Source organism: Spiroplasma endosymbiont of Anurida maritima (assembly GCF_042465095.1).
In the GTDB taxonomy this organism is placed as follows: Bacteria; Bacillota_I; Bacilli_A; order Mycoplasmatales; family Mycoplasmataceae.
Map to the genome: position 1 here is coordinate 178,015 of NZ_CP102059.1, position 57,671 is coordinate 235,685.

Annotated in this window: 53 protein-coding genes and 1 riboswitch (2 of these 54 only partly in view); of the genes, 6 read left to right on the forward strand and 47 right to left on the reverse strand. The window is 26.9% G+C overall.

All coding sequences use genetic code 4. The features are described from left to right. The 3 genes in view from rsmB to NPX79_RS00965 are tightly spaced (at most 32 nt apart) and all read right to left on the reverse strand, a layout consistent with a single transcriptional unit that may run on beyond the window. Positions 1-800 carry the 5' portion of a 16S rRNA (cytosine(967)-C(5))-methyltransferase RsmB gene (gene rsmB, locus NPX79_RS00955; RefSeq protein ID WP_381415261.1) on the reverse strand. 487 nt of this gene lie to the left of the window's left edge, so only the first 800 of its 1,287 coding nucleotides appear in the window; it begins with the start codon at positions 798-800; its stop codon lies off the left edge, out of view. Positions 801-832: 32 nt separating this feature from the next. Continuing rightward, on the reverse strand, positions 833-1,432 hold the full coding sequence (gene gmk, locus NPX79_RS00960) for a guanylate kinase (RefSeq protein WP_381415262.1): 600 nt from the start codon (positions 1,430-1,432) through the stop codon (positions 833-835). 1 nt (position 1,433) lies between these two features. After that, positions 1,434-1,997 carry an RsmD family RNA methyltransferase gene (locus NPX79_RS00965; RefSeq protein WP_381415263.1) on the reverse strand — a complete coding sequence of 188 codons (564 nt, stop codon included), beginning with the start codon at positions 1,995-1,997 and terminating at the stop codon, positions 1,434-1,436. Positions 1,998-2,096: 99 nt separating this feature from the next. Here NPX79_RS00965 and NPX79_RS00970 point away from each other — a divergent pair, with 99 nt between their 5' ends. Together NPX79_RS00970 and NPX79_RS00975 are read left to right on the forward strand one after the other, a co-directional pair. Then, positions 2,097-2,681 carry a peptide deformylase gene (locus NPX79_RS00970; protein WP_381415264.1) on the forward strand — a complete coding sequence of 195 codons (585 nt, stop codon included), beginning with the start codon at positions 2,097-2,099 and terminating at the stop codon, positions 2,679-2,681. A 143-nt stretch (positions 2,682-2,824) separates the two neighbouring features. Continuing rightward, positions 2,825-4,513 carry a ribonuclease J gene (locus NPX79_RS00975; RefSeq protein ID WP_381415265.1) on the forward strand — a complete coding sequence of 563 codons (1,689 nt, stop codon included), beginning with the start codon at positions 2,825-2,827 and terminating at the stop codon, positions 4,511-4,513. A 32-nt stretch (positions 4,514-4,545) separates the two neighbouring features. On the opposite strand, the gene NPX79_RS00980 is transcribed toward NPX79_RS00975, so the two are convergent. From NPX79_RS00980 to tsaE, 9 genes are all read right to left on the reverse strand, one after another. Continuing rightward, on the reverse strand, positions 4,546-5,745 hold the full coding sequence (locus NPX79_RS00980; protein WP_381415266.1) for a DNA cytosine methyltransferase: 1,200 nt from the start codon (positions 5,743-5,745) through the stop codon (positions 4,546-4,548). Between the two features lie 63 nt (positions 5,746-5,808). After that, a complete protein-coding gene (locus NPX79_RS00985; RefSeq protein ID WP_381415267.1) occupies positions 5,809-6,666 on the reverse strand; it encodes an MAG4270 family putative restriction endonuclease in 858 nt (285 codons plus the stop codon). Between the two features lie 39 nt (positions 6,667-6,705). Continuing rightward, positions 6,706-6,909, reverse strand: coding sequence for a hypothetical protein (locus tag NPX79_RS00990; protein ID WP_381415268.1), 204 nt, complete (start codon positions 6,907-6,909; stop codon positions 6,706-6,708). Positions 6,910-7,055: 146 nt separating this feature from the next. Beyond that, entirely contained in the window at positions 7,056-8,165 is a 1,110-nt protein-coding gene (locus NPX79_RS00995) for a MupG family TIM beta-alpha barrel fold protein (protein WP_381415269.1), read from the reverse strand. 9 nt (positions 8,166-8,174) lie between these two features. Next, entirely contained in the window at positions 8,175-10,913 is a 2,739-nt protein-coding gene (locus NPX79_RS01000) for a glucose PTS transporter subunit IIA (RefSeq protein WP_381415270.1), read from the reverse strand. 96 nt (positions 10,914-11,009) lie between these two features. Beyond that, positions 11,010-11,777: a hypothetical protein gene (locus NPX79_RS01005; protein WP_381415271.1), complete on the reverse strand. Its 768-nt coding sequence runs from the start codon at positions 11,775-11,777 to the stop codon at positions 11,010-11,012. Positions 11,778-11,787: 10 nt separating this feature from the next. Further along, positions 11,788-12,189 carry a ribosomal-protein-alanine N-acetyltransferase gene (locus NPX79_RS01010; protein ID WP_381415272.1) on the reverse strand — a complete coding sequence of 134 codons (402 nt, stop codon included), beginning with the start codon at positions 12,187-12,189 and terminating at the stop codon, positions 11,788-11,790. Beyond that, positions 12,190-12,759: a tRNA (adenosine(37)-N6)-threonylcarbamoyltransferase complex dimerization subunit type 1 TsaB gene (gene tsaB / locus NPX79_RS01015; RefSeq protein ID WP_381415273.1), complete on the reverse strand. Its 570-nt coding sequence runs from the start codon at positions 12,757-12,759 to the stop codon at positions 12,190-12,192. Further along, positions 12,759-13,178, reverse strand: a complete 420-nt coding sequence (gene tsaE, locus NPX79_RS01020; protein WP_381415274.1) for a tRNA (adenosine(37)-N6)-threonylcarbamoyltransferase complex ATPase subunit type 1 TsaE — start codon at positions 13,176-13,178, stop codon at positions 12,759-12,761. Before tsaE ends, tsaB begins: the two co-directional genes overlap by 1 nt. A 60-nt stretch (positions 13,179-13,238) precedes the next feature. Between tsaE and NPX79_RS01025 the strand changes: the two genes are divergently transcribed. Further along, a complete protein-coding gene (locus tag NPX79_RS01025; protein WP_381415275.1) occupies positions 13,239-14,225 on the forward strand; it encodes an NAD(P)/FAD-dependent oxidoreductase in 987 nt (328 codons plus the stop codon). Between the two features lie 14 nt (positions 14,226-14,239). Here NPX79_RS01025 and NPX79_RS01030 read toward each other — a convergent pair whose 3' ends face one another. Genes NPX79_RS01030 through NPX79_RS01040 form a run of 3 tightly spaced genes read right to left on the reverse strand, consistent with a single transcriptional unit; the run spans position 14,240 to position 18,030 of the window. After that, entirely contained in the window at positions 14,240-16,126 is a 1,887-nt protein-coding gene (locus NPX79_RS01030; protein WP_381415276.1) for a transporter, read from the reverse strand. Positions 16,127-16,129: 3 nt separating this feature from the next. Further along, positions 16,130-17,068 (reverse strand): RluA family pseudouridine synthase, encoded by a 939-nt coding sequence (locus NPX79_RS01035; RefSeq protein WP_381415277.1) that lies wholly within the window; start codon positions 17,066-17,068, stop codon positions 16,130-16,132. After that, complete coding sequence (locus tag NPX79_RS01040) at positions 17,068-18,030, reverse strand: CPBP family intramembrane glutamic endopeptidase (protein WP_381415278.1); 963 nt, start codon at positions 18,028-18,030, stop codon at positions 17,068-17,070. Before NPX79_RS01040 ends, NPX79_RS01035 begins: the two co-directional genes overlap by 1 nt. Positions 18,031-18,144: 114 nt before the next feature. On the opposite strand from NPX79_RS01040, the gene NPX79_RS01045 reads away from it, so the two are divergent. Beyond that, positions 18,145-18,756, forward strand: coding sequence for a superoxide dismutase (locus tag NPX79_RS01045; protein ID WP_381415279.1), 612 nt, complete (start codon positions 18,145-18,147; stop codon positions 18,754-18,756). A gap of 43 nt (positions 18,757-18,799) precedes the next feature. Here the strand turns inward: NPX79_RS01045 and NPX79_RS01050 are convergent, their stop codons facing one another. The 7 genes from NPX79_RS01050 to NPX79_RS01080 all read right to left on the reverse strand — a co-directional run bounded on the left by NPX79_RS01050 (position 18,800) and on the right by NPX79_RS01080 (position 25,922). Beyond that, a complete protein-coding gene (locus NPX79_RS01050; RefSeq protein ID WP_381415280.1) occupies positions 18,800-19,936 on the reverse strand; it encodes an IMP dehydrogenase in 1,137 nt (378 codons plus the stop codon). Between the two features lie 3 nt (positions 19,937-19,939). Beyond that, complete coding sequence (gene guaA / locus NPX79_RS01055) at positions 19,940-21,484, reverse strand: glutamine-hydrolyzing GMP synthase (protein WP_381415281.1); 1,545 nt, start codon at positions 21,482-21,484, stop codon at positions 19,940-19,942. A gap of 51 nt (positions 21,485-21,535) precedes the next feature. After that, positions 21,536-21,630, reverse strand: a riboswitch (purine riboswitch). Between the two features lie 47 nt (positions 21,631-21,677). Further along, positions 21,678-23,237, reverse strand: coding sequence for a 2,3-bisphosphoglycerate-independent phosphoglycerate mutase (gpmI, locus tag NPX79_RS01060; protein ID WP_381415282.1), 1,560 nt, complete (start codon positions 23,235-23,237; stop codon positions 21,678-21,680). 7 nt (positions 23,238-23,244) lie between these two features. Further along, positions 23,245-24,564 (reverse strand): ribosome biogenesis GTPase Der, encoded by a 1,320-nt coding sequence (gene der / locus NPX79_RS01065; protein ID WP_381415283.1) that lies wholly within the window; start codon positions 24,562-24,564, stop codon positions 23,245-23,247. Then, complete coding sequence (locus NPX79_RS01070) at positions 24,557-24,814, reverse strand: (d)CMP kinase (protein ID WP_381415284.1); 258 nt, start codon at positions 24,812-24,814, stop codon at positions 24,557-24,559. The genes der and NPX79_RS01070 overlap by 8 nt, the downstream gene beginning before the upstream one ends. Positions 24,815-24,848: 34 nt before the next feature. After that, positions 24,849-25,205, reverse strand: a complete 357-nt coding sequence (locus NPX79_RS01075; protein ID WP_381415285.1) for a (d)CMP kinase — start codon at positions 25,203-25,205, stop codon at positions 24,849-24,851. An 18-nt stretch (positions 25,206-25,223) separates the two neighbouring features. Continuing rightward, positions 25,224-25,922 carry a hypothetical protein gene (locus NPX79_RS01080; RefSeq protein WP_381415286.1) on the reverse strand — a complete coding sequence of 233 codons (699 nt, stop codon included), beginning with the start codon at positions 25,920-25,922 and terminating at the stop codon, positions 25,224-25,226. A 103-nt stretch (positions 25,923-26,025) separates the two neighbouring features. Between NPX79_RS01080 and NPX79_RS01085 the strand changes: the two genes are divergently transcribed. Beyond that, entirely contained in the window at positions 26,026-26,280 is a 255-nt protein-coding gene (locus tag NPX79_RS01085; RefSeq protein ID WP_381415287.1) for a ferredoxin, read from the forward strand. An 11-nt stretch (positions 26,281-26,291) separates the two neighbouring features. On the opposite strand, the gene NPX79_RS01090 is transcribed toward NPX79_RS01085, so the two are convergent. The 11 genes from NPX79_RS01090 to NPX79_RS01140 form a co-directional block, all read right to left on the reverse strand. Next, complete coding sequence (locus NPX79_RS01090) at positions 26,292-26,813, reverse strand: dUTP diphosphatase (RefSeq protein WP_381415288.1); 522 nt, start codon at positions 26,811-26,813, stop codon at positions 26,292-26,294. Next, entirely contained in the window at positions 26,803-28,341 is a 1,539-nt protein-coding gene (locus NPX79_RS01095) for a VWA domain-containing protein (RefSeq protein ID WP_381415289.1), read from the reverse strand. Before NPX79_RS01095 ends, NPX79_RS01090 begins: the two co-directional genes overlap by 11 nt. Before the next feature lie 18 nt (positions 28,342-28,359). Next, positions 28,360-29,961 (reverse strand): AAA family ATPase, encoded by a 1,602-nt coding sequence (locus NPX79_RS01100; protein ID WP_381415290.1) that lies wholly within the window; start codon positions 29,959-29,961, stop codon positions 28,360-28,362. Between the two features lies 1 nt (position 29,962). Then, positions 29,963-30,634 carry a hypothetical protein gene (locus NPX79_RS01105; RefSeq protein ID WP_381415291.1) on the reverse strand — a complete coding sequence of 224 codons (672 nt, stop codon included), beginning with the start codon at positions 30,632-30,634 and terminating at the stop codon, positions 29,963-29,965. Between the two features lie 13 nt (positions 30,635-30,647). Next, a complete protein-coding gene (locus NPX79_RS01110; protein WP_381415292.1) occupies positions 30,648-32,870 on the reverse strand; it encodes a hypothetical protein in 2,223 nt (740 codons plus the stop codon). Then, positions 32,854-33,492: a hypothetical protein gene (locus NPX79_RS01115; RefSeq protein WP_381415293.1), complete on the reverse strand. Its 639-nt coding sequence runs from the start codon at positions 33,490-33,492 to the stop codon at positions 32,854-32,856. Before NPX79_RS01115 ends, NPX79_RS01110 begins: the two co-directional genes overlap by 17 nt. Next, the gene (locus NPX79_RS01120; protein ID WP_381415294.1) at positions 33,492-34,184 is read right to left on the reverse strand and encodes a hypothetical protein; all 693 of its coding nucleotides are present in this window, start codon (positions 34,182-34,184) and stop codon (positions 33,492-33,494) included. Before NPX79_RS01120 ends, NPX79_RS01115 begins: the two co-directional genes overlap by 1 nt. Then, entirely contained in the window at positions 34,184-34,759 is a 576-nt protein-coding gene (locus tag NPX79_RS01125; protein WP_381415295.1) for a hypothetical protein, read from the reverse strand. Before NPX79_RS01125 ends, NPX79_RS01120 begins: the two co-directional genes overlap by 1 nt. 60 nt (positions 34,760-34,819) lie before the next feature. Next, positions 34,820-36,685 carry a lipoprotein gene (locus NPX79_RS01130; protein ID WP_381415296.1) on the reverse strand — a complete coding sequence of 622 codons (1,866 nt, stop codon included), beginning with the start codon at positions 36,683-36,685 and terminating at the stop codon, positions 34,820-34,822. 18 nt (positions 36,686-36,703) lie between these two features. Further along, positions 36,704-38,725 carry a hypothetical protein gene (locus NPX79_RS01135; RefSeq protein WP_381415297.1) on the reverse strand — a complete coding sequence of 674 codons (2,022 nt, stop codon included), beginning with the start codon at positions 38,723-38,725 and terminating at the stop codon, positions 36,704-36,706. 74 nt (positions 38,726-38,799) lie between these two features. Continuing rightward, positions 38,800-40,506 carry a PTS transporter subunit EIIB gene (locus NPX79_RS01140; protein ID WP_381415298.1) on the reverse strand — a complete coding sequence of 569 codons (1,707 nt, stop codon included), beginning with the start codon at positions 40,504-40,506 and terminating at the stop codon, positions 38,800-38,802. 187 nt (positions 40,507-40,693) lie between these two features. Here NPX79_RS01140 and NPX79_RS01145 point away from each other — a divergent pair, with 187 nt between their 5' ends. After that, positions 40,694-41,464, forward strand: a complete 771-nt coding sequence (locus tag NPX79_RS01145) for a hypothetical protein (RefSeq protein ID WP_381415299.1) — start codon at positions 40,694-40,696, stop codon at positions 41,462-41,464. 6 nt (positions 41,465-41,470) lie between these two features. Here NPX79_RS01145 and NPX79_RS01150 read toward each other — a convergent pair whose 3' ends face one another. From NPX79_RS01150 to pstA, 14 genes are all read right to left on the reverse strand, one after another. Continuing rightward, positions 41,471-42,835, reverse strand: a complete 1,365-nt coding sequence (locus NPX79_RS01150; protein WP_381415300.1) for a glycoside hydrolase family 1 protein — start codon at positions 42,833-42,835, stop codon at positions 41,471-41,473. 157 nt (positions 42,836-42,992) lie between these two features. Further along, positions 42,993-44,777, reverse strand: coding sequence for a dihydrolipoyl dehydrogenase (gene lpdA, locus NPX79_RS01155; protein ID WP_381415301.1), 1,785 nt, complete (start codon positions 44,775-44,777; stop codon positions 42,993-42,995). A 26-nt stretch (positions 44,778-44,803) separates the two neighbouring features. Next, positions 44,804-46,069, reverse strand: coding sequence for a dihydrolipoamide acetyltransferase family protein (locus NPX79_RS01160; RefSeq protein ID WP_381415302.1), 1,266 nt, complete (start codon positions 46,067-46,069; stop codon positions 44,804-44,806). A gap of 13 nt (positions 46,070-46,082) precedes the next feature. Further along, positions 46,083-47,087, reverse strand: a complete 1,005-nt coding sequence (locus NPX79_RS01165) for an alpha-ketoacid dehydrogenase subunit beta (RefSeq protein WP_381415303.1) — start codon at positions 47,085-47,087, stop codon at positions 46,083-46,085. Between the two features lie 2 nt (positions 47,088-47,089). Then, positions 47,090-48,199 carry a pyruvate dehydrogenase (acetyl-transferring) E1 component subunit alpha gene (gene pdhA / locus NPX79_RS01170; RefSeq protein ID WP_381415304.1) on the reverse strand — a complete coding sequence of 370 codons (1,110 nt, stop codon included), beginning with the start codon at positions 48,197-48,199 and terminating at the stop codon, positions 47,090-47,092. Positions 48,200-48,220: 21 nt separating this feature from the next. Next, positions 48,221-49,210, reverse strand: coding sequence for a lipoate--protein ligase (locus NPX79_RS01175; protein WP_381415305.1), 990 nt, complete (start codon positions 49,208-49,210; stop codon positions 48,221-48,223). Then, complete coding sequence (locus NPX79_RS01180) at positions 49,210-50,583, reverse strand: FAD-dependent oxidoreductase (RefSeq protein WP_381415306.1); 1,374 nt, start codon at positions 50,581-50,583, stop codon at positions 49,210-49,212. Before NPX79_RS01180 ends, NPX79_RS01175 begins: the two co-directional genes overlap by 1 nt. Positions 50,584-50,685: 102 nt before the next feature. Next, positions 50,686-51,624, reverse strand: coding sequence for a 3'-5' exoribonuclease YhaM family protein (locus NPX79_RS01185; RefSeq protein WP_381415307.1), 939 nt, complete (start codon positions 51,622-51,624; stop codon positions 50,686-50,688). 9 nt (positions 51,625-51,633) lie between these two features. Next, positions 51,634-53,022: a hypothetical protein gene (locus NPX79_RS01190; RefSeq protein WP_381415308.1), complete on the reverse strand. Its 1,389-nt coding sequence runs from the start codon at positions 53,020-53,022 to the stop codon at positions 51,634-51,636. Further along, on the reverse strand, positions 52,979-53,260 hold the full coding sequence (locus NPX79_RS01195) for a biotin/lipoyl-containing protein (protein ID WP_381415309.1): 282 nt from the start codon (positions 53,258-53,260) through the stop codon (positions 52,979-52,981). Before NPX79_RS01195 ends, NPX79_RS01190 begins: the two co-directional genes overlap by 44 nt. A gap of 12 nt (positions 53,261-53,272) precedes the next feature. Next, positions 53,273-54,943, reverse strand: coding sequence for a phospho-sugar mutase (locus NPX79_RS01200; RefSeq protein WP_381415310.1), 1,671 nt, complete (start codon positions 54,941-54,943; stop codon positions 53,273-53,275). Further along, complete coding sequence (gene phoU, locus NPX79_RS01205) at positions 54,943-55,641, reverse strand: phosphate signaling complex protein PhoU (protein ID WP_381415311.1); 699 nt, start codon at positions 55,639-55,641, stop codon at positions 54,943-54,945. Before phoU ends, NPX79_RS01200 begins: the two co-directional genes overlap by 1 nt. A 28-nt stretch (positions 55,642-55,669) precedes the next feature. After that, positions 55,670-56,455, reverse strand: coding sequence for a phosphate ABC transporter ATP-binding protein PstB (gene pstB, locus NPX79_RS01210; protein WP_381415312.1), 786 nt, complete (start codon positions 56,453-56,455; stop codon positions 55,670-55,672). An 11-nt stretch (positions 56,456-56,466) separates the two neighbouring features. Beyond that, a protein-coding gene (gene pstA / locus NPX79_RS01215) for a phosphate ABC transporter permease PstA (protein ID WP_381415313.1) crosses the window boundary here: on the reverse strand, positions 56,467-57,671 show its 3' portion. Its footprint extends 796 nt past the window's final position; 1,205 of the gene's 2,001 nt are visible here — the last part of the coding sequence; its start codon lies beyond the right edge, outside the window; it ends in the stop codon at positions 56,467-56,469.

Consider the following 57,671-nt stretch of genomic DNA (forward strand, 5'->3'; position numbering starts at 1 on the left):
CTGGCTTTCCCACCTGGAGCTGTACACATGTCTAGAACTTTGTCTTCTGTACTTATTTCCAAAAATTCTACAACCTTTGCACTCATTTCATCTTGTAAATAAATTAAGCCATTTTTATGCATTTCTGAATTTACTAAAGGTAATTTTGAAATAAACACATTTTTAGCAATTGCGCTTGGAACAAAATGTCATTCTGGAAATTTTTCTAAAAAATCTTCAACCGAAATTCTCAAAGTATTAACACGGAATGAAATTTTTGGTGTTGTTGTGTTATCTATTACAAAACTATTAATTTCTGAAACTTTATCACTGTACTGCTTTATTAAAAGATTATATAAATCTTTTGGAAAAGAATATCTTAATAAAAATTCTTCTTCATTAACAATATTATTGGGATCATAGCTTTCATTATGAATATTTGGGTTCTCTAATGAAACCATTTTCTTTAATGTGGCATTAACAAAACCACTTAATTTAACATTAATTGATTTTGCAATATGAACAGCCTCATACACTATTGCGTATTCAGGAATTCTGTCACAAAATAAAAATTGATACAAACTCATTCAAAATAAAATTTTAATTTTCATGTTTGTTTTTTCGGGATTGATATATTTGCTAACAATATTTTCTAAATATAATTTATTTTGAATTGTACCTAAGACAATTCTAACTAACAAACTTTTATCTTTGTTATTATCAATTTTATTAATGTTCTCTTTTATAACGAGGTTAGAAAAGTTCTTCTTTTGCAATATTTCTACAATCAACTTATGTGATAACTGTCTTATATTATTCATATTTATACCTTAGTACTTTCAATTTTGTTATTTTATACTATGCCCCCTCCAGAACTGTTTCTGTCTGACATTTCACTTGTAATAATTCTTTCAATTTCTAATGCAGCTTGTTCAACTGTATTATTTACAACAACATAATCATAGTTAACTTGTTGCGGAATTTCTTCTTTTGCTTTCGCAAGACGTGCTTCAATAATATCTTCTGATTCACTTCTACGATCACGAATTCTTTGTTCAAGTTCTTTTAAACTTGGAGGAACTAAAAAGATTGATAATGAGTTTGGGTCACGACGCATAACTTGGTTTGCTCCATGAACTTCTATTTCTAAAAGAACATTTTTACCCTTTTTAATTTGTTCTTGACAATAATCTCTTGGTGTTCCGTAATAGTTCCCAACAAATCTTGTGTACTCTAATAAATTATCATTTTCAATATCTTTTTTAAATTCATCTTTTGAAACAAAAAAGTAATCTTTTCCTTCAACTTCGCCTTCTCTTTTTTCTCTAGTTGTTTTTGAAACTGAATATTCTAAATTTAATTCTTCGTTTTTAAATATTTTTTTACATATTGTCCCTTTACCAACTCCTGATGGGCCAGATATTATTAATAAAAATCCTTCTTTTTTCTTCATATTATTCTTCTCTCCTTAACAAATATAATGTTTTATTTTTATATTTTTTTAACTGTAATAACTTTAAACCTTTATTGTAATATTTTGTAAAATCTAATTCTATTTCAGATTCACACATTACAATTCCATATTGATTTAAGATATCTGAAGATAACACATAATCTAATGTATTATAGTAAAAATCAATATTTTTAAATGGCGGGTCTAACAATAATAAATCTATTCCAATATTATTGTTCTTAAAAAAACTTAATAAATCTAAATAATCAAAATTAGTTATTTGATAAGATGACTCATCAATAATTCTGGTGTTTGTTTTTATAATATTTGTAACATCTAAACTTTTATCGTTTAAATAACAAAATTTTATTCCTCTTGATAAAGATTCTAATCCTAATTGCCCGCTCCCAGAAAATATATCTACGGCTACTTTATTTTCATAAATAAAATAATTGTTCAATATATTAAAAGCGTCTACTTTAATTCTTTGCAACATCGGCCTTGTGTTCATTGAATCGATTGTTTTTAATACTAGACCTTTATATTTACCGCTAATTATTTTCATTTCTACCTTCAATATCTTTCTTAATTATACAATATTAAATAAAAAAAATATTAAAAATTGCATGTGCTATAATATTTTATGAACATTTAAGGAGATTATATGAGTAATAAGCAATTTTTAGGAACACCAAGTAAAGAATGATTGGTTTTTGATGATCAAAAATCTATAAGAGAAAAATCACAAGACGTAAGTTTTCCATTAAATAAAGAAGATAAATATATTATGGATAAATTAATAGAATTTGTGGTTTTTTCTCAAGACCCAGTTTTAAACGAACAAAGCGTTGTTAGGCCAGCCGTTGGACTAGCAGCACCACAAATTGGAGCTAACATAAACATGTATTATATTAGATTTCAAGAAGAACTAGATGATGGTTCAATTGAGATTACAGAACACGCTTTAATAAACCCTGTAATAACTGGTTTTAGTAAACAATTAGCTTGTATTGAGGAAGGTGAAGGTTGTCTAAGCGTAAGACAAGATCACAAAGGATTTGTTCCAAGATGCCAAAAAGTAATAATTGAAGGATATGATTATTTACAAGAAAAACAAGTTAAAGTAATGGCTAGAAATTATCAAGCAATTGTTTTTCAACATGAACAAGAACATTTAATTGGTAAATTATATTACGATCACATAAATAAAAAAGAACCATATAAAAATGATGAGTATATTATTTTATAAAAAGAATGATGTATATAGATAAAATTACATGCTATAATATTTGTAATTAATTTAATTGTGCTTTTAAAGATCATAATAGTAATTTACATATGATAATTCAAAATAATAAAACTAAATAACTTTTTGCACAAATGGAAGGTATAATGGAAAATTTAAATAACATGGCACAAAATGTGTCAACTAAAGTATTTGCTCTTGGGGGCTTAGAAGAAGTCGGGAAAAATACTTATTGTATAGAACATGATCAAGAGATCATAATTTTAGATGCGGGAGTAAAGTTCCCAAACTCAAGTTTATTAGGTGTAGAAGCTGTAATCCCTGATTACACACACTTAAAAGAAAATGAAGAAAAAATTAAGGGATTATTAATTACTCATGGTCATGAAGATCATATTGGTGGTATCCCCTATTTATTAAGACAAGTTAAAATACCAATAATTTATGCTCCAAGATTAGCAGCAGCTTTAATTAGAGATAGATTAAAAGAACATAAATTGTCACATTTAACAATTATTAAAGAAGTTAGTGATAACTCATTAGTTTCTACTAAAAACTTTAAAATAAAATATTTTGCTGTTAATCACTCAATTCCTGATGCGTTTGGAATAGCTGTTGATACTCCTAATGGTAAGGTTGTTAGTACTGGAGATTATAAATTCGATTGAACTCCTTTAGGCCATAATGCTGATGTTGAAAAAATGGCACAGTTTGGAAAAGAAGGTGTTACATTATTATTAGCTGATAGTACAAATGCTGAAGTTCCTGGATATACTCCAACTGAAACTGAAATTATTTCAAATATTGAAAAAATATTCTTAAAAGCAAAAGGACGTATCTTTGTAACTACATTTGCATCAAACGTTCATAGAATTCAACACATAGTTGAATTAGCAAGTAAATACGATCGTAAAATTATTGTTTTTGGAAGAAGTTTAGAACGTATTATTAAAATAATTCGTGAAATGGGACATTTAAAAATTGCTGATAAATCATTTATTAAACCAAATGAAGCACAAAAATTCGAAGATAGTCAAATTTTAATTTTAGCAACTGGTAGTCAAGGTGAAGCATTAGCTGCTTTATCAAGAATTGCTAATAAACGTCACCAACATATTTCAATTAAAAAAACAGATACAGTTGTCTTTTCGAGTTCAGCTATTCCTGGAAATAAAGCTGATGTTGAACAAGTTGTTAACCGTTTAGCTAAAAGTGGTGCTAAAGTTATTGAAAACTCACCAGAAAACTTGATTCATACATCAGGTCACGCTTCACAAGAAGAACAAAAATTATTATTTACTTTATTAAAACCAACATTCTTTATGCCAATGCATGGAGATTATAGAATGTTAAAACAACACGGAGAAACTGCTAACAGTGTAAACGTTAAAAAAGAAAATGTCTTTGTCTGTGCAAATGGTGATCAAATTGAATTACTAAACGGAACTGCTAAAGTTGAAAAAAGAGTTCCAGCTGATCCAGTTTACGTTGATGGAAAAGATTTATCAGGTCAAACAACAGCTATTGTAAGAGATCGTGAAATTTTATCAAAAGATGGGTTAATTGCAGTTATCATTTCAATTGATTCTCAAACAAATACCCTTCTATCAACTCCAAGAATTATTTCTCGTGGAAGCTTTTATGTAAAACAATCAGGTTATATAATTGCTGAATCTATTAGAATCACAAAAGAAGTTGTTAACCAAACCTTAAAAGGACCTAAACCCACTTTCAGTTCTTTAAAAAATGGTATTAAACAATCTTTATCTCCTTTTATCTATCGTTATAAAAAGAGAAACCCACTAATAATTCCAGTTATCTTAAATAAAAAATAAACCTCGCGGTTTATTTTTTTGATTATATTTAATTATAATTTAACGTTTTCAAATATTGTTCTAAAAATATCTTCCAAAACATTAACAACAATTGAATTTCCTGCTAAGCCACTAATTTTCGAATCTGTTATACCTGTATGTAATAAATTATAATAGTCAGCTTCCTCAAACCCCATTAACATTAAATTTTCTTTACCTGTTAAATATTTAACAAAATATTCCTTTTCAGATTGGTTTAGAATTTTTAATCTAGAGTTTTCTCCACTAAATGTTATTGTAGGAATAAAATTATGGTTAATTCCTGTAACAATATTTGCTTGTGCAAAAGTTGGGTACACTCCTAAATTTTTAAACTTTTCACCCAAAGGATCTAATATTTCTTTTTCCAATATTTGCCTTTGAATTGCTTTTATATATTGCTCTTCTCTGTTAACACTTTTTAGGTTTTCAAAATCTATAAAATCTTTAAATGGTTTACAACTATCTCTTTTGAAAATTTTAGTATTTTTGTCCATTGTGTTATCCAAATTATCTAGTATTGAAATTAAAAAATATCTTTCTCGTGTTTGGGGCACGCCATGATCAATAGCATTTTCTATAAATTCATATGAATTATAACCAATATTTTTTAAATCATTTATGTATTTATTCAAACTTTCAACATGTTTTTTACTTTTAATAGCTTTCACATTTTCCATAAGAAGTATTTTTGGTAATTTATTAAGACTTTTAAACTCAATTAAAATTCTTTTTATATGCCACAAAAGACTGCTTCTTGTATTAGATTCTTCACTCATCCCAGCACCTCTTCCTGCAATGCTTAAATCTTGACAAGGAAAAGAATATGTTAATAAGTCTACATTTTTGTTAATATCTACTGCTTTGACTTTTGTTATATCTCCCAAATTGTTAATGTTTTTATTTGCTTCATATAGTTTATCAATAAATAAATTTGATAATTTGTCAATATTTTTTAAAGGGTTTTTNNTTGAATCTTTAGAAAAGGTAAAATTTTTTAAGTAATCAATTTTATTTTGCAAACTTATACTTGCATCTTTTTTATTAATATCTTTTTTATGAATAGCATTATAGCCGATTATTGCTTCTGTATACCATTCACTAGTATACACAACATCAAAATCTTTTATAACACTTTTATTTTTCAAATTGCTCAGAGCTTTATGTTGAGCACCAATGCCGGCAAATGTCTCAAAAACATTAATTTTTATCATTTTTCACCTATTTATTTCTATTATTTTCTATAAAATATTTATAATTTTCTTTTATAAAACCATTTATTTTTTTATTTTTAATATATTTGGGTTTATCTTTGTCTTCAATAAACAATCTTTTATATCTTTTTCTTCTTCTATTTCTTTTGCTAATTGGTTGTCTCCAATTATAATATCACCTTCTGGAGTAAATGTTATAGCATCTGCATCAAAATAACCATGTGTATTTTTATCTAACATTAAGCAATTGTAAGGAGATGTAGCCTTTTCATAATTACCTTCTTTAAAACAGGAACTAAAAGAAATGATATGTGCTCTATCAGAATTTAAAACTTTTCGATTTAAATAATTTTTTGAAGAAATTGTTTTTTCATTTTTTATAAAATGTAAAACTCTATTTGAAAATGTACTTCTTAATTGGTTTTTAAATTGTGTTTCTGATAATAATTTTGAATCAAACCTACTCTTAGCTAACTCTAGCCCCTCTTTGTAATAAGCATCATTAATACTTGAACTGCTTTCAAATTGAATTTTATATTTTTCTGCTTCATCTTCATTGTGTAAAAGATCAAAATTATATATTTTAAAAATGTTTTCCAGGTTGGGAAATTTTTCAAAAAGATCATTAAAGTTATTTATATTTATAATAGTAGATTTATCACTTAAAAAATCAACTTTTTTTAATTTGTCATTAAAAAATCTACTAAAAGCATTAATAAATCTAAAAAATTTAAAATTTGAATCATCATCAATTAAATAAGGTGTGCTACTAAGGGATGTTTCTGCACCAGATGAGTTTGACCCAGTTATAAATCCTTCAAAATTTAATATTCTACATTTAAATCAATTATCTCTTATAGCTAACTTGTTAATCTTTTCCTTTTGTGCTTCTGAAATTAATTCTAATTTTTTACAATNCACAAATTTCAGATACCTTATAAGTATTAAAAATTTCATTCCTTAATTTTCATTCCGATTTTTTTGTCATTTATATCTATCTGCTTTTATTAAACAGTGATCATTTAACCTATACTTTGACGACTTTACTTCTGGATAAAAGTATACAATATTTCCTCTTTCATTGAAAAAATAATTAGCGATTCCTTTTGTTTCATATTTTGATTTTTGTTTTGAACTAAAGTTGAATGAAAATTTATAATACATAAAGTGCTCCCAGTGTTTTAAAATATTTATTTAAACATAATAATATTATTCTATCGTAAACAACACTTGTTTTTAATACATGAGGTGTGAAAAAATATTATTAAAAAAAGAAAAAAATAAACATTATAGTTTATTTTTTTCTTTTTTTAATTATTTTTAGGAGAAAATTTAAATCATGTTGAATCTTCAATTTTGTTTATTAAGCTTAATTCTTCTTTATTTATTGTAAATAAATAATTAAATTTTTTGTTTATGTTTGGAGTGTTATCTTTTATTATTATCATTAATTCTGTTTGGTAATGCTCATCATTCTTATTAACTATAACGACATCACCAAAGTTTAAACTTTCTTTATCGTTGTTTCTTGGTTCGATTATTTGCCCTTTATTTAATGCTCTTGTTAAAGGAGATCTAATCATATATTCACTTGCATCTCCTCTTCTAAAGTGTAAGTCTTTAAATAATATTTTATGTTCAATATTTGAAATATCTATTTTTGGAACTTCAAATTCTATTGTATCTCTTGTAACTTCAGCTAATTCTTTTAACTCTTCGTCTGTTGCAAATTCATTACCTATTAAAATATCAGTTATATATCCAGAAGCTCAAAGTTCTTTTGCTTGGGCTGATATTGACATATTTCTATGTTTTTCCATAGTTGGCAATTCTAAAACTTGTGTTTTTTGGGGCCCATAAATACCATGGTGACTACCAACAAATGCACTAACTTTTATTCCCATATCATAATATTTTTTACTAGTTCGGTTAAAAAATTCCTCGCTTAATCCTGTTAATTGTTGTGGATAAAAGTTGTGGCAAGCCGAAATCTTGTGTTTTATCGGTTTAAAATCTAATAAATTTTGAGCAAATGAATCATCTATGCTGGCATTTATTTGAATATCAATACCTACCTTATGTGTAATAATTGACAGTTGAACTGGTAATAATGGTGTGTCGATTCTTAAACAATCTACATCCATATTTTTGAAAATCTTTAATTCATAAATATTCTCTTTAAGAACATCTAGTGTTTGAGTAGATATGTCTACACAAACATAAAATTTTAATTTTTTGGCTTGTTTTATAATTTTCTTAAAATTACTTAAATTATTTTTTACTTCTTCTTTAGAAAGGTGTAAAAACGACATGAATAGTTGATTATATCCATAATCAGATGCTTTTTTTAAGTATTCTATGTGTTTTTCTAATGTTGAAAACTCTGGGTATATAGATATACCTATATTTTTTTTATACATATTCCTCCTTTATTTTGTAGATAAACTAATTTTATCTTTATTTTTTAGATCGTTGCTTTTAAGTTTTAAGTTTTTTATTTCTTTTGAGAAATTAAATTCTTTTTTCTTNNTATTTAATATTTTATATTGAATTAACATTATATTTGTTGCATTTCAAAAGTTACTTAAAATTTGTTCTTTTTCATTTTCTTCTAAAGATTGAATTGTGAAAACAACTTTTTTGATTTCTTTGTTTTTTGTGCTAATTAAATTGTTTATTCCATCTAATGTTAATGTTTTTTCTATTTCTTTTAAATTATCTTTTAATTTGTTTCTTAAATCTTCATAATTTAATGATTCTATTTTTATTCTAATTTTTTCAGCTTGTTCTTTTTTGTCTTTCAACAATAACAAACGCCCTTTTTCTAAATAATTATTTGTTAATTTTTCTTCTTTTTCATTTAAAGTTAATATTTTTGTTTCAAGTTTAATTTTTGCAAGAATTGTTTTTTCTACATGTTTTATTTCTTTCATTTCATGTATTGAAAAAATATGCTTTAATTTTTTAATTTTAATTATATCTTTTTTCAACTCTTCTTCATCCATACTTATTCCTAATAGTTTTTGAGTCGCATATTTTACTTTTAAAAATCTCATAAGTTTTCTACTTTGAATGCTAATGGCAGTTTTTTCACTTATTCTTTCTTTACATAAAAGCATAGAAATTAGTATTGCCGATCCAATTGATATTAAAATTGCCACAATATATAATATTCCGTTGGTGATATTAGGCAGAGGAGCCACTAATCCGGTTGGATCATAAAGGGTATATTGGAAGAATCCTACAATTTCAAATAGTCCAAGCCCTGTTGATATTGTTCCATGAACACCAGTTGCCCCAATAAAGGAACCAGCAATAAATGCAGCTATAATACCCGCAATTAATGGTCTTCTTCTTGGTAAGTTAAATCCATATAAAATCGGTTCAGTAATACCAACAAGACCTACAGGTATTAACCCTAACATTTGTTTTCTTTCGGCAGCATTTTTTGTTACAAGTAGTAATCCAATCATAGCTCCAAGTTGAGCATAAACTGAAATTGTACCCCCTGGCCCAAACATTGCATAACCTCCATCACCAGTTGAAGCACTAACCATTGCTTGTATGATATGCACCATACCTAAAGCAAGGTGTAATCCGAAAATAACAGCGACTTGTACAATTGAGGCATAAATACCTATACCAATACCTAACGGTAATTTACCAACATAGTACATAATAACAGCTAATATTCCTTCAAGTACATTTCATAAAGGAAGTAAAATTACGTATGCTATTAAACCAGTTCCAAGTATAACAAAGAATGGTCTAAACATAATTTTTAGTGTTGGTGTTATATTTGCAACAGCTCAGTCATCAATTTTTTTNNTTGCAATAAATACTGATGTTATAATTACAAATATTTTAATACCAGCAAATGTTATTCTTATTTTTGTTAAAGTCATATTTACAATAAAGTCTAGTTCAGCGTCACCAGTAGATACTTCGCCAAAATTAATCATGACTCATTCTCCACCCATTCCTCCGGCTCCATCTAAAAATAAAGCAGGAGATGATAACACCATACCAATTACAGACCCTAAGACCATGTTAAGCTTAAAGTAGTTAGCTGCAGCTACCGCTACAGAAATACCTAGAAACATACCACTTGTCTTACCTATGGCAAACAATATAACTCAATATCATTCTGCATTTTTTAATCCTGCAGGGCCATCCATATCAGCAAAACTTAATTCCGGCATAACATCCGCCATTACCAAGAACCCTATTAAAGCTTGTATTAATCCCGCCCCAATAAAGATGATAATTATTTGTGACATAATTCCACCAAACATACTTAAGAATTGTTTAAATTTATTAACTTCTTGTTTACGTGCTTGTAAATTAAATTCTTTATCTTTTTTAGAACCATTACTATTATCTACTAAGTTACTAAACTCTTTTTTTACTTTATCAACTTCTTGACCAATAATAACTTGCAGTTCTTTTCCATTTCAAACAAACCCTTTAACCATATCAAGATCATTAATCTTGCTTGTGTCTACAGATTCTTTATTTTTAATTTTAAATCTTAATCTTGTCATACAATTATAAACTTCATCATAATTAGATTTTGTTCCAACTATATTTTCAAGAGATTGTGCTAATGAGTTATATTTATTTTTTTTATTAAAGAAAGATTGTAAGTTTAGTTTTACCGGCTTTTCTTTAATAACTTCTTGCTCTATAAAATGCATTTCAGCTATTAGTTGACCGGCCTTTACTTTACCAGTCTTTTGTAAAATATTTAATTTTCAGTTTTTAAATTCTTGAGCATTTAAAACTATTGGCGTTTCTGTAGATAAACCCTTATCTTTGATAAGATCCATATCTACTTTAACAATTTTAGAATCTAAATTTACTTTTTCTTCTTCTTTTACAAATAATTCATACCCTTTACCATTTAATGTAACTGTATCTAAACCTATGTGCATTAACAATGAAGGTGCATCTTTAAAATTAGGTTGCATAAAAATAGCGTGCTTACTATGAAATATTTGCGATATTTTTCCATTTTCAAACATTGAATAAAAAACATTCGATGTGGGTTTAATATAAATACCTTCACCTAACATTTTTTTAGAAAAAACATCGTCTTTTAAATTTTCAATTAAATTTATTTCACCATCAACAGGAGAATAAATTTTTATAACATTATTTTTTTCCATTTGGTTCCCTTTCTATGTAAATATTTTCTACTTATTTTTAAAAAAAACCTACTTTTTAAAGAGATATTAAAAATACTTTGAACATTTCAAAGTATTTTAAGTTAATTTATTTGTTAAAAAAGTTAACATTGCTTCCACGGCTATGTGCCTATAAGATAGTGAGTAATCATCCCCTTGTAAATCAAACGGTATTCTATTTTCAAAAGAAAAATTGTCATATAAATTTTTTGGTAAAACTGCATATATGTTTTTTTCGTTTGTATTTTCTAACATTTTTGTAATAGTTCTTATATCTCTTCCCGAAACAATAAATAATTTTGTTCAACTTCTATTTCTCCATATAGAACCTTTGTCAAAAAAATTTATATTTGATGTCGAAGGATTTATTATTTCCAACTGTAAATCTTTTACATCATACATTAGTTCTTTTCAAAAAGAAGCTGCAGAGTGAATTTGATTAGATGTAAAGACAACTATTTTTTGCGTTTTTTTGATTTCGTTAATTAAAGACTCTAAAAAAACATTATTATTTTTTAGTCATTTAATCGCTGAATAATATTGTTTTAAATTATTTGATTCAAACTCTATGAAATTACTTTCATCATTTTTTGAGTTGCTTTTAAACTTATGATTTTCATATTCTACTTTAAGCCTAACAATCATTTCTCTATATCCTGATAAGTTTAAAGATTTAGAAAAATATGTAATTGTGGATGGAGACATATAACAGTCATTAGCTAACTTTGATTGAGAGCGAAAATTTCCGGTAAAAAAATCTTTTAATAATTCTTTTGATATAATCCTAAAAGAATTATTTTGTTTTTGTCTTTCATATAATTCTAATTGATCATAAATTGATTTCATAAATTCCTTTTTACTTTTTTAAAATAATAGCATCATATTTATTATTATAATAATTTTTTCTGATATTTATTTCTTTAAAATTATTTTTTTTATAAAACATAATTGCCTTAGTGTTTTGTTCATTAACTTCTAAAAAAATATTTTGATCTTTAATAATATAATCAGTTGTAAAAAGTGATAATATTTTTGAACCAGTCCCTTGATTAGATATGTTTACTACCAAATCAATAATCTCAATATCATCTCCAGATTTTAAGGCTATTATGTAACCTTCATAATTTAATCTTAGACATATATAATTTGGATCGTTAATCATTTTAATAAAGTCCACATACTTACGTTTTAAATAATTAATATGTTTTGAGAATAATAAATAGCATCAAAGTCCATCTGCATTAGAAATCTTTGTCATTTAAATAACACCCTTAATGTAAACTGGCTTTAATTCCCTAGCATTATCTATTTTTTTAAACCTTTTCATATTTTTCAACAATAGTTTTTTAACAGATATTTGTTTATTTGTTTTTATAATATCTAAGTTTAAATCTTTTGCCATTTCAATATATGTAGTTTCATCAAGTATTTGCTCAACTAATATTTTTTTGCCACCTTTATAACCAACGACATAAAAGTTATCTCCATAAGCTTTAACTACTGACATGCCTTCAAGAGATTCCAATTGAAAATCTAAAGAAGTAATTGTAAATAAATTTATGTTTTTATAAATGTAAGCAATTGTTTTAGCAATTGTTAAAGCTACTCTAGTTCCGGTAAATGTTCCGGGTCCGATAATTAATAGAATATCACTTATATTTTTGTAAGTGATATTATTTTTTTCTAAAAANNAATTTTTTAACTGTTCATTACAATTTTCTGTATGACTTCTTTCATTATTATGTGAAATAAAATCAACTAAATTATTACTCTTATCAATTAATCCTATGTTAAAAAAACTTGTTGTTGTATCTAAAAATAATTTCATTATACTCCTTCTATATTAATAATTCTTTGTTCTTCATCTAAAACACTAATGTCAATTGTAATTATTTTTAAAGGTTTAAAATTGTTTAAATCAATATCTTTGTGTTTTCATTCTATAAAATTTAAACTATTCTCCATTTCATACAAATAATATTCTCAATCAATCATCGTTTTATCAAGACGATAAAAATCAAAGTGATTTATAGTTAGACCCTTTATATTATAGTTATTATGAATTGAAAAAGATGGAGAATTAACAACTTGATTTAGACCTAAATTTTTTAACAGATAACCTACTAAAGTTGTTTTACCAGCCCCCAGATCTCCACTTAATAAAAATACAATATTTTTTCTTAAAACTGGTTTTAAGAAACTAAATATATCTTCATAATTATTTATGTTTTTTACTTTAAATTGCATATTATTTGACCTTTATTATATAATTTTAATATTATTACGTAAATTATAACATGGAGAAAAATGAATAATATTGAAACAAAAGATATTTTAATAGTTGGTGGTGGCCCTGTGGGTGTTTACTCTATGACTTGTGCTAAAATGCTAGGATTAAGTGGATTATTAATAGAAAGTAACGATAAACTTGGAGGGCAACCCCAAGAGTTATATGAAAATAAAAATATCTATGATATTCCCGGAACAATTGAAGTTACTGGGGGTAATTTTGCAAAACAATTAATAGAGCAAACAAAAAATGCCAAGAATGATAAGTTTGAACATTTTACAAATACATTTATTGATCATATTGAAAATATAAATGATTTAGTAAAAGTTAAATTTTCTAATGATATGATTTATTTATTTAAAAGTATTTTAATAACAACAGGAAATGGTCTTTTTAATCCTGTAAAAGCTGATATCAGAGAAGAAAATATTGAAAATTTACATTACAAAGTAAATTCTGAAAGTATCTTTAAAAATAAAAAAAATATTATTTTGGGTGGTGGTGATTCTGCTGTAGATTGAGCAAATCATTTTAGCCAAAACTCTCAAAATACAATTATAATTCGAAGAAATGAATTTAGAGCTAAAAGCATTGGTGTGAATTTACTAAATAAAAATAATGTTAAAGTACTTAAAAATTTAGTATTAGATTCTTATGTTCTAAAAGATAAAAAGTTAGTAGAATTAAAATTCAAAGATACTTCAAAAGATAATGAAATAATATCATTTACAGATTTTGATAATCTTTTAGTTCAATATGGAAGTAAAATGTCGATTGGAAATAATAAACTATGAAATATTTCATTAACAAAATTTGGCAAAATACTAATTAACCAAAAAAGTGAAACATCACAAGCAAATATATATGCAGCTGGTAACTGTGCTGGTTATGATGGAAAATACTATAATTTAACAACTGGGTTTGGAGAAGCAATAACAGCCATATACAATATTTCAAAAATTATCTATGGTGATAAATATCACCCAGGTTACTTACATAATTAAAAAAAGACTATTCACTAGTCTTTTTTTATTGTATAAATATCTTTTGTATCTTCAACTTTAACGTCTGATTCCCCATCAATTGATACTGATGAGTTCAATAGAATTTTTTCTGTTTCATCGATTGAAATAGTTCTTTGTTCTGTTTTTTCTAAGGTAATAAAGTTAGAACCAAATAATTTTTCTCTCTGAATTTTCTTTCTTTGTTCATACTTTCTAATAATTCTGCTAACAATTGGCAACCTTTTCAACAAACTAACAATAGTTGTTCTTGCAAAAACAAGAGATAACAAAATAATAAACAGAGTTATTCCACCAGTAACTATTAAAAAGAATGCTAAAATTCCGGCAAAAGTCATTTTAATACTTAAACTAAAATCTGGATCGCCGATTGTTCCGTTGAATCCGAATATATCATTCGGTTTAAAAGCATCATTTAAATATAGATAGTTAAAGAGAATTCCGCCTAAGATTATAGAAATAATTAAAAATCAATTTTGAAATAATCCTTTAAAAGAACTATTGTATGTTTGATACAGTCAGTTGTATGCCGATAAATAGAGGTATCGTACTAATAATAAGAAAATAGATGTTCCAAGTATAAAGTATAAAGCAACTCTAAAGTCTTCAAATGCAATTGTAAAGATTAAAGCAAATATAATTGAAAGTGAAGTATTTAAAACACCTAAAATAAACAGTACTTTTGATGTTTTTTGTAAATTATTTTTAGCATAAACCATAACATTTGAAGGTTCTGAAATAATTAGAATAGTTGAAATTAAAGCAATTAATAATGAAAATGTTGGTTTTAATAATACTTCACTAAAAATGGCAAGTTCTTGAGGAGATCATTGATGTAAATCACTATATAATTGTGTCCCAAACATTGTTTGTGTAAAGTATGGTGCTAAAATAAATTGACTTAAAAAAACAAATCCACCAATAATGAACCCGATTGTTTCAAACTTAATAAAACTGCTCCATTGTACTCTTCCATCTTTGGTAACTCATGTTGTGAAAAACTCTCTAAAAGAATTAATCAAAATTAACATAATACTTCTAAACCCGGCAGCTATTGTCATGTATAAAGAAATAACAGATGAAATTCTGAATCCTAAAAATAATGAAATAATAATAAAATCAAAGTTTAATAATAAGGATTCACCAATATTACGTCAAACAGAACGCGCCACTGTTTTTGATAACTTATAATCATCTTTTCCTTTTCCGATATTTAATCATGGGTAATTAAAAAAGACATAAATTTTAATTAAAATCATTTTTACAACAGAATACCCCGCATACGCTAAAAACGGGAGATAGACATCGAGTTGTAACGATAACATATAAAATAGACAACTATAAAAAACTAAATCAATAATCAAAATAATTACTCTTCTAATGTAATTATTTTGATCTGCTTGTAATAAATTTTCTAAGTGACCTACTCAAAATACTGTAACTAAATTTTTAGAACCGATTGCAATAATAATAACAAAAATTTGTCACGCAGGAACAATTGAACTATCTCCAGCTAAAGTAATTCCCCCATCAATAAAAACTATATATATTCCATAAACAAGTGTTATTACTCCTAAAAGAATAAACCCAACCATTCCACCAATACGGTACTGTTTTTTAGCCCCGCGAAGAATGTCATTAATCTCAATGTAATCTTTTTGTAGAATTGGTTTTATTAAAAATATAACTGTAATAGCTCCAAGAGCCCCTTCAACACTACCCAAAAAGGCAACAATCGCAATTATATTTTTAATAAACCCATTAAACTGTGCTCCATAGTTTTTCAATAAAATAAAAATCATAATAAATTGAAAAACTGTCGCCAATAGCGACAGGAAGACCCCTGTTAATGAACTTGTAAAACTTTTTTTGGCTGATAACATAATTTATAAATTAACCTCGTTAATTAGCTTTTCATTTACTATTATTTTACCATTTAAATACTCAAACCCGTTATCAAGTTCTTTAAAACCGACATAATATGAATAAAGTTCAATTTTAGGTGCTTTAAATACATGTTTAGCTCCATACTTTACATCGTTTACAACTGGGTGTTTTAAATAATTTAAAGTAGCTCTAATTTGATGTTTTCTTCCAGTTAGTAACTCTATTTCAATAATTGAAAAGTCAATATAACGTTCTAAAACTTTAAATCTTGTTTTTGCAAATTGTGCATCATCGTACTCAGTTTTATTAAAGATCATTTTATTGTTATCTTCATTTTTATAAATATAACCTTCAACAACTGAAACTTCAGGGAATACCCCTTGCACTTTTGCTAGATATTTTTTCGATACTTTAGATATATTTTTATTAAAGTAACTTAAAGCTTTTAAATTCTTAGCATATAAGACAATCCCACTAGTATATTTATCGATTCTATTAATGTGACTTATTTTAAAATTATTCTCATTTTTATATTTTTGACTATATTTATATTGTAATAAACCATCAAGTGACATATTAAAGTTTGAATGTACTTCTCATCCATGTGGTTTATTTACTAACATTAAATTATCATCTTCGTACAAAATTCAATCTTCAATATTAATTTTTGAATAGTCAAAATCAAAATTAATTTTTTTAACAATTTTAGTTGATTCAAATTTATTAATATTTGGATAATAGATTTCAATAACATCATCTTTTTCTAAAATCACTTTTCTATCTTTTGTTTTTTTACCGTTAATTTTTATATCTTTGTTACGAAAAAGCTTATAAATTTCTGTTATTAACATTTTTTTATACATTTTTTTTACAAAACTAAATATAGTTTGTCCTGCATCATTTGTTGACACATTTAAAGTTACACGATTGTTATTCATTATAAAGTACCTCCTACAAGTAAAATGAATGATACTAAATTTATAAATGAGTGAGCAAATATTGCATAAGTAACATTTCCATTTACAAAAATAAATAGTAGACCTAATAAAAACCCGGGCGCTATATAAGCTAATAAATGATTTCACTCTCCAGTTGCTTGAATGTGCATTCCAGCAAAAAATAGTGTACTAGCCAACAATGATAATCACTCATTACCACATAGTGTAAAAATACCATGTCTGGTTGCTAACTCTTCAATTACTGGGGCCACTAAAACAACCAATATAAACATCAATACCATATTTCATCATTTATTTAATCCTTGCAATAATGATTCTTGATTAGAAGATGTTTTTTTATTAATTAAAAAATCAAGTTGAGAAAAAGCAACATTAGCCAAGATAATTATTAAACCCGACAATAATACAATTACAACAAGCAGCTTTGTTTGTTTTTTAATTGTATGTTTAATTCTTTTTAAAGTTTGTGGTGAAGCTTTAAAAATAAAATATATTGATATTATTTGTGCTATTATTTGCACTGAAAAATTAACTTCTATTGGTATTGATGTTAAATTAGGATTTATAACCCCCAAAACTAAACTTATTATAAAGGAAATTACAGGTCCTAAAAATAAGAAGATATAGAACCCAATGGCACCCGTTCTAATGAACTTATCTTTTTCATTTTTATAGATTATTATCCCACCAGTTGCAGCAATTATTCAACCAATAACTTGTGAAGCAAGTAAAGCGTATTGTTTATGATCTGCAAATAGATAACTTAATAAAATATTGATTGAAAAAGGGAAAATAATGGCTGTAAATATAAAAATAAGCCCAGTTTTTTTATGATCATATGTATTAAAATCAAAATTTTGAACAAATCCTTCTTTTATTAATGTTTTATCATATTTAATTTTATCTACTAATTTTACTTTTGTATTTTCTATATTATCCACTATTCTCCTTATATGTTAAAAAATTCTCTTGTTATTATTATATATTATAAGTATAAGGTTAAAAAATATTATATAATAATAAAAATGATTATTAATAAGTCAAAGGAGACAAATATGTTTAAACGTATACAATTACCTTACAAAATGAATGAATTAGCACCTTTTCTATCAGAAGAACAAATTAATTATCACTATAATAAGCACCACTTAGCTTATGAAACTGTTTTAAATTCTATTATTTCAGATCATAAATTACCAAGCGGAGTTACAACTTTAAAAGATATTAACCAAAAATTACACTTATTTGATAAAAAAATCCAATCAAAAGTTAGAAATATGGCTGGAGGATTAATAAATCATAACTTATATTTTGATATTTTAGCTAAAAATGGAGTTGCATTAAAAAATGGAAGTTTAATGAAAGCTATTAATGATAAATTTGGATCATATGAAAGCTTAATAAAAGAAGTTGTTGAAAACTGTATGTCTGTTTTTGGAAGTGGATGAACATGATTAATATTAAATGATAAAAAAGAGTTAGAAATAATCAACACAATAAATCAAGATAACCCTTGAATGTTAGGTTTAGAACCAATTTTAGGAATTGATGTTTGAGAGCATGCATATTATGTAGATTACAGAAATGATCGTAAAGCATATATTGAAAATATTTTAAAAGTTATTAACTGAGATAAAATTGAAAAACTATATAATGAATATAAATAATATTTAATAAATAAAAAACAAAGACCGTGTCTTTGTTTTTTATTTATTTTTTGTAATTTGGTGCACTTGAAATAATTTCTAAACTATGAGGATGTGATTCTTTCAACCCCGCCCCTGTTATTCTTACGAATTTTGCATTTGTTCTTAATTCTTCAATATTTTTAGCGCCAGTATATCCCATTCCAGATTTAAGTCCACCAATCATTTGAAAGACAATATCTTTAACATCACCTTTAAATTCAACCATTGACTCAATTCCCTCTGGGACTAATTTTTTAGAGTGCTCTTGAAAATAACGATCTTTTGATCCTCTTTCCATTGCAGCAATACTCCCCATCCCAACATATGATTTATATTTTTGACCATTAATAATTATTACCTCTCCTGGAGCTTGTAAAGTTCCGGAAAACATAGAACCAAGCATTACACAATTAGCTCCGGTTGCAATAGCTTTGACAACATCACCAGAATACTTTATTCCTCCATCAGCAATAAATGGCATATCAATTTTTGCACAGTATTCATAAACGTTAGCTATAGCTGTAATTTGCGGAACACCAACTCCGGCAACTACTCTTGTTGTACAAATACTTCCAGGACCAATACCAACTTTTAATCCATCAGCTCCAGCTTCTACTAAATCTTTTGCTGCTTGATATGTTGCAATGTTTCCCACTATAACATCAACATTAGAAAAATTACTTTTAATGTTTTTTAAAGTATTAATTATATTTTTTGAATGACCATGAGCTGAATCTAAAACTATAAAGTCTACACCTTTTTTAACTAGCTCACTTACTCTATCAATAGTATTATCACCATTAGAAACAGCAGCTCCCACAATTAATTTATTTTCTTTATCAACTAATGCTTGAGGATGTTTTTGAAAGTTAACTTTTATTTTTTTAACTTTCTCAACTTCTAAAGCTTGTTCTTTAATAGATAAGTTTTTATGGATAACACCTGTAGCTCCCATTAAAGCTAAATCAATAACCATTGAATGTTCAGTGACAGTATCCATCGCTGCACTTATAAACGGTATGTTTAAATTAATATTTTTTGATAATCTTGTTTTTAAATTTACTTCATTAGGTAATACTTCACTTTTTTGTGGAACTAATAAAACATCATCAAATGTTAATCCCAAATCTAAAAGTTTATTGTTTAAATTATTATTCATATATTACTCCCACTCTATTGTTCCCGGTGGCTTTGATGTTACATCATATACCACTCTATTAACTCTTTTTACTTCATTTATAATTTTGCTAACCATTTTATCAATAACACTTCACGGTAAATGTGATGCTGTTGCTGTCATAAAATCAACTGTGTTAATACACCTTAAGCCAGCCACATATTCATAAGTTCTATTGTCACCCATTACTCCAACAGTTTTTATTGGCAAAAGAACAGCAAGGGCTTGATCAATTTCACCATATAAGTTTTCTTCTGTTAAAATATCGATAAATATTTTATCAACTTGTCTTAAAATATCGCATTTTTCTTTGGTAACTTCTCCAATTACTCTAATCCCTAAACCAGGACCAGGAAACGGATGACGATTAATTATTTTATCAGGTAACCCTAACTCTCGACCAACAGCTCTTACTTCATCTTTAAATAATTGATTTAAAGGTTCAATAATTTCAAATGATATATCATCTGGCATTCCACCAACATTATGATGTGATTTAATTGTTTTTGAAGCTGTGTTATCTTTACTAGATTCAATTACATCAGAATAAATTGTTCCTTGTGCTAAAAATTTATGATCTCCTTTTAAATCTTTTGCAGCTTGTTCAAAAACATCAATAAATAATTTTCCAATAATTTTTCTTTTAGCTTCCGGTTCTGTAATGCCTTTTAAATTTTTATAAAAAAGTTCTTGAGCATTAATAACCCTTACATTAATATCAAAGTCTTTTTTATAAGTACTCATAATTAGTTCTTGCTCGTTATCTCTTAGCAAACCATTGTCGACAAAAATACATGTAAGTTGTTTTCCAACAGCCTTTGACAATAAAACAGCCGCAACAGAAGAGTCTACTCCTCCACTTAACCCTAAAATTATTTTTTCTTTTTTAACAACACTTTTTATTTCTGATATTTTTTGTGTAATAAATTGATCTACAAATCAATCTTTTTCACATTTAGCAATATCAAAAATAAAGTTGCTAATAATTTGTGAACCGTACTCTGTTTGTGTTGTTTCGGCATGAAATTGAATTCCATAAATACTTTTTGTTTTATGTTTAATAGCTGCAATTGAGTTTTCAGAGTTTGCCAAAACTGTAAAGTCATTTGGCATTTTTTCTATATGATCGCTGTGACTCATTCAAACTTTTTTATTATCAGGAATGTTTAAAAATAATAAATTATTATTATCCACAATATTTAAACTTGCTTTACCAAACTCTTGCTTATCAGCTGATGTTACAATTCCTCCAAATGAATGAGCTATTAATTGTAAACCATAACAAACACCTAGTATTGGAATATTTAAATTTAAAATTTCTTTATCAAAATTTTCTTGCTGATTGTTATAAACACTATCAGGTCCTCCTGATAAAATAATCCCTTTTAAATTTTCATATTTTTTTAGTTTGTTAGCTGAAATTGTTTTATTAACAACTTTCGCTAAAACATTAAGTTCTCTTATTCTTCTGGCTAATAACTGTGTGTACTGACTACCAAAATCAAGAATAATAATTTGTGTTTTTTCCATTTTTCTCCTTAAAAATAAAAATGCTCTCAAAAAGATTAACAATAAGAAAATCTCTTTAAGAGCACTACTTATAGAATTACATCGGTGTAATGTAGAAACGCCAACCCATTATGTCGACATATACAAGATTTTATATATTTAATTATTTTTTAATGATACTACTTTAATATAATTTTTACAATATAAACTTAATTTATTTTTTTAAAATTAAACTTGGTCTTGTCATTTCTTTTGGTTTTTCAACATTTAGCATTTCTAATATTGTTGGAGCAACGTCAGCTATTGCTGGGTCTTTTTCATTTAATACTAAAGAACTATCTGTAATGATAATTGGCACTAAATTAGAAGTGTGTTTTTTATTAACTTCATTATTTTCATCTAACATAACTTCAGCATTACCATGATCTGCTGTAATGATTAAAGTTGCGTTATTAACTTTTGATGCTTTGTATAATTTTTCTATACACTCATCCATTACTTTAACAGCTTTTTTTGTAGCTTCTAAATCACCAGTATGTCCTACCATGTCACAATTAGCATAGTTTAAAATAATTACATCATAAATATTTTTCTCTAATTCTCCAATTAAAGCTGTTGTAATTTCTCTTGCCGCCATTTCTGGTTTTAAATCATATGTTGCAACATTTGGTGATGGCACTAATAAACAATCAGCGTTTGGAATGCCAATTTCACTTTTCTTAGCTGTTCCATTTTTGAAATAATCTTTTCCACCATCAAAGAAGAATGTGACGTGAGCAATTTTTTCTGTTTCAGCAATTCTTAATTGTTTAACATCTTTTTTGCTTAATCATTCACCTAACCCATTAACAACCTCAATCGCTTTAAAAGCAATATTGTTTGATTTAACTGTTTCAGAATATTTCATCATTGAAACAAAATGAATATTTTTTACAAAGTTTTTTGGAGAATATGTATAATCTTTATTTGTTAAAAAACTTGCTAATTGAATTGCGCGATCTGGTCTAAAGTTTGCAAAAACAACTGAATCATTTTCTTCAATTAAACTATTTTTTAATGTTGAATTAAATGCTGGTTCAATAAACTCATCATTCTTACCATCACTGTATTGTTTATCAACATAAGTTAATAGATCTTCATACTTGTTTCCTGTATGTTTTACTAAATTATCAAAAGCATTTTCAGTTCTTTCAAATCTTTTATCACGATCCATTGCATAGTAACGACCAGAAATAGTTGCGATTTCTCCAACTTTTAATTCTTGTTTTAATACATAAAATTCTTTAATAAATTGTTTTACTAATTCAGGTTTTGTATCTCTTCCATCAGCAAATGCGTGTAAATAAATATCTTTTAAACCAGCCTTTACAGCTAAACGGTATAAAGCAAAAATATGTTCAATATGTGAGTGAACACCACCATTTGAAAACAGCCCCATGATATGAAACTTGCTGTTATTTTTAACAGCGTTTTCAATGCTTGCAAGTAATGTTTTGTTTTTATCAAATGTTTTATCTTTAATTTCTTTGTTTATCAATGATAATGATTCATATTTAATACGACCAGCACCTAAATGAATGTGCCCTACTTCTGAATTTCCCATTTGTCCATCAGGAAGTCCAACTCATTCTCCAGCAGCATGCGCTTCTAAGCTAGGATATTTATTTTTTAAACTTTCAGTAAATGGCATTGCTCCTTGAGTTACAGCATTCCCTTTGTTGTCTTTATCAATTCCTCATCCATCTAAAATTGCTAATATAATTGGTTTTTTCATAAAATATCTATTTCCTTTCTCTAAATAATAATTTGATTGGAACTCCATCAAATCCAAATTGATCTCTTAATTGGTTTTCTAAAAATCTTTTGTATGAAAAATGTAAATGTACAGGATTATTACAAAAGAATAAAAATGTTGGTATTGTTGATGATTTACTTTGTGTTACATAATAAATTTTTAATCTTCCACCATTAAAGTCTGGTGCCGGGTGCAATAATTGTGCTTTAACAAAAACTTCATTTAAAACACTTGTTTGAACTTTTTTATCAACACCTTCTTTTACATAATTTATTGTATCAAAAAGCGTATTAACCCTTTTGTTTTCTAAAGCTGATAGAAAAATTATTTTAGCATATGCTAAATATTTAAAGTAGGCTCTAATGTTCTTTGTAATTTTTTCCATTGATTTTTCAGTTTTATCTTTATAAGCATCTCATTTATTCATAGCAATTATTACGGGTTTACCTTGTTCAAAAGCAATCCCCCCAATATTTGTATCTTGATCTGAAATATCTTCTGTCACATCTAACATTAAAATAACTATATCTGATCTTTCAATTGCTTTTAAAGTTCTAAGAACACTGTATTTTTCAACGTTTTCATAAACTTTACCTTTTCTTCTAATACCAGCAGTGTCAATAACAACATAATCTTGTTTGTTTCTTGTAAAGCGTGAGTCTATAGCATCTGTTGTTGTTCCTGCAATATCGGAAACAATTACTCTTTGTTCATTTAATATTGCATTAGTTAAAGAAGATTTACCAACATTTGGTTTTCCAATAATTGAAAAGCTAACTGTGTTTTCATCTTTTTCTTCTTCTTTAATATCTATTTTAGAAATAACATCATCTAATAAATCCCCAATACCTCTACCATGAGAACTTGATATAGCAATCGGCATTCCAAATCCTAATTGAAAATATTCATATAATTCATTTTCATCAATATTTTTATCATACTTATTTAAAGCTAAAATAATTGGTTTATTTGTTTTATATAAAATTTTTGTTATTGTTTCATCATCTTGAGTTAATCCCATGTTATACCCAAGTACAAAAATAATTACATCAGCTTCCTCTATTGCTATTTCAGCTTGCATTTTAACTTCTGCTTGAAAGTCTGTTGTTTTATCTAAAGTAATTCCCCCCGTATCAACAATGTTAAACTCTCTTGTTAATCATTCTGTTTTTGCATAAATACGGTCTCTTGTTACTCCAGGTTTATCTTCGACAATTGATAAACGATCTTTAATTATTCTATTGAACAATGTTGATTTACCTACATTTGGTTTTCCAACAATTGCTACTAATCCTTTTCTAGCCATTTTTATTCTCCATTATTTTTAACATTGCACCAACGGTTTGTTCTAGTGTTAAATTAGAGTTATCAATTTCAAAAGCGTCATCTGCTTTTTTTAATGGACCAGTTGATCTTGATTCGTCATTCTTATCACGAGCAATAATTAATTCTTTCGTTTCTTCTAGTGTTATTTTTGATGTTTGTTTATGCCTTCTTTTAGCTCTTTTTTCAACTGATGCTGTTATAAAGAATTTAAATTCTGCTTGCGGACACACTACCGTTCCAATGTCTCGCCCAATAATTACAAAATTACCTGGCTTTATAAAACTTTTTTTGTAATTCCACTAATTTTTCTCTAACTTCAAAAACACTTGTTATGTAATTGATATTTTCAATAACTTCAATTGAAGTTATTTTTTTGGTAATTTTAATATCATTTAAATAAATTTCATTTTTATTTCTGATATCAAAATTAAATGTGTTTAAACAATTAATAATCTCTGCTTTATTTTTAAAATTTATTTGATTTAAAAAACAATGATATGTAAAGGCGCGATACATTAACCCTGTATCAAAATATGTTAAGTTTAATTTTTTAGCTAGTATTTTCCCGGCTGTAGATTTTCCAGACCCAGCAGGTCCATCAATCGCTATATTTATTCCCATATTATCTCCTTTTTTAAATTAAATAAATAAAAATATTAGTACAAATAAAACAATGATGCTTAATAAAAAAGCACCAAACATTATAAAATAAAGTTTGTTTTTATTTTTATTTTTTCTATATTTATTAAATAATTTTTGTGTTTTATCTTCTGTTGTTTGCGTAACAATTCTTAGCATGTCTGGCGTTACACGTTTGTCTTTTTTTCGAATATTTTTAATTTCTTCAAATGACAAATTACCTGTTGTGATTTTAATATTTTTAACCTCTTCAAACGAAGGCTCTACTTGTTTTTTATGATAACTATCTTTTTCCTCAATTTCATTAATTAATGATTCATACTTGAAAAAACGATCTTTATTAAATACATCAAATTTATGTATTTCATTATTAATAATTGTTGCTTGAGTTTTTTCTGATAAATTTTTATTAATTAAAATGTTATTAGACTCTTCAAAATCTTCCAATACTCGATAAAGCTTTTCTAAAAAGTCTTCATTATATGGCTTTAACTCATTATTTTCTTGTATTTGAAATCTTGCAAACATAAATTGTTTATCAAAATTCCTTTTAAATTGTGAAAAATGTTCTTTATCAATAATTAAAAAAGCATTAAAGTACTTTGAAATAAAATCATTATAATTAGTGTTTTTTTCTTCTCTAATTTCGTTTTTAATTTTGTCGCGAATTTCTTTAAATCTAGTTATTCTTGTTTCCATGAAAAAGCCTCATTTTTTTAATTATATCACAAATAATATATGGGTATTTAATACATTTTTATGTAAAATAATGGTATATAGATATTAATATTTTGGAGGAAAAATGGCAGATAGAACATTAAAAAACAAAAGAACATATGTTAATACCGATTTATGTATTGCTTGTGTTAGTTGTGTAGCCATTGATGATACAGACACTTTTTTCATGGATGAAGATGATGGATGAGCCAACACAAAAGATAATAATTTAGCACTTGAAGAAGCTGCGATGGTTTGCCCTACTCAAGCAATTTTTATTAAATCTCTTGAAGAGTTTAAGCAACAAAAAGAAAGAGCCGAAAACGACCCTGATAATTAATTTATAAAATTTTAATAATTATTTTCTTGTCTAGAATGATTTACATCATTCTTTTTTTGATAAGCAATCATTATTTCATTTGGTTTTAAACTTAAAAATGAAGAAATTGCTAAAAAAGTTGAAACAGTTTGTTCGTATGCTTTTTTAGTCTTCTTACTTGTAAAAGCCATAAAACTTTCAAAAACACTTAAAAATAGTTCTTCTTTTGTTGTTGTGTCTTGGCAAATTTTTAAAGCTTTTTCTGTAACATTACTATTATGAAAAATAAATCCAATATCAATTCCAATGCTTACAATAAAGTGTAATGCGTCAACATATTCTTCTAATAAAATTTCTCTTCCTGAGGGTGGTTTGTTAGATCAAAATTTAAAAGATCTTTCTTCGTTTAAAAATTCTGCAACCTCTACAATGTATGCTAAATATTTTTTGTTAGCAATTTCATCATTAAAAATAATATTTTTTTCCTCTAGGATTTTTTGATCAAGTGTTTGTTGTTTTTCTGCAATATAGCATAAATTTTCTTTAGTTAACATTTTCATTTCTCCTATCATTCATATAATCTTTAGCTTCTTTAAAGTTATTATACCTTTTAGCAATGTTATCTGTTAACTCTAATATTAATTTTTCATTTGCATTTGTATCACGAGGGTTATATTTTCAAAAGTTATCAAAGATTTCTTGAAACTTAATATTATAATCATTCCCAATACATAGAGCATTAAATCTATTTCTTCTAGTTTTTAAAACTTTGATATTGTTAATTAACCTTTCGCTAATATCTGTATTTAAAAAATCACTTATTAATAAAACATCGGCGTTAAAATAATCTTTAGTATCCATAATTGTTAAGGCGTGTTCTAAAGCAATATCAAAGTTTGTGTCACTGTTAAAACTTTTAGCCAAAAACTTTGTTAATTTTTCTAAAGAATTTGCTATGTCAGAAAAGTTGTATGTTTCAATTGTTTGAGAAAAGTTTATCATATAACATTTACGGTTTTCTCTAAATGCTATTTTAGAAACAGCTAAAGTTAACGCCTTAGCAATTTGTTCAGCTCCCCCCATCATTGATGCTGATGTGTCTAAACAAATAACAATTGGCCCACGATCTTTTGGAACAGGTTTCTCTGTTTTGATAATTTCTTTCTCTTCTACGGGTACATCATCTAAAGAAATAAACTCAAATGTATTTAACTTACTTTCTACATACTTTTTGTAAAAAATAGGTTTTAATTGCGGTGTTGATAAATAAACTAATTCAAACGGTAACATATGTTCTAAATCTTTTGATTCTGTTACCCCCACTATTTCTTCTGGGTTGTTACCAATTGGTTGTTGTTCAGTTTTAATAACAATTTTTTCTGATAAATTTTGTTCTAATAAATTACTTTCACCCTTTAAACGACCTAAAAGTTTAGCCACTTCATTTATTGAAGGGTTTTTTTCTAGGATTTGTGAAAATTTTTCTATTACTTTTAAGTTAATTCCTTTTTTAGCTTCAAAGTTAAAATCAACTATTTTTCCAAAAAAGTTTCATACTGTTTTTAAAGACTTTTCTGATTTTTTAACCATTTCAATTGAATTATAAAGTTCTTGTGAAAATTTTAGGCGCTTTTCTTCAATTAAAATCAGACGATAATCAAATATTTTCTTAAATAAATATCTTTCCCAATTAATTATAAAATCATTAAAAATATATCTTGGTTCTAATGAGTGGTTAATTAATTTTTTACGATAGATCGGTAAAGTATTAAAAAATCCCGAATTAATGTCATACAAAAAGTTTTCTATTTTTACATAATTTTGCTTAAAAGCATTATAACCATTTATTTTAGTTCATTCATAAAGATATACTTCTTTGTATAAATTATTTGGTAATTTTAAAGATTCAATTTCTTTACGAAAATCTTGATCATAAAATTTATCAATTTTTTCGATAAATAACTTGGAAATAGTTCTGTTGTTTTTACTAAAATTAACAAACTTTGGATTGCTTAAATCTTTTGATTTTAAATTTTCTAAAACATTTTTTGTTTGTTTTTGTAATCTATCAACTAAGCTCATAAACCCCTTTAAAAAATACTATTCTTCAAAAATATCTTCATCATTAAAAGTATTTTCTTGAATACCCTTATCTTTATTTTCTAATTCTGTTTCAATATTACTAAACGCATTTTCAACAGCCAATTTAAATTGTTCAGGTCAAAAAATTGCTGGTTGTTTTAATAGTTTATTTTTTTCATCCTCAAATGCTGAATCTAATTTATCAATTCTAGCTTCTAAATCTAAAATACGTTTTATTAAACTTTGCGATTGATCATTTGTTAAAGAATTTTGCACTTCAAGTTCATATACTTCTTGATTTGCCATATTCATTAATGATTTTTCTGAATGATATTTAAATTTTATTTTTTCTGTCTTGTGTAATTTATCAAGTTCTTTTCCCATGTAAACTTTTATATTTTGAATTTGATCGCGATTATTTTTTATCAAAATAAAATCTTTTTCTTCAATAAATGAAATAGGATATTCATTGTTTATAAAAATACGGTTAAATTGCCCTTCAATTTCTCCATTAAAAACATTTTTATATATAGATTNTTTGTTTAATAATTTTTTCTCTTCATTGTATTCTTTTTGTAAATCTTCTAATTCTTTTTCTAACTGTTCACGATTTATAAAAATATCGTGTGTTAAAGAATTTAAATAAAACTCATTAAATATTGATGTATATATTTCTTCTTGCTCTTCATTATCTCAAATACAGTATGGGATGATCATTAGATCTGGTTTTTCAACCTTGTCTCGCCCATTAAAAAATGCTGAAGCTCTCATTAATCCTACTATTTTTTTTCATCTACGATCGGATATATAATAATTACCCTCTGTTGCAATTCATAGTTCTTTTCTAAACCTTTTAATAAAGTCAAAAACAAATTCTGTTAATTGAACATTGCTAATTTCTTTTTTTCAAATTTCATATTCTTCACGATTAATTGATAAATTTGGGTCAATGTTAATATCTAAATTTGCAGTTGATGCTAACATGTCATTGAAAATATCTTCATCTTCTAGCCCTTTTGCAATATAACGAATAATAAATCGGTCAAATAAAGCTTCTAACCCTTGACCTTCTGTTGGTAATTCATTTGAAGCTGAAATTAATAATTTCAAAGGAACTTTTTGATCTTTTCCAGCATTTCTAAATATTTTTTCATTGATGATTGTTAAAAGTGTATTCTGAATTGAAGGACCAGCTTTTCAAATTTCATCTAAAAAAGCAATCTCAGCTGATGGTAAATAATTGTCAATCAGTCTTAAATAAACCCCTTTTTGTAGTTCTTCGATTGAAATTGGTCCAAAAATTTCTTCTGGAGTTGAAAACTTACTCATTAAATATTCAAAAATTGTTCCGTTAGTAAACGCATACTTCATACGACGAGATATTAAAGATTTAGCAATTCCGGGTTTCCCTAGTAAAAATATTGATTCTCCACTTAACATTGCTAATAAAGATAGCCTAAAAATAACATCTTTTTCATAGATACCTTTTTGTAGTTCTTTTATTAATTGATTTAAACGAAGTCTTCTAATAACTTTTGGATCGTTAACGTTATCTTCCGTTTTGTTTTCCTCTATATTTTCAGTTTGTGTATTTTCACTAATCATTAAATCTTTTTCCATCTTAAACCTCTAAACTAATCTTTTTCTTAACATCATCTGATTTACCAACCAAAAGCGCTGCTCCTGTTATTTGAATAATTGTTATTATTAAAATTCCCACCATCATTCCCGGAACAAAAGGTGTTATTTGTAAGCCACCTAAAGCTGCAGATAATGAAGCTACAAATAAAAATATTGAGCATAACAGTTGTAATGATAAAAATGATAAAATTCCTAAAATAATATAAGAAACAGATCATGTATAAACAGCTCCAGCCGTTTTAATTGCTAACATTGGGATAATATATAACAAGGAACCCAAGGCTGTTAAAATTAACAAAATAATTCCTAATAAATCTTGTAATAAAAGACCTGGAAAAATTTGAACTGATGATGTGTCTACAATTTCCGAAACTAATGAAAGTAAAACAAACTTCCCTATAAAATAAGACATACCAATCATTAAAACTTGCGCCAATATTATAAAAATACGACCAATAATTTCTGTGTTGCTGTCGAAAAACATTCTTCTTTGAGAAAAATCGGTGTGCTGAATTGGTTGAAAAAACTTCATTTTTTTAACTTCATCTTCAGCTAACTTATCAACCGCTTTTTCATATTGATCTTTTTCATAATCGATATCTAATTGTTGTTGATTGGGAAAACTTTCACCAAATTTTGGTTTTTTTTGCATAAACAACCTTTCTCTAAGTATTTATAGATATTATATACTTTATTTGACCCTTTATAAAGTTATCACCTGTATTTTTTGCAGAGACATAAATCTGATATTCTCCTAATTCAAGTTTTGAACCATCATTATTAAAATCAATGTTAACATCGTTGATTGAAAAGTTTATCCCCTCACCTTTTAAAACATTGTTTAAATCATTTACAATATATCTTTGTACATCATTTGTATTATTTTCTGTTGTAAATTCTTTTTCTGTTGAAAAATAAAAGTTATTCATTGGTGTTTTATCTACATTCAATAAGTTATTAATTGTAAATTGCCCTTTATAATTTAACGAAGAAGAATTACTTGCAACACTAACACCATATGTTCCAAGTTTTAAATTATTATTATTATTTCTACCTGAAGGTTCAATTATATTAATACTGAAAGCATTGTTAGCTGAATTTTCTAAAACAAATCGTGGATCCAATAATGAACTTGCTCAAGCATTTTCAGCTTGTTCAATTGCATACAAAATTCTACTATTTAGATATGATTTTGAATCTCTTGTTTCCATGTCACTAATACTTATATATCTTTTTAAGACATCTAAATCATATTTATCGACCCCATTATTATCGTTTCTTCTTACATCTTCTAATCAAAAACTTCCACTTATTGATTTTGGCCCATCATTTGTTTTTACATTAATATTAATCGCTACTAATGGCATTGAAAAATTTCTATCAACAAAAACTTTATCTTTGTTTCCGCGATTAGCTCCATTTACTGGTTCAAAGTCACTTCTAGTAACACCACCTTGAATATCAATTGAGATTTCAGTAATTAATCTATTATTAATTACACTATTTTTAATATCTTGGTCTTTAATATTATTAATAAAATAATTTTCAGTGAAGGCTTTTACATTATTTGTTTCAGACAATAATAAGTTATTGACATCTCCCCCAGAACTATCATATGTTATTTTATTAACAGCTTGCTGAAAGGCATTATTTATATTTAAGTTATCAAATGCCACAGAAATACCTTTATATGTTATTTGATCATAATACGTTTTAACAATATTTGATTGCCCTAAAAAAGATACGTTTAGGTTATTTTTAAAAATTGTATGACGAGAATATCAATCAGCATCATGCTCTACTCCCAATTCACTAATATAACCTTTATAATTATTAATTTCACTTTGTGTAACATTTTGTCCATTTTCAATATTTTTAAAGGTTGTTTCATTAGTTATTGCAACAGCGTTATTTCCCCCAAATTTATTTAGTAAATATTTTGCTGTTTGATAACCATTTACATTATTATTACTAAAAATATTTGCTCCTAAGTTATTTAAATTTATTTGACGATTATCAAATAAAAGATGTAAAACATCATCATTTAGTGATGAATTTGCAATATTTGATGGTTCATCTACAATTCCGCTATACTTTGAGGCATCTATTTGTTGGTCAAACCTTAAATTTTCATTTTGAATGTTTGATAAATTAAAGAAATAATTTAACATTTTCATTTTTAAATTTGAATCAGTATCATTGAATGCTAAACTTGTACTATTTGTAAACTTTTTTAAAACATCATTTTTTGATAAAAATATCATTGAAGATAAACTTAAGAAGTCTCCAAAAAAGTTAGAATTTAAATTTAATTCATAAGTTTTGTTTAAATCAAATGCTTTTCCTTTTCTAAAACCAACTAATTTAACTGCATATTTAACTTCGTAAAACCACTGATTTTCGCCTATTTTTTTGTTAAATTTTACAATCCCTTTTTTATTTTGACCATCTTGGTAAGGAAACTCCAAAATAATTGGAACTAATTTAAACTTGTATTGTTTTCCGTTCATATTGAAATAATTTGCATTTTCAAAAGTTCCAGGTGTTCCTTCAAACATTTTTGCATAATAATTTTGATTTTTTTTAATGAAATCTACATTATTTAATTTTGAATCTATACTTTCAGATTCACTAACAAAAGATTCACGACTATCACTGTTTGCAATATAAAATTTCTCAAAAGACTCTGGATTGTCGTTTTTAAAATAATCTTCATGAATGTTTTCTATAAATTCAGCATCAAACTTATTTGCATTTTTAAATGGATCACTTACTTTTAAATTTGATGGAGAAAAAATATAAAATAAAACCAACCCTAAAGAAAGTGATACAAAGACACTTAGTGTAGAGATAAAGATGATTTTTAATGTTTTACTTTTTATTTTCATAACGTTTATCCCCTTCTTCAACTTTTTTTAAAAAACTACTTCTTTTAGATTCTAATTTTTTCATTTTTCTTTTTAAGTCTTCGTTGGTTTGTAAGTCGCTATCAAAGATATTTTCTTTAAATAACTCAAAATACTTGGTATACTTTTTAAAAAATAAAAGTGACACAATAAAAGAAGTTAAAAAAGAAACAATGATTGCCACATAAGACAAAATTACCATTGGTGACATATAGTTATAATAAGTAATAAAAAATGTTAATAAACCAATTATTAAAGTAGTATAAATAATATTTATAATAATATTACTAACAAAATTAATTTTTAAATTTTTACGAGTAATGTGTCTAATAAAAATAATAGCTTGAGGAATATGGAATAAGATTGATAATAAAAACCCGACAATTCCAAAAGTAATATACATTTGTTTATAATATTGTGCTGAAATATTACCAACAATAACATCGATTTGATAATAACTTTTCATGACAGAAATTGCTGCCAAAAAACCACCAACAGAACCGATGATTGCTCCTGTCAGCATAATGAACCTTAATATAATTTCTCAATTAAGATTTCAATATAAACGATCGATGTTTCTTTTTTCTCTAAACTTATTAAACATTATAATGTTCCTCTTATTTGAGCTACTCACATTTTTTCTATTTTATTTCTAACTTTTTTAAGAGTAACTGTTCAAAAAATTATCCCAATATAAAGAAACAAAAGAGAAGCAGCGGGAATAGCTAACATTAAAATAACTCATATATCAATTGCATAACTTAACAATAAAAAACCATATATTGCTAAAGCCATTAAAAATATTATATTAAAAATATTAATAAAAATAAATAAGATAGCCCAAACATATGATGCACGCATACCTTTAACCAACAATGTTGGCAAAATTGTAAGCAATGTCGATAGAATAACAAGTAATAAAATAATTGCTGTAACAACAGAGCCTGCAATTTCAATATAATCTTTAATAAATTCTCACATAGGAACGCCAGATCCCACTATAAGATAAATAAGTTTATAAATCATATCTTTAAATATTTCTAAATATAAATTAAAGTTTATTAACAAACTTATAATTATTGCAAGTTGAGAAATTAAAATAAATATTCTTCCGAATATTTCACCTTTTGTTTGGAAAAAAAGTTTTTCTTTTCCAGCATCAAAAGATTTTCTTTGATATTTTGTGTTGAAATTTGGATGATTATTTTTTTGTAAAACTTTTTGATTTAAAACTCTTGTTGAATATTCTTGGGCCGTATATTCTTTGTGTTCTTCAAATTTATCTTTGTGTTTCATTACGCTACCATGCTTTCACTTTCAATAATTGCTTCAACTAGTTTATTTTTTTGTTTTATTGAAGTAATTAATAAAATTAAACTTCCAATTAAAACAAAAGCAATAATTATTGCAGAAAAAACTAATCCTAAAAGATTATACTTTACTGGTATATAAATATAACTAACAATTGATAATGCCAATAAAACTATTGTAAATATTGTGCCAAATGTTAAATATATTATACTAATTTTTTTAACACCCCTAATACTTCTAATAATAAAAATAGGAATTAAAAATACTAAGGAAATAATAATACCAAAAGTTGCCATAATTACAGTTATTGATCTATAAACTCCATCACCAATACCAAAGTCGTTAAAAATTGCTGGAATTGGGATTTGTTCTGTAATGGCAAACGAAAAACTAGCGGCCTCAATAAAAACAACAGCCATCATTAATGCTTGGGCTATTAAAATAAAAGCGCGTCCCACTAATTCTTTTTTAGAACCAAAATACATTCTAGTATAGTTGGGATTAATATTTTTTAACAAAGCATTATTATCAACTGCGTTGTTTTTATCTCTTTTTTGCATTAAACCCACCTTTTTCTTATTATATCATTCAAAAAATAAAAAGTTAAAATACAAAGTATTTTAACTTCAATTAATAGTAAATGTTAATTTAATTGACCCTTCGTATATATTTTCATCATTATATGGGATTTCAATTGTTATATCATAATCACTTCCAGGAGTGTTATTTCTTAATAAATTAGTAATTTCACTCATAGCTTTTGTATTATTTCAATTTGAAAATTCCTTTTTAAATCCATAAAAGAATGAGTCTTTATTATTAAAATAATCACTTGCAATTATTTTTTCAAAAATAGATTTGTAGATTTTGTTAGCTTCATTAATAATTTCAGGGCCACTTAATTCACCCTCAACGTTTTCTGTTATATCTAAATCACTTAAGTTTTGATTACCTGTTAAAGCACTTGTAATAAACTTAACTTCTCCACTTAAAATGAAACCATCTTTTGATTCATCTCCACTTTTTAACTCACCGTTTACTTGGTATTCGTATCATTTATTATTTGTACCTTCATATGCATTTTCTAACTGAGAAATATTGTAATCATATAAATTTAAATCTTCTGGTAAGTCTCCGTGTGCTCCACTATCAATTCATGATTCTCAAATATCATTCATTACACTTTGCGGTGTAAAAAATTGTGATTTTGAATAAATCGTTAATGGAATAAAACCTATTTTATAATTAGAAATATTTATAACATCAACATATATTGTAAAATCTTTTGCAATTTCACTATCAAATGGTGGAATTTTTACATCTAAAGCAACATTAGTAACAGTTGAACCTGGGAAAGGTCAACTTCTTGTAAACGCACTATTTCAAGTTGATATATCATACTTTTTAATATCTGGAATTTCGCTGCCATAAAATCCTAACCCACTCATTGCGCTACTTCATATTTTTTGATAATTAATCTGTGAAACATCTGGTTCAAACCCATAAACTTTTATTGGTTCTGGAACGATAATTTCATCTCCCGGTACCTCAACAGGGCTTTTTGCTACATTATAATTAATATAAAACTCAAAGTCATTAATTGTACTTTTAGCAAGTGATTGATATGTTGCTGTAAAACCAAATTCTGGAATTTCAACATATGATTTTGAATAAATATAGCGATCTTTATTATCTATAAAATCATCTGGATAATTTGTCATTAAATAATCTTTAAAATTATCTCAAATTAATTGTTTTACTTCATCTTGACTTGGGTTTTTAAGATCTGAAATATCTACTTCTCCATCAACTTCAATTCTAAAAACATTTGTATTAACTGTAATGGTTCCATATTGAAAAACATCAGTTGGATTAAAATATTCAAACTTTAATGATATAGGCACAATTTCATTAGCTTTATCTTCAATATCACTATGGTTAAATGGAATTATTTTATAATGTTCAAATGTAGTTGAAGGAACTTCATAGTCCCCATTAATAATTACATCATTAAAAATTTGACGATAAAAACTTTGATAGTTTTTATAATAAACATCTTCAGTAACATTGTAGTCTAATGGATGATCAATTGTTTGAGTAAAATCACGTCCTTCAGCTGGGGTAACTGTAAAGTTAATTTGAATTGTTCCAAAATACCCAGGAACATCTACAGCCCTTAGAATCATAAAACCTGACCTTGGTGATTCATCGACACTTTCAAACTCATATATTCCTTTTTGATTTTCTAAATCAAAATCTCTAATATCTAAGTTGTTAATGTAACCATTGTCTAGAGCATATTGAAATATATGGTGTGAAAAATCTTCCATTCCCACCAATACTTTTATATTGTCATAAATAGTTATTTCATTTGAAATATCATCTTTTCCACCAATTTGTTCTAAAGATTCAGAACAAGCTACAACAGTTACAGCAGCACTTGTTGAAAGCATAATAGATGAGAATATAGCTAATAGTTTTTTCATAGTGCCTCCTTTTGGCTGTTATAAAATATTAAAATCAAACCTAAGTTTTAAACTTTGGTATTGTGGTTCAACCGCTTCTTTTGAATCAAATATTAAATCTATTGTCGAAAACTTACTTAATTCATAAATAGATGTTTCAGAAAGCTTATCAATAAATTGTTCAAAAGTATTATTATATATACTAATATTATCATGATGAACTCATGAAATCAGGAAATCTATTTCAGTATCTAAATTGATTTGTATTAAAAATTGATTGTAAGTAAACCCTTCTGGGAAAAAAGCGTTAAATAAACCGTTGTTATTTATTTCAATAATGTTATCGTAAACCATTTTAAGCATTTTATTTTGAACTGAATCTTTATCATCGATTTCTGGATTAAAATTAACTACAAATGATTCTTTCATTCCATAGTTTAAAAAATCATTAGCATAAATTTCATTATAAAATTCGTGTCTTGAATTAATATCCATAAAATCATATTCTGAATCTAAAGTTGATGTTCTTGGCTTAAATGTAAATGTTTTGTTATGCCTTACTCTTACTATGTCTGACCCTGGCGTTTCATCACTAAAGTATAGGTTTCTGTTTTGACTGATAAATCTATTTGTAGTGTTAACAGCTGAATTACTATTTTTTGTTTCAATTGATGAAAATAATTGAAATGGTAGTGTTGAATAATCTAAAATAAAACTAAACTCACTTGCTTCTTGTTCATTTAAGATTGAATCCTTCATTTCTTCAAATAGTTCTGAAAATGTTTTTTCACCATTTATTACTTGTTGTAAATATGGGAAAAAATCATTAATTAAATCCCCAATTGATTTATCTTTTGGTAAAAACATTAAATAAAATTGCTCGGGATTTGTTTGGTTAAATGAAAATGTCTGTATAAAATCGTAAAATTCTTTATATTCATCCGGTAGTAACTCTCTTGGTAACTGAAGATTAGGGTTTTTAGTAGTTGGGACAATATTTTTTAAAAAAACAAATAACTGACTTAAATAGTTTTCCCCAAACTCTATGCTACCAATTGATGATTTTAATGGTGAACTAATTTCGTTTGTTACAGCTTTTGTATCTAATGTGTAATTGTAAGAATTAAACATTGTGTTAAATCCTGGAATTGGCGGAAAGATTTGATCATCTTCTTTCATTCCAATTAAAGCAAAATTTTCAAACGGATTTATTCCTGATGGTAAATATTCTTTATTATCTCCTGTATTCTCTAAATAAAACTTCTCAAAAACTGTTTTGTAGTTATCATAAACCAAATCATTGTACTGTAACTTTGGTAAAGAAGTATCAATGTCAAGAATTTGTGTATCACCAATTGCATTAGAAATATGCGTTTTATCATCTCAAGGATTTATTATATCTTCATTTTTTCTAATACCATTAGTTAATTTATAGTTTAAAAAACGACTATTAAAAGTTTCCATTCCCACATAACCTGTTGGCATTAAAACTAAATTTTGTTGGTGTACTCCATCATATGTTATATCTAAATAAAGTAAATTTTCTCTAATATTTAAATTGTTTTTTTGTACATCAATTAATGTTACATTTTCTCTTCTTTTTGTATCTTTATATATATTGTTTATAACAATTTTCTCTGGATCACTATATTTTATTCCATACAAAAAGTTTTTACTTATATAATCTTCTCCAGCATTTTTAAATATGTCATTATATAAAAACTCAAGTCTTAAACTTGTTGAATAAGCAACTTTACTGTCACCTTCTAAAGAATCAACTATTTCTAATGTTTTTCTTGTTTCTGGGTTAATGTTATATATATTTGTTTCTGAAAAATCTAATAAATAATATCCACCTTCATCAATATCTGGAAGTGGACCATCGGTTTCAACACCACCAGTTCTAATTAAATCAGTTAAAAACATTGTCCCAAAATATGCTACAGGAATTAAAGCACCAATATATATAACAGCTAAAAGAGATCCTAAAATTTTCTTTTTTTTAGAAGACTCTTTTATTCTGTTTGTTATACTATTAATTTTATCTCAAACTTTTGCCATAAAACCCCTATATTAATATATTGATTATATCACAAAGGAAATTAATAAAAAAAAACTCAACTTGTGAGTTTTGGTTATTTATTCTTTAGTGATTTTTGTTTTTTATTGTTATATTTATTTTCTTTTTTTGCTTTTCGTTCATTTAATATTATATTTTTTCAATCACTTTTTGATATTTTATTTAATTCTTCAAAAACAACATTATATTCATTTTCTAAAATTAATTTAGACCTATTAGCAAAGAATTTTAATTTTCCTAAAAATAATGTCATTATAAAGGTTACACTCACGGATGTAAGAATAGAAATTATTCCCCAAAGAATACCTCCCCCAAATCAGGTTGTAACACCTGTAGCATCTGGAGCTGCATGAAGATACATCAAAATACCAAAGATTGATGAAGCACCCTGTAATGCATATGTGTTAGAAGCTGTTAATACTAATGTCCCACAAAACACTCCGATTGATGCTGCTATTAAAGGGAATAAATGTTTTAAATTTATTGTATATAGTGAAGGTTCTGTTATCCCCCCCACAATTGCTGATATTCCATTTGAAATACCTAAGTCCTTTAATTTTCTTACTCTTCTGTATAGATATATAAATGCTAAAGAAGCTACACCTTGAGAAATATTTGAAATAGTTATAAAACCTTGTAACAATGTTCCACCAAACTCAGCTTGCCCCTGTAAAATAATTGGTGTAATTGAGTGATGCATACCAGTAATAACTAATGGACCATAAAGACCTCCAATTATTGGAATTGCAATATATTTTGCAATATTATTGGTACTTAATCAATTAATACCCACTGATAAATAAGTTGTAAATAGTAAACCAATTGGAGCCATTATAAATATACCAAATAGGAAAGCTCCCCCGATTACAAGAATTGGTGCTAAAATTAATTTTGCTGTAGGGCTATTAATGCGTTCAGTTGCTCTTTCAATATATGCTCCTAAAACGGTAACAATAATCATTGGAATGATTAGTCCATTATAGTTAATTTTTCAAGGATAAACTGTACCGTCCCCAAATAAAGTTCATCCAGGATATGATTCTAATATATTTTCTCCTGCTTCTGGTTGAACATTGCCCATAGGAACTAGTCCTGGCGCTGTTAAAACAACAGCAATAATAATTCCATAAATAACATTACATTTCATTGCTTTAAATACTGTATAACCAATTGAAACTGTAATAAATAATGAAAATGCTCCAACTAATACATCCAATATCCCAACGAACTCTTGGAAAAAGTGGCTGTTATCTTTTAAACTACTACCAGCTCCGCTTCACTCCACTGTCATTAAAGATCATATTGTTAAAATTAACCCATAACCAACAAGCGGAATTACAATTGGCGTAAAAACAGCAGAAATAAATGCTAATCCTCGGCTAAACAATCCTGTTCCTCTAACTTTTTGCTTAATACCTTTGATTTCTGCAGCTTGTGATGTTTTAAAATCAATTTCTGAATTTTTACTGTTTATTATTGTTTTTCCGTCTAAGTCATAATTATTTATCTCACAAAATATTTTATAAAATCTATCAACATCGGATCCTATAATAATATGATATTGATCATTATTTTTTGACTCATTTATACCTGTTATATAATCAGCATTTTTTAAAGCTTCTTTGTCTATCAAATCTCAATTTTTTAATTTAAATCTGATTCTTGTCATGCAATGAAAAAATGAAATAATATTTTCATATCCACCCAAACTATCAAATAAATGTTTGGCGTTAGCTTGAAAGTCTTTTTTATTTTTACCCATGGTGTATCCTTTCTTTTGTAAATTTGTTGTAAAATGATAATATAAATACAAAATTGCTATTTGCTTTTACTAAATTATTATCTTGTTTTTGTTAAATATAAACAAGATAATAATTTAAAGAAATAAGTACTTCTTAAAACAAGAAGTATTTTTTATAAAAGAAAAATATCAATTAAAAGAGGTTTACATGTTTGTTTCAATTAAAGAAAAAATGCAAATTATAAAAAATTCCACTTCCAATAAAACAAAAGCATTAATAGCAAGCTATATACTGAATTGCATCGAATATGGTAAAACACCAAAAATATTAGAAGCTTCAGAGTGAGCAAGTTGTTCAGAGTCTGTTATAACAACATTTGCCAAAAAGAATGGTTATGATGGTTTTAGAGAACTTGCTATTAGGGTTAAAATTGAAATAGAAAATTATGAATTTGCAAATGTAAATATTAATTTTAAAAGTATAGATGGAATAGATAATTATAGAAAAATAATTGAAGAAAGCTTATCAATGATTGATGAGCAAAAAGAAATAGTTAATAATGCAGTAGCAAAAATAAAAGATTCTGAAAAGGTATTTCTTATAAGTTCTTATCAACAAATATTTAACGCAGAGTTATTTGCAAGTGAATTGCAATTAAGTGAAATTGATGCAAGATTTAATATAAGTAGAAAATCAAATGCAGCTTGAATAAAACAAATTACCGATAAAGATATGTTAATAGTAATTGCTTTTGGTTTAGATAATGAATATGTTACAAATTATTATGAACTTTTTAAATGTAAAACAGACAATATTTTAATTATAACTTCACCTTCTCAAAGGCATAAATTTGATAAATTTTCAGAAAAAATTATTGTAGACTATTCAAATAGAAAAACAATGTTAGAATCTTCAAGATCAATTATTATTAATTATCTTTTAAGTAGCATGGTGTATAAAGTAAAAATAAAACACTAGTGTGTTTTATTTTTCTTTGTTTTCAATTAAATTTTTATATCAAAAAGCTGATTTTTTAAATTTTCTATTTTGGGTTTTTAAATCAACTTCAATAAATCCATAACGATTTTTATAAGCATTCATAAAACTTCAACAATCCATTAAAGTTCACATATGATACCCAAAACAATTTGAACCATCATCCATCCCTTTTTTTAAAGCTGTTAAATGTTCTTCAATATATGCTATTCGATAATCATCTTGAATCATACCGCTTTTATCACGATATTTTTCTTCATTTTCTACACCCATACCGTTTTCAGCAATGTATCATGGAACATTATTGTATTCATTTTTTATTGCTATAGCAATATCATATATTCCATTAGGTTCAATTTCTCAACCCCTAAAAGGATTCATACGAGCACCTTCTGGAATAAATCTATCTACTAAATCAAGTGCTCATCTTGGATTACTATGTTTTTTAGCTCTAATTCTGCTGGGGAAATAATAATTTACTCCCATAAAATCTACTCTAGTATTTTTAATAATTTCTATTTCTTCTTTTGAATGTTTAGGAACTGCATTATATTCTTTTAATGTTGAAATTAATAAAGGACTAATTGTACCATTGTAAAATATATTAAATGACCCACGATTGACATACGCATCAAAAACTTTTTCGGCATATAAGTTTTCTTTTGTCTGGTCAATTGAATATGAATAATTTCAATCAAAAACCATTCCTATTTTACTATTTTTAAAATTATTTTTATAAAACTCTTGAGTTACTTTTGCATGTGCTAAAAAAATACCATAAGCTTGCTCAACAGCTTGTAAAGGTTCATCAATACAAGGATAATGTGTTTTACCAGTATATCCATTAAGCACTGGATTTAACGGTTCATTAAAAGTAACATAAAATTCAACTTTTTCTTTATATTCTTCAAAAACAAATTTTGAATAGTTTGTAAAACTTTCAATAACTTCTCTTGATGCTCAAGCACCTTTTTTTTGAGCTCACATAGGCATATCAAAATGAAACAAAGTCATAAATACTTGGACATCATTTTTAATAAGTTCATCTATAAAATTATGATAATACTTTACAGCTTCTTTATTAAGTGTTTTTCCATCTGGAAATAATCTAGCTCAAGAAAATCCTGTTCTTAAACTTTCTAATTTCATTTCCTTCATCATTTTAATATCACTTTTATAATGATTCATAATATCACTAGTTATTGAAGGACCAATACCATTATGGAATTTTTCGGGCTGAATTTCAAATAACTCGTCAAAAGTTAATTTACCAATTTTTGTTGTTCCCTTACCCTCTGTTTGCATAGCACTAATTGCAGCTCCAAATTTAAAGCTTTTTGGAAATTTTAACATCTTACTCCTTTTTTTCTAGATAACTATTTTTAATTATATATTGTATAATTTTGCTTTCCATAAAAATTGTTGTAATAATAATCACTTTGTAAAATAAAAAGTACTTTTCTATAAAAATAAAAAAAGAACTTAATAGTTCTTTTTTGTTTATATAAAATTAAGATTTAACGTGGATTGCATGTCCAGAAAGACCGTGTGCTGTTTCCATAACAGCTTCTGATAATGTTGGATGTGGGTGGATTGTACTTCCTAAATCATCAATTGTTCCTTCAGTTTCCATAACAGCTGTAATTTCTGAAATCATATCAGTAGCAGTTGATCCAATGATGTGTGCCCCTAAAATTTCTCCATATTTTTTTTCAGCTAATATTTTAACAAATCCTACTGTATCTCCATCAGCTAATGATTTACCATTTGCTGCTAACGGGAATTTAAACTTAGTATATTCTATTTTTTTATCTTTTATTTGCTCTTCTGTAAATCCAACACTTGCAACTTCTGGTGAAGTATAAATACATGATGGAATTCTATTATAGTTAACAGTTGTATTTTTTCCTAAAATATTTTCAACAGCACAAATTCCTTGAGCTGATGCAGTATGAGCTAACATTGAACGCCCAGTTGCGTCTCCAATTGCATAAATACTTGGAATGTTTGTTTTACAAGCATCATCAATAATAAAGTTTTTACGTTCTCCAATATTTAATCCAATACTTTCAAATCCTTCAACAATTGATTCACGACCAATTGAAACTAAACAATAATCTGATGTAATTTTAGCTTCTTTGCCATTTACTTCATAAACGACAGATTTACCTTTTATATCTTTAACGTTAGCGTTTGTGATAATTTTAATACCACTATCTTTAATAACTTTTTCCATTACACTAATTACATCTTTATCTAACATCTCTAAAATTGTTGATAAACCTTGTAAAATAGTAACTTCTGTTCCTAATTTACTGTATAGAGCTGCAAATTCAACACCGATTACTCCTCCACCAACAACTACTAATTTTTTAGGAATTTTTGGTAAAGCAAGTGCTTCAGTTGATGTAATTACATATCCATCTTTAAATGCTTTTTCAAAGTTAGGTGTTTTAATTCTTCTCGCAATAGAACCTGTTGCTAAAATCATATTTTTTGTTGTATAATTTTTGCTGCCAACTTTAACAGTATGTGCGTCCACACCAACAGCTGTCCCTTTAACGATTTTAACTTTATTAGCATTTAGTAAAGCTTGAACACCTTTTGTTAATGTTGTAACAACATCATCTTTACGAGCCATCATTTTTTCTCAGTTTGGCGCAAATGCTTTTGTACCTGTTATATCAATACCATATTTGTCAGCATGATTAATTAGGTCATATACTTTTGAACTTTTTAGTAAAGCTTTTGTTGGAATACATCCAACATTTAAACAAACTCCACCAAAATATTCTTTTTCAATAATTAGTGTTTTTAGATTAGATTGTGCTGCACGAATAGCTGCAACATACCCCCCAGGACCTGCTCCAACAACGATTAAATCATAATCAAATGTTTGGTTTGGATCTATAGTTGTTTTAGGTGCACTTTTTGCCGGTGCACTTGAAGTTTTAACACCTCTTGCCGGGATTAAGTTATTAGAAACAGGAACAGCTCCAATTACAGAACTTCCTTCTTCAGCTTTTTCTTCTGTTTTGGCAGGAGCACTTGATGCACTATCACCAGTTTTAATACGAACAACAGTTTCCCCAACTTTAATTACTTGTCCGGGCTTAATTAGCACTTCACCAACAATCCCAGCATCAATTGAAGTTATTTCTTCTGTTACTTTGTCTGTTTCTACTGAAAATAAAGGGTCAAATTCATCAACTTTGTCGCCAACTTTAACAAAAACTTCACCAACAGTTCCTTCAGTTAACCCTTCTCCAATATCCGCAAATTTAAAATCTTTCATAAATCTCCTTTTTATAAATTAATTTATTAAGAAACAAGTAGAATTGCTGGATTTTCTAATAAGTTTGTAAATTCCATTAAGAATCTACCACCATCAGCTCCATCAATAACTCTATGATCTATTGTTAAAGAAACCCTTAAAATAGACGCAACTTCAATGTCTCCATCTTTATTAACGATTGGTTGTTTTTTAATTAACCCTACACCTAAAATAGCTGTTTCTGGATGGTTAATAACTGGTGTTGCAAATTCGATTCCAGCTGAACCAAAGTTAGAAATTGTGAATGTTCCATCCTTCATTTCATCACCCTTTACTTTACCATCTCTTGTTTTTAATGCTAATTCATTTACTTTATTAGCCAATTGCATAATATTTAATTGATCTACACCTTTAACAACAGGCACCATTAATCCTTTTGGAGTATCAGTTGCCATTCCAATGTTAAAGTAATCTTTTCATAAAATTTCTTCTGTTGCATCATTTAATGATGTGTTTAACACAGGAAATTTTTGTAATGCTAATTGTGCTGCTTTTATAAAGAAAGGCATAAATGTTAATTTAGTTCCCATACTTTCAGCTTGCGCTTTTAATTGTGAACGAATTTCCATTAATTTTGTTACATTAATTTCTTTCATTAATGTTGCTTCTGGAATAATTGATTTTGCTTGTGACATTTTTTTAGAAATTGCTCTTCTAATTGGTGTCATTTTTTCAGCTTTTGTTTGTCCAGTTGCTTTAAGGTTTGTAGGCATTTGTACAGAATTAGTAAATCCACCTTGTGAACTTTTTACGTTATTTAAATCGCTTTTCTTAATTCTGCCATTTGGACCAGTACCTTGGATGTTTGCTAAGTTAATATTTAAGTCTTTAGCCATTTTACGAACTAAAGGTGTTGCTAAAATAGCTTTATTATTTTGAACGTTACTTGTTGAAGTAGTTGTTCTTGAAGCAATTAAGTCATTAGAAACAGGCACAGCTCCAATTACAGAACTTCCTTCTTCAGCTTTTTCTTCTTTTTTAGCTACAGCTTTTTTGGCAGGAGCACTTGATGCACTATCACCAGTTTTAATACGAACAACAGTTTCACCAACTTTAATTACTTGTCCGGGTTTAATTAGCACTTCACCAACAATCCCAGCATCAATTGAAGTTATTTCTTCTGTTACTTTGTCTGTTTCTACTGAAAATAAAGGGTCAAATTCATCAACTTTGTCGCCAACTTTAACAAAAACTTCACCAACAGTTCCTTCAGTTAACCCTTCTCCAATATCCGCAAATTTAAAATCTTTCATAAAATCCCCTTAACTAAACTTCATAGTTCATCATTTGTTTTATTTTGTATTCAATTTTTTCTACACTTGGATTATGGAAATGTTCTCCACGCTCAAATGGTATTGTAATATCATATCCAGTTACACGCATTGGTGGAGCTTGCATATATTCAAAACATTTTTCGTTAACTGTTGTGATAATTTCAGCTGATACTGAGAATGATTTAACAGCTTCATGAATAACCATTAATCTACCTGTTTTTTTAACAGAGTTAATAACACATTCACGATCTCATGGTTGAATAGTTCTTAAATCAATAATTTCTACCGCATCTTTAGCAAGTTCTCCTCTTGCTTCCATATTTGCAACAGCTTTTTGAGTTTCTCAAACTTGTGTTCCATAAGTTACGATTGATAATTGTGTTCCTTCTTTAACAACTAATGCTTTTCCAATTTCCTCTGTGAAATATTCTTCAACAACCGGTTGTTTAAAGGCACGATAAATTTTTGTTGGTTCTAAAAAGATTACTGGATCTTCTGATTCAACAGCTGCTAATAATAAACCTTTTGTATCATGTGGTGTTGAAGGAATAACAACTTTAAGTCCTGGAACGTGTGAAAACATTGCTTCTAAAGCTTCAGAGTGATGTTCTAACGCTCTAATTCCTCCACCCATTGTCATACGAATAATTAATGGACAAGTAAAACGTCCACGACTTCTATTTCTCATTCTAGAAACGTGTGTAAATATTTGTTGTAATGCTGGGTATGAAAATCCTTCAAACTGCATTTCAACAATTGGTGTCATTCCATTTAATGCCATTCCAACAGCTGTCCCTACAAGTGTAGCTTCAGCAATTGGTGCATCAAAACATCTTTTTTCACCAAACATTTTTTGTAATCCGATAGTGGCTCTAAAAACACCACCTTCAAATCCAACGTCTTCTCCATAAACAACAACATTTTCATGTTTTTTCATTGCTAATTCTAAGGCGTGAGTTAAAGCTTGAATATTATTAAAATCTTGTGTTTTAGCCATGATTAGTTACCACCTTTTTCTGATAAATATTTTTGAAAATCTTTTTCTTCTTGCATTTGTTCATTTAATGCATCAGTCATTTCAGCATATGTATATTTAAATATATCTTCTAATTTTGTATTTGCATTTTCTTCAACTCATTTGAATTCTGCACGAATAATTTTATTGTTTTCTTCGTCTAATGCTTTTTGTTTTTTAGCATCTCATCAACCTTTGTCCACTAAGTAATTTTTCATTCTTATTAATGGATCTTTTTTGATTTGTTCTTGGTGATATTTTTCATCACGGTAAACTTTAGGATCATCTGATGATGAGTGAGCTCCTAAACGGTAAGTGTCAAATTCAATTAATGATGGTCCGTGACCTTTTCTTGCTAATTCCATTGCTTCTTCAACAACAGCTCATGATGCAAAAAAGTCATTTCCATCAACAATGATGTTTCTAGTTCCTGTTGAAATACCTTTTACAGCAAAGTTAATAGCTTTTGTAGCTTTTGATCTTGGTGTTGAAATTGCATACTTGTTATTTTCAACCATAAATACAGCTGGAACTTCATGTAATTGAGCAAAGTTCATTGCTTCGTAGAATTCACCTTCAGATGATCCACCATCTCCAGTTGTAGTTAAACAAACACCATCACGACCTGCATATTTTTCTGCAAAAGCAATTCCAGTTGCGTGTGAATATTGAGTTGCTATTGGAATATTAATTGGTAAAGTTTGAATACCTTCTGGCATGTGACTTCCAAATTCATTTCCAATTCAGTAAAGCATAATGTTTCTCATTGGCACACCACTTGCTAATCAAGCAGCATTGTTACGATATGCTCCAGAAAATCAATCTTTACCTTTTTTAATTTGTAATCCATAAGCAACTTCACAAGCTTCTTGTCCTGTTGAAGTTAAATATGACAATAAACGCCCTTGTTTTTGCACTTTATCTTGAAAGTGATCTTGCGCTCTTGACAATGACATAATTTTATAAGCTTTGATAACTGTTTCTTTGTTAATTTTAGGCATTAATTTTTCATTAATGATTTTCCCAGTTTCATCCATTATTTGTACTTTTTGATTTTTTAAAGAATCAAATTTTCCAAAATATTTTGTATTCATATATCCCTCTCATTCATTATTTTATTCAAAAATAACTGATAATATTTCGTCTACCAAGAATTTCTCTCCAAAAATGTCTTGATAATTGCTATTATTGATAACTTTTTTAACGCTATTATAATTCAATTTTACACCAACTAGCGCATCTTCCAAGTATTTTGTACCTGTAAAACCTAAGAAATCGCCATAAAAATTAATTGTTTTAATAAAACCATTTTCAATAAATGCTTTAAATTCAATTAATCCTTTTTGATTGAAATAAACTTTGTTTTGAATTGTAAACTCTGGTGATTTACCAAAGTTTCACTCAAATGTGTTATATTTTTCTTTTGCTAGTTGTTTTGCTTGATTGATATAGTTTTCACTTATTTTTTCTACTTTTGCATTATTTTTATTAACATAACTTTCAATGATTTTTAATTTAAAATCTTCTAACGTCATGTCATTGTTTAATAACTCTTTGACATTTATAACTCTTGATTGATTTGATTTAATTCCTTTTGAAATTATTTTTTGTTTACTTACATTTAAATAATTTCCTAATTTTGTTAAATCAACATTAAACAATATTGTTCCGTGATGTAATAATCGATCCTTGTAAGCATATTGAGCATTACCAGATATTTTTTTATCATCTATTGTAATATCGTTTTTTCCAGAAAATACTGCATTTAAGCCCATATTTTGCAAAGCATCAATAATTGGTTGCAAAATTACGCTATAACTTTTAGCATTATCATCATTACGATTTAGAATAAATGAAAAATTTAAATTACCTAAATCGTGAAAAACTGCTCCACCACCAGACATTCTTCTTACAACTCTTACTTTATCTTTATCAGTGTGATTAACATTAATCTCTTCAAGACTATTTTGATTTCTACCAACAATGATTGAGTTGTGATTTTGTCATAGAAGTAAAATGTTTTCTTTGATATTGCTTTTTAGTAAAACTTCCTCTAAAGCTAAATTAAAATAAGGGTCTAAATTATCATTTTTAAAAAATATCATTATTTTTTAAAGTAATTTAATCCTAATACTTCTAACCCTGCCATTGTAATAAAGTTATAAGGTTTATTAAAGTGTGGCAAGAAAAAGATATCTAACAATGGTAATTCATCAATTGTTAAACCTTTTAAAATTGCTAACGAAAACATATACATAACTTCTGTATGGTTAGTTTGTGATGCTACTTGAGCTCCAATAATTTTACGATCTTTTTTGTTTCAAACAATTCTTAAAGTTACTGGATTGTTATCATGCATAAACTCTGGTTTATCAGCATCACTAAATGTTGTTAATTCATAATCAACTTTACGCTCGATACAAACAGACTCTGTCATACCTGTTGATGCTAAACATCAATCAAATACGTTAATAGCATTTGAACCTTGGAATCCAAGTGATTTTAATGAATTTTCTTTTACAACATTAGTTGCAGCAATAATTCCACTTCTTACAGCAGTTGTTGCTAACGCAAGATATGCGCTATCTTTTTTAGCGTTATCAAATACTTCTATACAATCTCCAACAGCATAAATATCTTTGTTAGATGTTTGCATATATTCGTTTACTACGATTGCTCCAATTGGACTTTGATCTACAACACCTTTTAATCAAGCTGTAGCTGGTCTAAATCCTACAGCTCATATTACTAAGTCTGCTTCGAATTCACCGTTATCAGTAATAACGTGTGTTACTTTACCATTTTTACCTTTGAATTTTTTAACTGTGCTTCCACCAGCAAATTTAACACCTTTATCAGCCATCCCTTTTTCAACTAAATCTGTAAAAGGTTTGTCGTAATAACGTGGCATTATACGATCAACAATATCAATTAAAGTAACATCTTTACCTGATTTAGCAAAAGCATCCACTAATTCAATTCCAATGTAACCCGCTCCACAAACAACAACTTTTTTAATTTTTTTATCATTGTTTGCTTTTTTAACGATTGCTCCATGTTGATATAATTTAACTAATTCAATATTAGCTAATTTACCTTCACCAGTTAATCCCTCAATACTTGGAGGCACAATTGGTCATGAACCAACAGCTAAAATCAACTTGTCATATGTATCTGTTAATTCTTTATTTGTTTTTAAATTTTTAACTTTAATTTCTTTTTTAATTGGATCAATGTTTGTAACTTCATGCTCCATATTAACTTTAATATTTTCCTTTTTTAAAACATCTGGATTTGCATAAAATAGCCCATCTGCATTATCAATTTCATCAGCTACTCATAACGCAATCCCACATCCTAAAAACGAAATGTTATCATTTTTATCATAAGTAACAATCTCTGCGTTTGGATCTTGTCTTCTTATTGTTCTAACAGCAGTTGTACCTGCATGGTTTGTTCCAACAACAATTACTTTCATAATTTACCTTCCTTTTTGAATTAATATAGATTTCAAATCTATACACCATTCTTATTATAACTCATTATTAAAAGATTAAAAATTATCTTTTTAATAGAGTCGTTATTTTTTATAATGTTTATAGAAAAAGCGATTTTCTAAATATTTAATCGGCTTTGTTTGATTGTTAACTTCTACATTTTTTAATTCTTGATTTATGATAAATAGTTTAGCATCTAAGTTATCAATAATTGATAATAATTCCGCTTCTATAATAGCTGGTTCAACCGGTGAGCCAAATTCTTTTTTTCCATGACTTGCGATTATCATATGTGATAATAAATTCTGTTTAGTGATATCCATTTTTTGATACTCACTAAAAGTTTGCAATTCACTTACCATTAAAGAAATATGAGCTATAAGTTTACCACCAATAGTAAAATCAACACTATTTTCATCTATTTCTAATATTTTTCCAAAATCATGCAATATAACTCCAGCAAATAAAAGATCTTTATTGATATCAATGTTTTTATAATAATTTGCAATAAATTTAGCATTATTTAACATATCTGTTGTATGCATTAATAAACCATGTTTTAAAGCATGATGCACTTTTAAAGCTGCTGGTCATTTTGAAAAATGTTTTTCATGTTTCTTTAACACTTTTAGCATTAGCTTTTTATAATCAGCATCTTCAAAGTCATTAATTGTGTCATAAATAATTTTCATATATTCATCAACATTAATTGGAGCTAGCATTACAAAGTCATCCAATTTAACAGATTTATCATCTACTTCTTTAATTTTGACAACTTTTGCTTGTAACGCATTACGATATGAAATTACGTTAAAATCTCCATTTAAAATTGCACCCTTTTTTACTAAACTTTGAATTTTTTCATTAACTTCTCAAATACGACAATCAATAGTTCCTGTGTTATCTTTTGCAGTTAACACTAAGTATGTTTTACCATTGGCAGAAATTGCTTCATGAACTCTTTCTACTAAAAAGTTAAGGTTATAAACGTTATTCGGTTTTAAGTTATTTATTTTTTCCATCTTGTTCCTTTATTTTATGTGTGTAAATTTTAATAAAAACTTTTGAATATTTTCCATAAAGTTATTTACAGTATTAAAAGTTACTTCATTATTGTTAAAGATAACTTTTACAGTAATGAAGTCAGCAACAATTGGTTTGTTGTTTTTATCAAAAATAATTTTATTATTTATCTTACTAAATACAATAATAAGGTTTTCATTTTTTTCTAAACTTAAATCTATATCAATAGCGTTTAAATCACCTAAATTTATAATTGAAATAAATGGTTGATGAGAATTATAATCATCTTCTAAATTATTTGTTAAAAAATCTTTATGAATCTTTAAAATATTTTTACTTATAATATCTTCAGAATTCTTAGCAAAAAATGTTTTTTGTGGTGCATCAAACTTTAAAGATTTCATAAAAATATTTAGATCTTTTTGTTCTATATCTTCTTCAATTAAAGCTTTAGCAATAGATTTTAAATAAAACGGTAACAAAGTTAACCCTTCATAATTTTGATTCTTTTGTCTAAGACCATTAATTAAAGTTGTTAGATAATCTATGTTAATTTCTTTTGTTAAACTACTTATCGCATCTTTTGAAATTGTTTTAAACTTAGTAGCCTTTTTAGCTTTCTTTGTAAAAATATTATCTTCAAAGTTGATAGTTTCATGTAATGTTAAAGCATCAAAATCAATTGTTTTATCAATATTATGATCTAAAACAATTGTTTCTTCATTTGAAAATACTGGTCTTTCTTTAACGATGGCTCTTTGGTTTGATTGAAAATTTAAATCATTATGAATTGTTTTATAAATATCTTTAATTTCTTCTTTTGTTATTTCATCATTTTGGTTGTCTTGTACAAAATTAATGTTTTTTAACTCTTTATTAGAAAGTTTTTTAACAACAAATTTCTCTTTGGTTTCTTTTGATGTTTTTTCATTTTGAGATTTTAGAAAAGCTTTTTCTTTTTCAAAAAAATCTTTGTCATCTATTTCATTTAATAAATGTGAAGATGTATTTTCTTGAATATTATAATCAGAATTATTGTTTTGTTTTTTGGATTTATTTAACTCATTTTGCGGTGTTAAACTTTTTTCCACAACTTCTTCTTTTGTTATTTCCATTTCTAAATCATTAAAATTTGTTTTCTCTTCTTCATCGAATACATTTGTTGATTTATTAGGTTCAAAATCCATAGTTGGTTCATATTCTTCTAATAAATCATAAAAGTTTTCCTCATTACTGTTTAAAAGTTTATCTAAAATATCTTCACGATATAAATGTGTTTCTGTTTCGTGTGAAAAAATATTTGTTTTTGATGCTTCGTTTTCATTATTGTTTTCATTATTATTAAATGAAATATTATCATACTCATTTTGGTTTATTGTAGGTTCTTTTTTTTGCAACAATTTCAAGCATTGCTATCATATCACCTTTATAAATTAATGAATCTGATGATAAATTATGAGAAATAATAACCCCTGAAAATGGTGAAGTTAGTTCAAAATGTCTTTCATTGCTTATAACAGTTATTAAGCGATCACCAGCTGTGATGGTTTGATTAGTTTTGAAAAAAACGGTGCTAACTACACCGAATTGAATACCTGCTATATTAAATATAATTTTCTTTATTGTTTTTTCCATTATTTTTGCTTTCTATAAATAGTTTTTNNTTTCTAAATCGCTAAACATTGCATTTTGTTTTATTTTGGCATTTTCTACACTGTTATCAACACATACAAAGTAAAACTTAATTTTTGGTTCTGTTCCACTTGCTCTTACAGCAAATCAACTACCATCTTCAAAGTAAAATTTTAGTAAGTCTTGTCCTGGCATATTGTATAAACCATTAATGTAGTCTTCCTTTTTTGTACAAGCTATATTATTTAAACTAGTAATTTCTTTATCACGTAAGTTTTTTAACATTTTTTTAATAGCTTTTTGACCTTCTAAACCTTTTTTTACAATATTAACTGTATAAAAATAGAAGTGTCCATGTTTTTTATATAAGTCTTCTAAAACATCTAACAATGTTTTTTCTTGTTGTAAATAATAATTAGCAGCTTCAGCTAAAACCATTGCTGATTGAATTCCATCTTTATCTCTTGTAATATCTTTAATTACATAACCATAAGCTTCTTCAAACCCAAAAACAAATTTTTCATTTTTTAAATGTTCTTTGGCCATTTCTCCACCAATTCATTTAAATCCTGTTAATGTTTTTACAACTTTTAAGCCATAACTTTCAGCAACTTTGTCTGATAAATTTCCTGTAACAAAAGTGTTGTACATAATTCCATTTTTTGGTAATGTTTTATTTTTCTTATAGTTTGATAATAAATATTCTAATAATATTGGTGCTGTTTCATTTCCGTTTAGTAAATAAAATTCACCATTTTTTTGTGGCACAGCAATCCCAACACGATCCCCGTCTGGGTCGTTTAAAATAATTAAATCTGCATTGTATTTTTTAGCGTATTTAATTGCTAAATCAAATGTTTCAGGTAATTCTGGATTTGGATTTTTTGCATGTGTAAAATCAGGGTCATTTTCATATTGCTCTTCTACAACAATTACATCATAGCCACATTCTTTTAAAATACGATCAGTTCAATTACTACATGTTCCATGTAGATTTGAAAATACTACTTTTAATCTTTTTTCAGCTTTTGGAAAAAACTGTAAGTTTTTAATTTCTTCAATATAAGCATCATCTACATTTTTATTAGCGTAAACAATTAACTCTTTGTTAACTAAAGGATTTTCAAAAACTTCTGTTGTAATTTTTTGAAAGTATTCCCCAATTTTATCTGTAACAATTGGTAAATATTGACAACCGTTTTCGTCATATACTTTAAATCCGTTATACTCACGAGAGTTATGACTTGCTGTAATAACGGCTCCCGCTATTGCGTTAAGGTATTTAACCCCAAATGATACAAGTGGTGTTGGACGCAAATCATTGTTATAAAATAAAATAGCTTTAATGTTAGCTGCACTTAGAAAACTTGCAACCTCAATTGCAAACTCACGTGAAAAGTGGCGACTATCATGTCCAATTAAAACACCTTTTTCTAATAAATCACTTTTTGAATAAGTTTCTTGTAAATGCTTAATTAATGCTAATGTTGCACGTCTAATTGTGTACTTATTCATACGTCCCGTTCCAGCTCCAATGATTCCACGAATCCCAGCTGTCCCAAACTCTAAATTAACAGAAAAAGCCTCTTGCAGTTCAGCTTGAGACATTTTCTTCATTTCAGTTTTTAAATTTTCATCTAAATTTTTAGTATCGTTTCATAATTTTATATTTTGTTCAAAAGTCATTACTCCCCCTGGTTTTGATTATAGTTAGTAAATTTATCTAATTTACTTAAATCATACACCTTGCCCTCTTTAATGTAAATTAAAGTTTCGACAATATTTAGGATGTGATCTCCTGCTCTTTCAATATATTTTAATTGCATAATTGTTAAAGCTGTACTTTTGATTTCAACTTCTGATTTAGCGTCTTTTATTTCTTTAATTAAACTTTTAAATTCAGTTTTGTAAATTTTATCAATTTCTAAATCATCTTCTGGCATATTATAAACTTCAGCCATTTTTAGCGTTCCGTTTAAAATACCATCTAATTTTTCTAACATATCAACAATTTTGTTTACTAGGTGAATTAAATGACCTACTAAATTGTTATCTGGATTATATTTGTTAATAAAGTTACAGATATTGAATGCATAATCTGCAATTCTTTCGATATCACGAGAAATAATTACATAACCAATCATTTTACGTAAATCACCAGCTACCATTTGGCGCTTTGCAATTTTTCATACTGATGTTTTCATCATTGTATTTTGTAAATCATTTATTGATTCTTCAGTTGATGTAACATTATTAAATATTTTATCGTCATGATCTGTTAAATATTTTCTCATGTTATGATATTGACTTATTGTCATATGTAACATTTCAGCAACTTTAGCATTCGTTTGCGAAATGTCTTTGTCTAATCCCTTATCCGGCATAATTTTGTTCTCCTTTTATTTTATTAGATTAATCTAAACGTCCAGTAATATAACTTTCAGTTCTCTTATCACTTGGTGATGAGAATAAAGTTTTTGTACGATCGAATTCAACTAGATTTCCATCTAAGAAAAACGCTGTATAATCCGCCACTCTTGCAGCTTGCTGCATTGAGTGAGTAACAATAATAATTGTAAAATCTTTTTTTAGATCACGAATTAATTCTTCAATTTTTTTAGTTGATATAGGGTCTAAAGCACTTGTTGGCTCATCCATTAATAATATTTTTGGACGCATCGCAATTGCTCTAGCAATACAAAGTCTTTGTTGTTGTCCACCAGACAATGATAGTGCTGGTTCTCTTAATTTGTGCTTAACTTCTTCTCATAAAGCTGCTCTTTTTAATGAGTCAACAACAATCGCATCAAGTTCTGCTTGTTTACGAACACCTTGATTTTTAGGTCCATAAACTACATTGTCATAAATTGACATTGGAAATGGTGATGGTTTTTGAAATAACATCCCAATATCCGTTCTTAGTTTTACTACGTCATATTTTTTATCATAAATATTTTTATCTAAAAAGTTGATTGTTCCTTCGAATTTTGTTCTTGGAATTGTATCGTTAAGACGATTAATAAGACCAAGAAATGTAGTTTTACCACAACCAGAAGGACCGATGAAAGCAGTAACTGATTTTTCTTTAATATCTAATGAAATATCATTTAATGCTTGGTTTGTTCTATCATAATAGAAGTTAACATCTTTAACTTCTATGATTGTATTTTTATCTGTTTTATTTGTTTCTTTACTCATTTTGTCCTACCTTAATCGTTTACCTTTTCATTTTTTGCTTTTTTAAAGTTTGATAAAAAGTCTTGTAATGCTGGGTTGTATTTTATAGCATCAATTCTTTGTTTTCATTTTGTTTTAAATGGTACATGCATATACTCTGGAGAGAATTTTTTTCCTAAGTATTCTGATGATAAGTTTGATAATAAGATTAATACCATAATTACGAATGCTAATTCATACATTATTCTAACAGAGTCATCTCCAACTCCTTCTTTAAATAACATTAGAATTTCTGTTGACATACTTGCACCAGGTGATGAGAATCCAAACATTGGTAATCTAACAGCTGTTCCTAGTGTTAAGTAAACTGGAGCTGATTCTCCAATAATTCTACCAACAGCTAAGATAATTCCTGTAATAATCCCTGGCATTGCATTAGGAATAACAACTTTTAAAATTGTTGAAGTTTTGTTTGCTCCCAATGCTAGTGAAGCTTTTCTTAATCTCATATCAACAAATGATAATGAGTTTTCAATTGATCTAATCATAACTGGCATAACAACTATTGTTAATGTTAATCCAGCTGCTCACACTGATAATGGAATGTTCATTACTCCAATAAAGAATGCTAATCCAAATGTACCAAAAATAATACTTGGTGTTGAAGCTAAGACATCAATTGAGAATCTTAAGAATTTTGTAAAGAAGTTGTTAGGGCTAGCATATTCATTTAAGAATATTGCTACAAATAAACTAAGTGGAATTGCAAAGATTAATGCACATAACACTAATAAAAGTGTTACTAATAATGATGATAAAATCCCAGCTTGTCCTCCTGTTGTTTGAGTTGATACTAAATCAGGTCAATTCATTCCAAATAAACCTTGAACTAAAATTGTTAATAAGATTCAAAGTGTAAATCCAACAACTATCACAGCTGATGAAATTAAGAATCCCATTCCAATTCCATCGTAAACTTTTTTAAGGTTACGATTTTTTTCTATTTTGCTAATCATGCGATATTTTGTTTGTTTTATTTGTTGGCTTGAAGGCTCTGCTAATTCTTTTGTACGCTTAGTACGACGTTTACCATTAATTCTTGATTTACTGTATGATTGAACTCCAAGAACAATAATGTTAATAAAACATACTAAGATAAATAATATTAATCCAATTGCATATAATGAAGATTCATGTAATGGTCCTGAATTTTCTAACATTTCAATACCAATAATTG